General features: G+C 55.2%; 54 protein-coding genes (1 of these 54 only partly in view). 35 read left to right on the plus strand and 19 right to left on the minus strand.

The window, feature by feature from the left end; translation table 11 throughout:
- The first annotated feature begins 177 nt into the window (after positions 1-177).
- From ABJZ52_RS19075 to ABJZ52_RS19085, 3 genes are read left to right on the plus strand one after another with little or no spacing between them, the layout of a single operon-like run.
- A complete protein-coding gene (locus tag ABJZ52_RS19075) occupies positions 178-735 on the plus strand; it encodes a carbohydrate ABC transporter permease (protein WP_348187756.1) in 558 nt (185 codons plus the stop codon).
- A gap of 4 nt (positions 736-739) precedes the next feature.
- Positions 740-1,879: an ABC transporter ATP-binding protein gene (locus tag ABJZ52_RS19080; protein WP_348187759.1), complete on the plus strand. Its 1,140-nt coding sequence runs from the start codon at positions 740-742 to the stop codon at positions 1,877-1,879.
- Positions 1,876-3,870, plus strand: a complete 1,995-nt coding sequence (locus tag ABJZ52_RS19085) for a beta-galactosidase trimerization domain-containing protein (RefSeq protein ID WP_348187762.1) — start codon at positions 1,876-1,878, stop codon at positions 3,868-3,870. The genes ABJZ52_RS19080 and ABJZ52_RS19085 overlap by 4 nt, the downstream gene beginning before the upstream one ends.
- Positions 3,871-3,918: 48 nt before the next feature.
- On the opposite strand, the gene ABJZ52_RS19090 is transcribed toward ABJZ52_RS19085, so the two are convergent.
- From ABJZ52_RS19090 to ABJZ52_RS19105, 4 genes are read right to left on the minus strand one after another with little or no spacing between them, the layout of a single operon-like run.
- Positions 3,919-4,767: an amidohydrolase family protein gene (locus tag ABJZ52_RS19090; RefSeq protein ID WP_348187764.1), complete on the minus strand. Its 849-nt coding sequence runs from the start codon at positions 4,765-4,767 to the stop codon at positions 3,919-3,921.
- Positions 4,764-5,195: an RbsD/FucU domain-containing protein gene (locus ABJZ52_RS19095; protein WP_348187767.1), complete on the minus strand. Its 432-nt coding sequence runs from the start codon at positions 5,193-5,195 to the stop codon at positions 4,764-4,766. The genes ABJZ52_RS19090 and ABJZ52_RS19095 overlap by 4 nt, the downstream gene beginning before the upstream one ends.
- On the minus strand, positions 5,195-6,235 hold the full coding sequence (locus ABJZ52_RS19100; protein ID WP_348187770.1) for an aldo/keto reductase: 1,041 nt from the start codon (positions 6,233-6,235) through the stop codon (positions 5,195-5,197). Before ABJZ52_RS19100 ends, ABJZ52_RS19095 begins: the two co-directional genes overlap by 1 nt.
- A gap of 41 nt (positions 6,236-6,276) precedes the next feature.
- Positions 6,277-6,990 carry a GntR family transcriptional regulator gene (locus ABJZ52_RS19105; RefSeq protein ID WP_348187772.1) on the minus strand — a complete coding sequence of 238 codons (714 nt, stop codon included), beginning with the start codon at positions 6,988-6,990 and terminating at the stop codon, positions 6,277-6,279.
- 103 nt (positions 6,991-7,093) lie between these two features.
- On the opposite strand from ABJZ52_RS19105, the gene ABJZ52_RS19110 reads away from it, so the two are divergent.
- The 6 genes from ABJZ52_RS19110 to ABJZ52_RS19135 all read left to right on the plus strand — a co-directional run bounded on the left by ABJZ52_RS19110 (position 7,094) and on the right by ABJZ52_RS19135 (position 13,939).
- Positions 7,094-8,623, plus strand: coding sequence for an altronate dehydratase family protein (locus ABJZ52_RS19110; RefSeq protein WP_348187858.1), 1,530 nt, complete (start codon positions 7,094-7,096; stop codon positions 8,621-8,623).
- A gap of 75 nt (positions 8,624-8,698) precedes the next feature.
- Positions 8,699-9,448 (plus strand): SDR family oxidoreductase, encoded by a 750-nt coding sequence (locus ABJZ52_RS19115; protein WP_348187774.1) that lies wholly within the window; start codon positions 8,699-8,701, stop codon positions 9,446-9,448.
- Between the two features lie 37 nt (positions 9,449-9,485).
- Entirely contained in the window at positions 9,486-11,012 is a 1,527-nt protein-coding gene (locus ABJZ52_RS19120; RefSeq protein WP_348187777.1) for a sugar ABC transporter ATP-binding protein, read from the plus strand.
- The gene (locus tag ABJZ52_RS19125; protein ID WP_348187779.1) at positions 11,009-12,016 is read left to right on the plus strand and encodes an ABC transporter permease; all 1,008 of its coding nucleotides are present in this window, start codon (positions 11,009-11,011) and stop codon (positions 12,014-12,016) included. Before ABJZ52_RS19120 ends, ABJZ52_RS19125 begins: the two co-directional genes overlap by 4 nt.
- Before the next feature lie 75 nt (positions 12,017-12,091).
- On the plus strand, positions 12,092-13,036 hold the full coding sequence (locus ABJZ52_RS19130; protein WP_348187782.1) for an ABC transporter substrate-binding protein: 945 nt from the start codon (positions 12,092-12,094) through the stop codon (positions 13,034-13,036).
- A gap of 60 nt (positions 13,037-13,096) precedes the next feature.
- Positions 13,097-13,939, plus strand: a complete 843-nt coding sequence (locus tag ABJZ52_RS19135; RefSeq protein WP_348187784.1) for a fumarylacetoacetate hydrolase family protein — start codon at positions 13,097-13,099, stop codon at positions 13,937-13,939.
- A 326-nt stretch (positions 13,940-14,265) separates the two neighbouring features.
- On the opposite strand, the gene ABJZ52_RS19140 is transcribed toward ABJZ52_RS19135, so the two are convergent.
- Together ABJZ52_RS19140 and ABJZ52_RS19145 are read right to left on the minus strand one after the other, a co-directional pair.
- Complete coding sequence (locus ABJZ52_RS19140) at positions 14,266-15,285, minus strand: Gfo/Idh/MocA family oxidoreductase (RefSeq protein ID WP_348187787.1); 1,020 nt, start codon at positions 15,283-15,285, stop codon at positions 14,266-14,268.
- Positions 15,282-15,731 carry a flavin reductase family protein gene (locus ABJZ52_RS19145; protein WP_348187790.1) on the minus strand — a complete coding sequence of 150 codons (450 nt, stop codon included), beginning with the start codon at positions 15,729-15,731 and terminating at the stop codon, positions 15,282-15,284. The genes ABJZ52_RS19140 and ABJZ52_RS19145 overlap by 4 nt, the downstream gene beginning before the upstream one ends.
- A 335-nt stretch (positions 15,732-16,066) precedes the next feature.
- Between ABJZ52_RS19145 and ABJZ52_RS19150 the strand changes: the two genes are divergently transcribed.
- From ABJZ52_RS19150 to ABJZ52_RS19220, 15 genes are all read left to right on the plus strand, one after another.
- Positions 16,067-17,107: an LLM class flavin-dependent oxidoreductase gene (locus tag ABJZ52_RS19150; RefSeq protein ID WP_348187792.1), complete on the plus strand. Its 1,041-nt coding sequence runs from the start codon at positions 16,067-16,069 to the stop codon at positions 17,105-17,107.
- Positions 17,107-17,916 carry an alpha/beta fold hydrolase gene (locus tag ABJZ52_RS19155; protein ID WP_348187794.1) on the plus strand — a complete coding sequence of 270 codons (810 nt, stop codon included), beginning with the start codon at positions 17,107-17,109 and terminating at the stop codon, positions 17,914-17,916. The genes ABJZ52_RS19150 and ABJZ52_RS19155 overlap by 1 nt, the downstream gene beginning before the upstream one ends.
- A gap of 27 nt (positions 17,917-17,943) precedes the next feature.
- Positions 17,944-18,423, plus strand: a complete 480-nt coding sequence (locus tag ABJZ52_RS19160; RefSeq protein WP_348187796.1) for an OsmC family protein — start codon at positions 17,944-17,946, stop codon at positions 18,421-18,423.
- A gap of 301 nt (positions 18,424-18,724) precedes the next feature.
- Positions 18,725-19,618: an AEC family transporter gene (locus tag ABJZ52_RS19165; protein ID WP_348187799.1), complete on the plus strand. Its 894-nt coding sequence runs from the start codon at positions 18,725-18,727 to the stop codon at positions 19,616-19,618.
- Between the two features lie 32 nt (positions 19,619-19,650).
- Positions 19,651-20,592 (plus strand): LysR family transcriptional regulator, encoded by a 942-nt coding sequence (locus ABJZ52_RS19170; RefSeq protein WP_348187801.1) that lies wholly within the window; start codon positions 19,651-19,653, stop codon positions 20,590-20,592.
- Positions 20,593-20,786: 194 nt separating this feature from the next.
- Positions 20,787-21,374: a carboxymuconolactone decarboxylase family protein gene (locus ABJZ52_RS19175; RefSeq protein ID WP_348187804.1), complete on the plus strand. Its 588-nt coding sequence runs from the start codon at positions 20,787-20,789 to the stop codon at positions 21,372-21,374.
- A gap of 60 nt (positions 21,375-21,434) precedes the next feature.
- Complete coding sequence (locus ABJZ52_RS19180) at positions 21,435-22,550, plus strand: tripartite tricarboxylate transporter substrate binding protein (protein WP_348187806.1); 1,116 nt, start codon at positions 21,435-21,437, stop codon at positions 22,548-22,550.
- Between the two features lie 78 nt (positions 22,551-22,628).
- Positions 22,629-23,195 carry a tripartite tricarboxylate transporter TctB family protein gene (locus ABJZ52_RS19185; RefSeq protein WP_348187809.1) on the plus strand — a complete coding sequence of 189 codons (567 nt, stop codon included), beginning with the start codon at positions 22,629-22,631 and terminating at the stop codon, positions 23,193-23,195.
- 3 nt (positions 23,196-23,198) lie between these two features.
- Positions 23,199-24,722 (plus strand): tripartite tricarboxylate transporter permease, encoded by a 1,524-nt coding sequence (locus ABJZ52_RS19190; RefSeq protein ID WP_348187811.1) that lies wholly within the window; start codon positions 23,199-23,201, stop codon positions 24,720-24,722.
- On the plus strand, positions 24,715-25,848 hold the full coding sequence (locus ABJZ52_RS19195; protein WP_348187813.1) for a Gfo/Idh/MocA family oxidoreductase: 1,134 nt from the start codon (positions 24,715-24,717) through the stop codon (positions 25,846-25,848). The genes ABJZ52_RS19190 and ABJZ52_RS19195 overlap by 8 nt, the downstream gene beginning before the upstream one ends.
- Before the next feature lie 13 nt (positions 25,849-25,861).
- On the plus strand, positions 25,862-26,800 hold the full coding sequence (locus tag ABJZ52_RS19200) for a TRAP transporter substrate-binding protein (RefSeq protein WP_348187815.1): 939 nt from the start codon (positions 25,862-25,864) through the stop codon (positions 26,798-26,800).
- A 39-nt stretch (positions 26,801-26,839) separates the two neighbouring features.
- On the plus strand, positions 26,840-27,358 hold the full coding sequence (locus ABJZ52_RS19205) for a tripartite tricarboxylate transporter TctB family protein (RefSeq protein ID WP_348187817.1): 519 nt from the start codon (positions 26,840-26,842) through the stop codon (positions 27,356-27,358).
- A 35-nt stretch (positions 27,359-27,393) separates the two neighbouring features.
- Entirely contained in the window at positions 27,394-28,875 is a 1,482-nt protein-coding gene (locus tag ABJZ52_RS19210; protein WP_348187820.1) for a tripartite tricarboxylate transporter permease, read from the plus strand.
- Positions 28,876-28,957: 82 nt separating this feature from the next.
- A complete protein-coding gene (locus ABJZ52_RS19215; protein ID WP_348187823.1) occupies positions 28,958-29,929 on the plus strand; it encodes a tripartite tricarboxylate transporter substrate binding protein in 972 nt (323 codons plus the stop codon).
- A gap of 476 nt (positions 29,930-30,405) precedes the next feature.
- On the plus strand, positions 30,406-31,221 hold the full coding sequence (locus tag ABJZ52_RS19220; protein ID WP_348187825.1) for an antibiotic biosynthesis monooxygenase: 816 nt from the start codon (positions 30,406-30,408) through the stop codon (positions 31,219-31,221).
- Positions 31,222-31,311: 90 nt separating this feature from the next.
- Here ABJZ52_RS19220 and ABJZ52_RS19225 read toward each other — a convergent pair whose 3' ends face one another.
- A complete protein-coding gene (locus ABJZ52_RS19225) occupies positions 31,312-32,367 on the minus strand; it encodes an Ldh family oxidoreductase (protein ID WP_348187828.1) in 1,056 nt (351 codons plus the stop codon).
- A 64-nt stretch (positions 32,368-32,431) separates the two neighbouring features.
- Here ABJZ52_RS19225 and ABJZ52_RS19230 point away from each other — a divergent pair, with 64 nt between their 5' ends.
- The 6 genes from ABJZ52_RS19230 to ABJZ52_RS19255 all read left to right on the plus strand — a co-directional run bounded on the left by ABJZ52_RS19230 (position 32,432) and on the right by ABJZ52_RS19255 (position 37,486).
- A complete protein-coding gene (locus tag ABJZ52_RS19230; RefSeq protein WP_348187830.1) occupies positions 32,432-32,836 on the plus strand; it encodes a cupin domain-containing protein in 405 nt (134 codons plus the stop codon).
- A gap of 258 nt (positions 32,837-33,094) precedes the next feature.
- Positions 33,095-33,745 carry an FCD domain-containing protein gene (locus ABJZ52_RS19235; protein WP_348187832.1) on the plus strand — a complete coding sequence of 217 codons (651 nt, stop codon included), beginning with the start codon at positions 33,095-33,097 and terminating at the stop codon, positions 33,743-33,745.
- 142 nt (positions 33,746-33,887) lie between these two features.
- Positions 33,888-34,961 carry a Gfo/Idh/MocA family oxidoreductase gene (locus ABJZ52_RS19240; protein WP_348187834.1) on the plus strand — a complete coding sequence of 358 codons (1,074 nt, stop codon included), beginning with the start codon at positions 33,888-33,890 and terminating at the stop codon, positions 34,959-34,961.
- Positions 34,958-35,848, plus strand: coding sequence for an NAD(P)-dependent oxidoreductase (locus ABJZ52_RS19245; protein WP_348187837.1), 891 nt, complete (start codon positions 34,958-34,960; stop codon positions 35,846-35,848). The genes ABJZ52_RS19240 and ABJZ52_RS19245 overlap by 4 nt, the downstream gene beginning before the upstream one ends.
- Positions 35,838-36,701 (plus strand): NAD(P)-dependent oxidoreductase, encoded by an 864-nt coding sequence (locus ABJZ52_RS19250; RefSeq protein WP_348187839.1) that lies wholly within the window; start codon positions 35,838-35,840, stop codon positions 36,699-36,701. The genes ABJZ52_RS19245 and ABJZ52_RS19250 overlap by 11 nt, the downstream gene beginning before the upstream one ends.
- 5 nt (positions 36,702-36,706) lie before the next feature.
- Positions 36,707-37,486 carry a GntR family transcriptional regulator gene (locus ABJZ52_RS19255; RefSeq protein WP_348187841.1) on the plus strand — a complete coding sequence of 260 codons (780 nt, stop codon included), beginning with the start codon at positions 36,707-36,709 and terminating at the stop codon, positions 37,484-37,486.
- Positions 37,487-37,503: 17 nt separating this feature from the next.
- On the opposite strand, the gene ABJZ52_RS19260 is transcribed toward ABJZ52_RS19255, so the two are convergent.
- The 10 genes from ABJZ52_RS19260 to ABJZ52_RS19305 all read right to left on the minus strand — a co-directional run bounded on the left by ABJZ52_RS19260 (position 37,504) and on the right by ABJZ52_RS19305 (position 49,295).
- Positions 37,504-38,865 (minus strand): SLC13 family permease, encoded by a 1,362-nt coding sequence (locus tag ABJZ52_RS19260; RefSeq protein ID WP_348187842.1) that lies wholly within the window; start codon positions 38,863-38,865, stop codon positions 37,504-37,506.
- A 43-nt stretch (positions 38,866-38,908) separates the two neighbouring features.
- A complete protein-coding gene (locus tag ABJZ52_RS19265; RefSeq protein WP_348187844.1) occupies positions 38,909-39,883 on the minus strand; it encodes a quinone oxidoreductase in 975 nt (324 codons plus the stop codon).
- Positions 39,884-39,904: 21 nt separating this feature from the next.
- A complete protein-coding gene (locus ABJZ52_RS19270) occupies positions 39,905-40,210 on the minus strand; it encodes a DUF1330 domain-containing protein (protein WP_153769001.1) in 306 nt (101 codons plus the stop codon).
- Positions 40,211-40,240: 30 nt separating this feature from the next.
- Positions 40,241-41,581 carry a TRAP transporter large permease subunit gene (locus tag ABJZ52_RS19275; protein WP_348187846.1) on the minus strand — a complete coding sequence of 447 codons (1,341 nt, stop codon included), beginning with the start codon at positions 41,579-41,581 and terminating at the stop codon, positions 40,241-40,243.
- A gap of 15 nt (positions 41,582-41,596) precedes the next feature.
- Complete coding sequence (locus tag ABJZ52_RS19280; protein WP_348187849.1) at positions 41,597-42,097, minus strand: TRAP transporter small permease; 501 nt, start codon at positions 42,095-42,097, stop codon at positions 41,597-41,599.
- An 84-nt stretch (positions 42,098-42,181) separates the two neighbouring features.
- The gene (locus ABJZ52_RS19285) at positions 42,182-43,243 is read right to left on the minus strand and encodes a C4-dicarboxylate TRAP transporter substrate-binding protein (protein ID WP_348187850.1); all 1,062 of its coding nucleotides are present in this window, start codon (positions 43,241-43,243) and stop codon (positions 42,182-42,184) included.
- A gap of 143 nt (positions 43,244-43,386) precedes the next feature.
- The gene (locus ABJZ52_RS19290; protein ID WP_348187852.1) at positions 43,387-44,289 is read right to left on the minus strand and encodes a dihydrodipicolinate synthase family protein; all 903 of its coding nucleotides are present in this window, start codon (positions 44,287-44,289) and stop codon (positions 43,387-43,389) included.
- Positions 44,290-44,307: 18 nt separating this feature from the next.
- A complete protein-coding gene (locus ABJZ52_RS19295) occupies positions 44,308-45,483 on the minus strand; it encodes a zinc-binding dehydrogenase (RefSeq protein ID WP_348187854.1) in 1,176 nt (391 codons plus the stop codon).
- A 335-nt stretch (positions 45,484-45,818) separates the two neighbouring features.
- Entirely contained in the window at positions 45,819-48,134 is a 2,316-nt protein-coding gene (locus tag ABJZ52_RS19300; RefSeq protein WP_348187856.1) for a TRAP transporter large permease subunit, read from the minus strand.
- A 72-nt stretch (positions 48,135-48,206) separates the two neighbouring features.
- A complete protein-coding gene (locus ABJZ52_RS19305; RefSeq protein ID WP_348200067.1) occupies positions 48,207-49,295 on the minus strand; it encodes a TRAP transporter substrate-binding protein in 1,089 nt (362 codons plus the stop codon).
- A 480-nt stretch (positions 49,296-49,775) separates the two neighbouring features.
- On the opposite strand from ABJZ52_RS19305, the gene ABJZ52_RS19310 reads away from it, so the two are divergent.
- From ABJZ52_RS19310 to ABJZ52_RS19330, 5 genes are all read left to right on the plus strand, one after another.
- Positions 49,776-50,414 (plus strand): glutathione S-transferase N-terminal domain-containing protein, encoded by a 639-nt coding sequence (locus ABJZ52_RS19310; RefSeq protein ID WP_348189901.1) that lies wholly within the window; start codon positions 49,776-49,778, stop codon positions 50,412-50,414.
- A gap of 93 nt (positions 50,415-50,507) precedes the next feature.
- On the plus strand, positions 50,508-51,224 hold the full coding sequence (locus ABJZ52_RS19315; RefSeq protein ID WP_348189899.1) for a cytochrome b561 domain-containing protein: 717 nt from the start codon (positions 50,508-50,510) through the stop codon (positions 51,222-51,224).
- Positions 51,225-51,360: 136 nt separating this feature from the next.
- A complete protein-coding gene (locus tag ABJZ52_RS19320; protein WP_348189897.1) occupies positions 51,361-52,299 on the plus strand; it encodes a hydroxyacid dehydrogenase in 939 nt (312 codons plus the stop codon).
- Positions 52,300-52,402: 103 nt separating this feature from the next.
- Positions 52,403-53,662 carry a hypothetical protein gene (locus ABJZ52_RS19325; RefSeq protein WP_348189895.1) on the plus strand — a complete coding sequence of 420 codons (1,260 nt, stop codon included), beginning with the start codon at positions 52,403-52,405 and terminating at the stop codon, positions 53,660-53,662.
- Between the two features lie 63 nt (positions 53,663-53,725).
- Positions 53,726-54,586: an NAD(P)-dependent oxidoreductase gene (locus tag ABJZ52_RS19330; protein WP_348189893.1), complete on the plus strand. Its 861-nt coding sequence runs from the start codon at positions 53,726-53,728 to the stop codon at positions 54,584-54,586.
- A gap of 69 nt (positions 54,587-54,655) precedes the next feature.
- Here ABJZ52_RS19330 and ABJZ52_RS19335 read toward each other — a convergent pair whose 3' ends face one another.
- Both ABJZ52_RS19335 and ABJZ52_RS19340 read right to left on the minus strand, forming a co-directional pair.
- Entirely contained in the window at positions 54,656-55,957 is a 1,302-nt protein-coding gene (locus ABJZ52_RS19335) for an FAD-binding oxidoreductase (RefSeq protein WP_348189891.1), read from the minus strand.
- Between the two features lie 11 nt (positions 55,958-55,968).
- Positions 55,969-56,871 carry the 3' portion of a choline dehydrogenase gene (locus tag ABJZ52_RS19340; protein WP_348189889.1) on the minus strand. It continues 720 nt past the right edge of the window, so the window shows 903 of its 1,623 coding nt (coding positions 721-1,623); the start codon falls outside the window, past its right edge — the gene reads right to left on this strand; it ends in the stop codon at positions 55,969-55,971.

Below are 56,871 nucleotides of genomic sequence, written 5' to 3' on the forward strand. Positions count from 1 at the left end.
TGACCCGTGCTGGCTCTCATTATCCAGAACAAGGCGGACTGCTCGTTCACGTACTTCAGCGGAAAACTTGTTCGTCGTTTTGCTCATGGTGCTCCATCCTACTCAGGAGTTGGAGCCTCCGGCAAACCCGGGGCGGTTCACACCGTATCGGTCGGCTTGGTTATCCTGATTTCCGGTATGGCTGCCTATGTGATCGCGCGTTCAAAAAGCATCTGGCTCAAACTCCTTTATCTTGCGATTGTCGCCGGGTTTGCCGTGCCAAATACCGCGGTAATCGTGCCGTTGTATCAAATGCTGTCATCAGCTGGGTTTGTGAATTCCCATACGGGAATTATTCTCGTTTATGCCGCCTATGGCATTCCGTTCACGACCATCCTCTTCTACGCATTCTTCATCGATTTCCCGAAGGAACTCGAAGAGGCTGCGAGGCTGGATGGCTGTCGTCCGTGGGCGATATTTTTTCGGGTGGTCATGCCCCTTTCTGGGCCTGCAATCGCATCGGCCGCGATCTTTCAGGCGGTGTTCATCTGGAACGAATTCCTGCTGGCGCTCCTGCTCTTGACTCAACCATCGCTCAAGACGCTTCCCGTTGGAATTCTGCAGCTTCAGGGAGAGTTCACTTCAGATTGGCCGGCAGTTATGGCGGGGCTGTCAATCGCCACGGCTCCAGTGGTTTTGCTGTTCATTCTTCTTCAACGTTACTTTGTCCGTTCACTCGCGGGTCTAGGAAAATAGTTCCATGTGTCATCTCATTGTCGATAATCTCAAAAAGAACTTCGGGGCATTTGCCGCGATCAAGGGGGTGAGCCTTTCCGTGGACGAAGGTGAATTTATCGTCATGGTCGGGCCGTCTGGCTGCGGGAAATCCACGCTTCTTAGAACCATCGCCGGATTGGAAACCATTGATGATGGGCGACTGACGATCGGCGATCGCGACATCACCCATGCGGAGCCCTGGGAGCGTGGAGTCGCTATGGTGTTCCAGAGCTATGCGCTCTACCCGCATATGACGGTGCGGGAGAACATGGGATTTGCCTTGAAAGTTGCGGGCAGGCCAAAGGCGGAGATAAGTGCGGCCGTTGAAAAGGCTGCAAAAATTCTACAGATCTCCGAACACTTCGAGAAAAAGCCAAGGGAGTTGTCGGGCGGGCAAAAACAACGGGTGGCGATTGGTCGTGCGATCACACGTGCTCCCGATGTTTTTCTATTCGACGAGCCCCTGTCCAATCTCGATGCGGCGCTACGCAGCCAGATGCGCGTTGAGCTGGGCCGTCTTCACAACCAACTGGGTGCGACGATGATTTATGTCACCCATGACCAAACCGAAGCGATGACAATGGCCAGTCGTATCGTGGTGCTGAACGGCGGCAAAATTGAGCAGATCGGCACACCGCTAGAGCTCTACAACAAGCCGGAGAGCTTATTCGTCGCCGGCTTCCTCGGGTCGCCGAAGATGAATTTTTTCGAGGTCCGCATTATCGGTGTACAGGGCCGTGAAGTTTCTGTCGAAGCGGCTGGAATGAGGTCTTCTACCGTAGTTCTTCTCGATGAAGATGTCAGTGCGCCGAAGGTTGGTGACGTCGCTCGCTTGGGGGTTCGCCCTGAAGCCATAACCTTGGGGGAAGGGCAGGAGAGCCAGGTAGCCCTGGTTGAGAACCTTGGCCGCGAGACCCTTCTGTACCTTGATGCCGGTGAACTGCTTTCCGTGGATTCCGAGTCTTCCGAAGGCTTCGTAGCTGTTCAACTCCCAAGCCAAAGAACCGTTTCGTACGGAGACAAATTGCGTTTTTCCTGGAAGCCGGAAGACGTCTACCTTTTTGACAATAACGAACGGCGCCTCGCTGCGCCCGGCTCCCGAAAGGGATTGGATAAAACATGAGATTTAGACAAATTCACCTCGATTTTCACACAAGTGAACGCATTCCCGGCATTGGCTCCGCCTTCGATCCCAACGAGTTCGGTCGAGCCTTTAAAAATGCCCATGTAGATAGTGTTACGTTGTTTTCAAAATGCCATCACGGTGTGAGTTACCATCCCACTGAAGTTGGTCAGATGCATCCGCATTTGAAATTCGACTTGTTGCGCTCGCAAATAGATGCGCTGCATGCTGTCGGAATTCATACACCTGTGTACCTGACGGCGACGTGGGATGAACTTGCAGCGCGCGAACATCCCGAATGGCGAACTGTCCTGCCCGACAACACTTTGGTCGAACAACGACATGGCCCTGACGCGGAAGTCGGCTGGGCTTTCCTGGACTATTCAACTCCCTATCTGGATTACCTTTGTGCGCAGACGGAGGAGGTAATGCAGCGTTATCCCGATTGTGATGGGATATTCATGGACATCTTATTCCAGCTTCCGTCGATTTCTGCCTGGGCAAAGAAAAAGATGGAAGCCGCCGGACTCGATTGGACAAATGAAGAAGATCGTTGGAAGCATACAGATAACGCGGTTGAAAATTACTTTGAGCGTGTGAAGCAAGCGGTTCACAAGCATGATCCGAACATGAACCTCTACTTCAATTCCGGGCACACGCGTCGCGGATACCGCAAACATTATTTGAGCTACTACAGCCACTTGGAACTGGAGAGTTTACCGACCGCGCATTGGGGCTACGAACATTTTCCGCTTTCTGCTCGCTATGTCGATCCGCTAGGAATTCCTTTCCTGGGCATGACCGGGAAGTTCCATACTCTCTGGGGCGAAGTTGGGGGGTATAAGAAGCCTGAGGCACTGATCTACGAATGTGGTGCAATGCTTGCGCAGGGAGCGAGATGTTCCATCGGCGACCATCTTCATCCGACTGGAGCCATAGACCAGTCCACAATGCGCACCATCGGTACGGCTTATGAGTGGGTTGAAAAGCGCGAACCCTGGTGTGTCGATACAGTAAACCGTGCCGAAATCGCCTTGATGTCGGTGGAGGCTTGCACAGAGAAAACCCTGGCGGGGAGACCGGAGAAAAGCGTTCCGGCCGATGAAGGGGCTGTACGGGTATTGCTGGAGTCAAAATACCTGTTTGACGTCGTGGATCCTGAAAGCGACCTTGCTCCCTACGCATTGCTGATCCTGCCGGATGCCGTGGAAATCTCCGCAGACCTGAAGGTGAAAATTGACGCCTACGCCGCAAATGGCGGGCGAGTTTTGCTGACCGGGAGTAGCGGCATTGACCCCGAGATGGGCTGTCTCTTTGACACGGGAGCCAGGTGGCTTGGCCGGTCAGCGAATGACGGCGGCGATTATGTCTTGCCCATAGAGGACCTGCGGTCGAGCTTTGTCAGCAACCCGCTCTTTATGTACGGAGCGGCGGAGAAACTCGAAATCACTGATGGCGAGAGTTTGGGCGAGATCTATGAGCCGTATTTCAATCGCACACCGCGCCAGTTCTCGGGGCATGTGAATACACCTCCAAAGCTTGATCCTGAAGTCCATGTGGCTGGCAGTGAAAAGGGAAGCTTTGTTCAATATGCGTTCCCAATTTTCTCTATCTATCAACGTGTTGGCGCGGTCGCCATGTTGGAAATTGCCGAGAACCTCATTCGCCGAGCGTTGGCTACGCCCAAGGTTCTCGAGGTTGGGCTCCCCCGCGCTGGGCGTGCGACCTTGCGGCGGCAGAATGGGCGAGAAATATTGCATTTGTTATATGCAAACCCGGTCTTGCGCGGTCACCTGCACGGAAACCCTGTACAGCCAATTCAGGACTTGATTGACCTGAGTGATGTAGCGGTTTCCGTCGCGGTCGACAGGCCCATAGGTGGGGTGAAATCCGTGCCGGAAGGGACAAATATCGACTTTGAAGTGAAAGACGGGCGCGTGTCTTTTTCAGTCCCAAGGGTCCGCGGCCATCAAATGGTGGAGATATACTAGGGTCCTGACCCTAGGCGGCGCTTGATCCAGCTTGAGACCATTCGGTCCTCAAGCTGGATCAAGGCCATAGGCTTCTTCGGCATTTTCACCCCAAATGCGACGCTTTTCTGCGGTCGTCAGGCTGGACAGAAGGTCTTCGGATGCCTCGTACCAGTCTTCATAGGTGGCTGCGAGGGTGCAGACGGGCCAGTCACTGCCCCATATCAGGCGATTTGGGCCAAACACCTCGAGAAGATGATCCACGTAGGGTCTCAGGTCGTCTACGTTCCAGCTTTGGGAGGCTTCGGTGACCAATCCCGACAACTTGCAGTAGGCGGATGTGTTTTGTGCGATGCCGGCCAAGTCATTGGCCCAGGTCTCGAATGCGCCACTTCTGATGTTCGGCTTTGAGGCATGATCGACGATGACCCTCAAATCTGGATGCCGACCCAAGAGCTCTAGCAGATGTCTCAGGTGGTGCGGCAAGGTCAACGCGTCAAATGTAAGACCGGCCTGTGTCATGGCAGTCAAGGCATTGGAGACGGATGGACTGAGCATCCATTGGTCGTCTTCGATGTCCTGGATCATTGGTCGCAATCCAACGAGTTTGGAACTCTTGCTCATCTCGTGGATGCGTTGGGGCGCCTGTGGGCTGTCAAAATCGGTCCAACCGACAACACCTATTATGAAGTCATTCGTCTCGGCGAGGGAAAGCATGAATTCTGTTTCTGCTTCCGTTTGCGCTGCCTGAACGAGAATGGTTCCGGAAATTCCCAGCTCTTCGAGATAGGGGGCCAGATGCCTTGGCTCGAAGTCGCGATAGAGCGGCTCAAGATCAGGCGTCAACCAGCCGTAGTCCCCACGTGCGACCTGCCAAAAATGTTGGTGTGCATCTATGCGCCTAATGATGTCTGTCACGGCGCAGCGACTCCCTTTTTCAAAATGATATTGCCGTAAAGCCGTGTTTCTCCGGTCTGAACGATGGCAAAGGCTTTCTCCGCCCGGCTGTAAAACGCAAAACGCTCCAAGGGGGAAATGGTGGCCGGAGCATCTGCTACCCGATTGATGATTTCTTGAAAAATGGTCACGACAGGCGGGACGTTGTCAGGGTCCCCGACGACTTCCATCGTCAGGGCCGGGGTCGGATCATATGTATCAAGCGGCATCACCTGAAGGATGGCCTCCAGCACATCTGGTGCCGGAAGTCCGTCCAGGCGGACGAGGATTTCGCTGTTGCTGTCTGCCGGAAAATTTGCGTCAACGATCACGATTTCATCGCCGTGTCCCATTGACCTGAGCACATAAAGCAGATCGGGCGAAAGAAGCGAGGGAAGGCCACGTAGCATTATTTGTCCTCCGGTACGGGGGCATCCTCACGGATGAGACCTGCTGACTTGATGTCGCGCCAAAAACCAGCCGGAATGGGCATGTTCAACAGGGCGATATTGGCTTCGACCTCGCGAGCGCTGACCGCGCCGGGCACCACGGTTTTTACGCAGGGATGGCCGAGGACGAACTGCAGTGCGGCTCCGATCAGCTGGACACCATGAGCCTTGCAAACCTCTTCTATCCGTCTCACGCGATCGAGTATGGTGGGCGGGGCTTCCGCGTAATTGTACTTCGCGCCTTCGATCGCGCCTGTGGCCAGGATGCCGGAGTTATAGGGGCCACCAAGTATGATCGAGACGTCTCTTCTCTCGCATAGTGGCAAGAAGCTCTCCAGCGCATCCTGTTCCAGCAGCGTATAACGGCCTGCCAGCAAAAAGCAGTCGAACTCTGAGAGCCCGAGCAACTTCTCGCAGACCTGCCATTCATTTACACCTGCGCCTATGGCTCTGATTTCTCCGGAGTCTTTCAGCTCGGTGAGCGCGCGGTAGCCGCCCAGGTCATATAGCTCACGCACCCTTTGGTCGCTCAATTCCTGAGAACCTTGTGAAAACGCACAGACGTCGTGAACGAATAGTATGTCCAGCTTTTCGACGTTTAGTCGTGCCTTGCTCGCTTCATGGCTTCGCATGACACCATCATAGCTGTAGTCAAATACGATCCGCTTTTGCGGCACATCGACAAAGGCTTCCGGCGTAACCTCTTCGGGCTCGCAGTCGACCAACAGGCGACCGATCTTGGAGGACAGTATGATATTTTCCCGTCCAAACCGCGCTATGGCCTTGGAAAACCGTTCCTCAGACCGGCCAAGTCCATATTGCGGGGCGGTGTCGAAGACGCGGATTCCCAGGTCAAAGGCAGCTTGCAGCGCCGCTTGAGCGTCATTCTCCGGGATCTTTCGATAGAGGTTGCCAAGTGGAGCGCCGCCGAAACCCATCTCGGTAAGAGGAAGAATGCCCCCGTTTTGGACCTTCATCGGACGTGTGGCGAGTGTTGGCATCGCAGTGTTCCCTGTTGTGGGGTTTGTTGTCGGCAATCCGGTTAGTCGAATAGATCGGGTCGATCGCGTTCCAGCGGTTCCAGCCGAGTAACCAGCTCGCTCAAGTGCTTTTTCATGGCGCATCGCGCAGCTTCAGGGTTTGCAGTGGAGATCGCCGCGATAATCTCCTGGTGTTCCTTGAAGGCGCTTTTCGCCCGCTCGGGCAGTGGGAGCAGCAGTTGCCGGGCGCGGTTAACCTGGATCCATCCGGTGTCTGCAAGTGTGCCGAGCTTCGGATAGCCGGTGAACTCGAGAATCAACTCGTGAAAGCGCTCGTCTTCTCTATAGAAGCCGAGTTCGTCATCTTCCTCCAAACACATGGCCTGGAGGCGAATGTTGCGGTTCAACTGGGAAAGTTGGTCATCGGAGCGCTCGGCGGCAACCTTGGCGACTGCTGCCAGTTCAATGGCTTCGCGAAGGAATGCACCCTCACGTATTTCCGGCATGGAGAATTTTGTCACCCGCGAGCCGGACTGTGGAATGACCTCGACGAGGCCCTCTGCGGCGAGCCGCGTGATCGCCTCGGTCACCGGTGAACGGGAGACACCAAGTTGCTCGCAAATCTGCTGTTTTTTCAACGGGGTGCCGGGCGGCAAGCCGAGTGCCAGAATCGCCTCGCGCAAGACGGCATAAACCCTTTGCGCCAGCGAACCGCTCATTTTGGTGATGTCGGAGAGCTGGTAGAGGCTTTCGGTTGGCTCGATCGCTGGAATCATGATGTCCTCAAATTGAATGCTAACATATTAGTTGACACAGTTGACGTGTCAAGTTATCGGTTGAGCAAGAAGGAGCTGCCGAAAAGCAGTCGCGGGGAGGGAAATCGTGCTCAATAGTCGCGCCAACGCGATCTTGTTACATGCCGACGATAATATCGTCATCGCGCTACAGGATCTGCAGCAAGGTGACAGCGCTGCGCCAGCGGATGTATCGCTGAAGGAGCCGGTTTTGCGTGGTCACAAGATTGCGCGACATGCGATCTCCAAGGGTGCGTTCGTCATTAGATATAGCCAGATCATCGGCCAGGCGACGACAGATATTGACGCCGGGGCCCATGTTCACAGCCACAATCTGGGAATGGGTGAGCACACGCAGGACTACTGTCATGCCGAGGCGAGCGTGGATCTGGCACCGGTTTCCGAGCCTCGCACTTTCCAGGGGTTTGTTCGCCCGTCCGGAAAGGTTGGAACGCGAAACTACATTGGAATTCTGACTTCGGTAAATTGTTCCGGATCTGTTGCCCGTTTCATAGCTGAGGCAGCGGAAAAATCGGGATTTCTCGAAAACTATCCAAATATCGATGGAATAGTGCCGATCGTTCACGGAACGGGTTGTGGCATGTCAGGCAAGGATGAAGGCTACGAGACATTGTTCCGGACCTTGTCCGGCTATGGGCAGCACCCGAATTTCGGCGCAATTCTTCTCATTGGGCTCGGCTGCGAAGTAATGCAGGTTACCGACTTGGTCGGCCGTGACGCTTTGCGGCCAGGCGCCAACTTCCGGTACATGACGATCCAGCAGTCCGGTGGTACCCGCAAGACTGTCGAGGTCGGGCTTAAAGAACTGCATGAACTGGCCAATAGCGCGAACCGTGCGGAGAGAAGTCCGGCGCCTGTTTCCGAAATTACTGTCGGCATGCAGTGTGGCGGTTCTGATGGCTATTCCGGGATCACAGCCAATCCTGCACTCGGGATCGCGTCTGATCTTTTGGTGCGTCATGGCGGTACGACCATTCTTTCGGAAACCTCCGAAATCTATGGAGCAGAACACCTGCTTACGCGGCGCGCGGTCTCGGTTGACGTTGGCGAAAAGCTCATTGAGCGGGTTCGTTGGTGGGAGGCCTACACAGCGCGAAATGGCGGTGAGATGGACAATAACCCGTCGCCTGGCAACAAGCGCGGCGGGCTGACCACCATTCTCGAAAAGTCGCTTGGAGCTGCAGCAAAGGGTGGATCCGCCCCTTTGACGGAAGTCTACAAGTTTGGAGAAATGATCGACAAGAAGGGCTTTGTCTTCATGGACAGTCCGGGGTTCGATCCGTGTTCCGTGACAGGGCAGGTCGCATCTGGCGCCAATCTAATTGTTTTTACGACTGGCCGCGGGTCTGTGTCCGGATATCAACCGACGCCTTGCATCAAGCTAGCAACGAACTCGGAAATGTACGGGCGGATGTCCGAAGACATGGACATAAATTGCGGCGCTGTCGTCACTGATGGCGTCAGTTTGGAAGACAAGGGCATGGAGATTTTCGATGCGATCGTTCGCGTCGCCTCCGGCGAGAAAACCAAGAGTGAAGAGCTGGGGTTTGGCGGGGTTGAATTTGTTCCCTGGCAGATCGGCGCAGTTATGTAATTCGGTTCATTCCGCAAGGGATGCCGAAAAGCTGTTGCCATCCATGATGGCTGTTTAATGGGAGGCTGCAAAGACATGCGGTTGGCTGGAAAGACTATTCTTATTACTGCTGCAGGGCAGGGCATGGGCCGTGCCGCAGCGATTGCCTGCGCCAAAGAGGGCGCAAAGGTGATCGCTGCAGATATCAACAAAACGACTCTCGCGGAACTGGCTAATGAGTTTCCCGAGATCCAGACCCATGTCCTGGACGTCAGGGATTGCAAGGCAGTGGATGCTCTCGCCGACGAGTTGCCCCCGCTTGACGGATTGTTCAACTGTGCAGGCGTGGTTCACAACGGAACCATTCTCGATGTGACCGAGGATGACTGGGCATTCGGCTTTGACTTGAATGTCTCTTCCATGGTTCGCATGACCCGCGCTTTCCTGCCGAAGATGCTTGAGCGCGCGAAAACGACGGGAACCTGTTCGATTTTGAACATGTCGTCCATGGCGTCATCGATCAAGGGCTTCACAAACCGGACGATTTACGGGGCGACCAAGGCTGCCGTCCTGGGGCTCACCAAAGCTGTCGCAGCAGATTTCGTGGGGCAGGGCGTACGGTGCAACGCTCTTTGCCCTGGAACCGTCGACACGCCATCCTTGCGGGGACGCATCGACAGCGCCGCTGATCCAGTGCAGGCCGAGAAAGATTTTATTGCGCGTCAACCGATTGGGCGGCTCGCTACTGTCGACGATATGTCTCCCCTGATTGTCTATCTGCTTTCCGACGAGAGCAGTTATGTCACCGGGCAAGGTTTTCTGGTCGATGGAGGTGTGACGATCTAGTCGCACATCTCTTCTTCGGCTTGGGAGGGCCGTCAAAATGACCACACTGGTCGACATGCAAGGTATCGAGAAACGGTTTCCGGGCGTGCATGCCTTGAAATCCGTTAATTTCGAGCTGGAAAGCAGCGAAGTCCACGCCCTGATGGGCGAGAACGGCGCGGGCAAATCCACGCTCATGAAGATCCTGTCGGGGATCTACAAGAAAGACGGCGGGAGTCTCCGCGTGTTTGGCGAGGAGTGGGAGCTGGACGGTCCGAGAGCCGCGCAGGATCTTGGGATCGGCATCATTCATCAGGAGCTCAGTCTGATGAATGAACTGACTGTTGCTCAAAATGTCTTCATTGGGCGCGAGCCGCGCAAAATGTTCGGCCGCCTTGACGAGGCTGCTCTCAACCGCGACACGGCAAAGATCTTCAAATCGATGAATTTGATGCTTGATCCCCGGACAGTCGTTGGGGAGCTGACCATAGCCAAGCAACAAATGGTCGAAATCGCCAAGGCACTTTCCTACAAGTCACGCATCCTGATTATGGATGAGCCAACCGCGGCTTTGAACGATGCCGAGATCGCGGAACTGTTCGAGATCATCCGCCAGCTCAAGTCTGATGGGGTGGGGATCATCTACATCAGCCACAAGATGGATGAGCTGAAGCAAATCGCGGACAGGGTGACCGTCATGCGCGATGGTGCCTATGTGGGAACCGTTCAGGCCGCCGATACCGAGGTTTCCCAGATCATCGCGATGATGGTTGGACGCGAGGTCTCCAATGAAACGGTTGAAGTGCCGGACCTCTCGGAGGCCGAAGTCGTTCTGGAAGTGACAAACTTCAATCGAGGCCGCGAAATCCAGGACGTCAGCTTTTCCGTTAAGAAAGGCGAGATACTCGGATTCGCCGGGCTCATGGGGGCGGGCAGGACAGAAGTCGCCAGAGCGATCTTCGGCGCTGACCCGCGCGAGAGCGGTGAGGTTCGCGTTCATGGAACGCCATGTGCGATCTCAAAACCTGCTGACGCGGTTCGGGCGGGGATCGGTTATCTTTCCGAAGACCGAAAGCACTTCGGCCTCGCGACCGGCATGGATGTGAGCACCAATGTCGCGCTGGCGAGCCTTGACCGCCTGACGAGCCCGGTCGGGGTGCTGCGCGAGGATGAGATACGCAGCACGGCGCAAGAGTATATTCAGAAACTGGGGATCAGGACCCCTTCGGAGCGTCAGGAGGTTCGCCTTCTTTCCGGTGGCAATCAGCAAAAGGTTGTTATTGCCAAGTGGCTTTACCGAGATTGCGACATTCTGATCTTTGATGAACCCACGCGCGGAATCGACGTAGGTGCCAAGGCTGAAATCTATAAACTATTGAAAAAACTCGCATCTGAAGGAAGGGCGATCATCGTGATCTCGTCCGAGCTTCCCGAGATCATGCGCCTCAGCCACCGCATTGCGGTGATGTGCGAAGGCCGGCTGACCGGCATTTTGCCGGGCGGCGAAGAAACCACACAAGAAGATATCATGCATCTGGCGACACTTCGAAAACCAGCGATGCAGCCAGGAGGACAAATTCAATGACCATGGCAAGCCCAACCACGCGTCAGTCCGTGTTCTCCAAGCTAGTTGACACCGGGGCCCACCAAAAACTGCTTGCATTCGCCAGTTTGATCATTCTGCTGATCGGGTTTTCGATCGCCTCTCCGAACTTCATGCAAACCTCCAACATGATCGCGATCTTGCAGGCGACGTCGGTCAATGGCGTACTTGCAGTTGCTGCGACCTTGGTCATCATTACAGGCGGGATCGACCTGTCTGTCGGAACGATGATGACCTTTTGTGCGGTGATTGCAGGTGTCGTTCTGACCAATCTCGGCCTACCGCTCCCAGTCGGTGTGTTTGCAGCTATAGCGGCAGGGGCGTTTTGCGGACTCTGCTCGGGGACCTTCGTCGCGAAAATGAAGATTCCGCCGTTCATCGCGACGTTGGGGATGATGTTGATCCTCAAAGGTCTTTCGCTGGTCATTTCCGGCACGCGTCCGATCTATTTCAATGACACGCCCGGGTTCGACGCCATTTCACTTGGCTCTGTCATCGGCGATGTGTTTCCTGCCCTTCCCATTCCAAACGGCGTCCTGATCCTTTTCCTGGTGGCCGGTGGCACGGCCTGGATCCTGAACCGGACAGTTCTGGGCCGATACTGCTTTGCTCTGGGAAGCAACGAGGAGGCCGTGCGCCTTTCCGGGGTCAATACGGATCGTTGGAAAATTGCGATCTACGCTCTTGCAGGATCCATCGTCGGTATCGGCGGGCTGGTGATCGCGTCCCGGTTGAACTCCGCGCAGCCAGCGCTTGGCCTGGGATATGAGCTGGAAGCGATTGCGGCTGTCGTTATCGGCGGGACATCGCTTTCGGGAGGGCGCGGCACGATCGTGGGTACCCTCATCGGGGCTCTGATCATGGCCGTATTGACCAATGGTCTACGTATTTTGTCGGTGGCCCAAGAGTGGCAGACGGTTGTTACCGGAACAATCATCATCCTCGCGGTCTACGCCGACATGGTTCGCCGCAGGAAGACGGCTTGAGAACAACAAGAGGGGCGGTTCGCGCCCTCGGTCAACAATCCAAAATCCAAATGACTGAAACTATGGGAGATGAAAATGATCTGCAGACGCATCCTACTGGGAACACTGGTATCCGCGGCCCTGATTTCCGGCAGCAGCCTGGCAATCGCCGCTGACAAGCCGTATGTGCCTCTGATCTCGAAAGGTTTCTCACACCAGTTTTGGCAGGCCGTAAAGATCGGCGCCGAAAATGCGGGTGAGGAATTCAATGTCGAGATCACGTTTGAAGGTCCAGACAACGAAGGACAGGTCGACCGTCAGATCGACATGTTGGCAGCTGCATTGGCAAAGAAACCGGCCGCAATTGGTTTTGCGGCGGTAGATAGCCAAGCATCTATTCCCATGCTGCGCAAGATTGATGAAGCAGGAATTCCTGTTATTGCGTTTGACAGCGGCGTGGCCAGCAAAATTCCCGTGACCACGACTACGACCGACAATATTGCTGCTGCGGCTCTTGCTGCAGACAAAATGGCTGAAGCCATTGGCGGCGCCGGAAAAGTAGCGGTCATCTCGCACGATCAGACCAGCCGTACCGGTATTGACCGGGTGGATGGTTTTGTGAACCGGATTGCTGAAAAGTATCCGGACATCAACGTGGTGTCGGTCCAGTATGGTGGTGGTGATCACCTGATTTCGACGGAGATCACAAAGTCGATCCTGACTGCCAACCCTGATCTCAAGGGGATCTTTGGCGCAAACGAAGGGTCCGCAATTGGTGTCGTGAATGGCGTCAAGGAAGCAGGTGCGGATATCGTCATCATTGGTTTTGACAGTGGCGCTGCACAGAAAGAAGCCGTGCGTTCAGGCCTTATGGCCGGAGCAATCACGCAAAACCCTGTCGGCATCGGCTATGAGACGGTCAAGGCTGCAGTCATGACGATGAACGGTGAAACTGTTCCGCCGGTCATCGACACCGGTTTCTACTACTATGATGCCTCGAATATGGATGACCCGGAAATCGCGGCTGTCCTATACGATTGAGACTATCGAACACCGACCTGCGGCGCGCGCCGCAGGTCCACCATTTTCAAGGAATGATGAATGAAACTTTTGCGCCATGGTGCACCGGCCGCCGAGAAGCCGGGTCTGTTGGATGAACACGGTACCATCCGTGACCTGACTGGTGTCGTCCCCGATATTGCCGGGGCTGTCCTGTCAGATGAAGGTTTGTCAGCTCTGCGCGCAATCGACCCCAATAGCCTTCCTGAAGTTGGCGCAGATACGCGCCTCGGGCCGCCTGTCGCAGGAACCGGGAAATTCATTTGTATTGGCCTGAACTATGCCGATCATGCGGCCGAAAGCGGAATGGATGTACCGCCGGAGCCGGTCGCATTCATGAAGGCCATCAGCGCTATTTGTGGTCCCAATGATCCGATTATCATTCCGCGTGGCAGCACCAAGACGGATTGGGAGGTCGAGCTTGCTGTCGTGATTGGCTCAGCGGCAAAATATGTTTCCGAAGCGGATGCGATGAAACATGTCGCCGGCTACGCCGTAACTAACGATGTCTCGGAGCGAGAGTTTCAGATCGAGCGGGCAGGGCAGTGGACCAAAGGCAAGTCTTGCGACAACTTTGGCCAGATTGGTCCCTGGCTGGTGACACGCGACGAGATCGAGAATCCGCAAGACTTGAAAATGTGGCTGACAGTCAATGGCGAGACGGTTCAAAACGGTTCGACCCAGACGATGGTCTACCACGTGGCTCATGTGGTTTCCTATCTCAGCCAGTTCATGACGCTGCATCCAGGTGACGTGATTTCCACCGGTACTCCCCCTGGCGTTGGCATGGGTATGAAGCCACCGCGCTATTTGAAGGCTGGTGACGTTGTCGAGCTGGGTATCGAGGGTCTGGGTCAGCAGCGCCAAAGCGTTATCGCTGATTAAGCTTCAGTGCTGAATTGCTGTGAAACACCTATCTGGGCCATCGATCGGTTCGGGGTGCTGTGGTTCACAGTATGAGAAGTGTTTTTGTCCGCTACCTTCAGTATCAGGGTAGCTTGGTGCATTGATCGCTTCCGTCTAGGTCGGCGACGGTCTCGGGAAACCAGTGTTCCCGAGACCGTCGCCATTTTGTTTTTCAGGGCTCGTAAATGAGCAGTGTTTTCAAGCCGCAAAATGGGATCTGCCAATTGCATGGTTGGTGTCGGCAGCAAAATTTGGACCTATAAAAGTCGCCAGCGACACCGTGGAGAGCCCGCCGGCCCAGCCCATCAGATATCTTTTAGAGATATCGTTTCTCGGTTTTCTGCTGATTTCGCGATCGCTTCCAAAACTTCGATGTTATGGACGATCTCCTCGAGCGAGAAGGGGTAGGAACCGGTGCCTGAGACGTATCTTGCGAAAGACTCAAGATTTGCGACAACGGCATCTTCCCAGTCATAATTTTTCTGCTCAACAGGCTGACCTGTCTGTGCCGTCAGAACGCGGACGATCCCGTCGGGCGTGTCAGGATGGCTGTCGTTGAGGACTTCAATCCATTTGTCGGTGCCGAAAACATGCATGCGGATGAAGTGCGGTGTATGCAGGACTGCACTCAAGGTCGCCGTCATGCCCGCTTCAAAACCCAGCTGTACAGTTACGACATCTCCGGTTTCCCAGCCTAGTGAGCGGCTTGCCGTCAAGGCCTGAACGGTTTCAACGCGGCCGAAAAAGGAAATCAGCAAATCGGTCAAGTGGATGCCCATCGCGGTCATTCCGGCAGCAGGGCAAACCTTCTTGCTCGTCCGCCAGTCACCTTTGGGCGTGTGAATGAGCTTGTCATGGCTGAATGCGGCTTCCGCATGCATCACGGTGCCCAATTCATTGTTATCAAGCGAGGATTTCAAGGCCAGCATCGCAGGCTCGAAACGACGCTCGTGGCCGATTCCAAGCAGAACTCCGGCTTCCTTACAGGCGGCTACTGACCTGCGCGCACTTGCGGCTGTGAGGCCGAGGGGTTTTTCGCAAAAAACATGCTTTCCGGCTGAGGCACACTGAATGACCTGTTCTTCATGCAGGAGGTTCGGCGTGGTCAGTATGATTGCATCAATACTGTTTTGATTGAGTGCATGGGCAAGATCTGGGATCACGCTCAGCCCCATGTCGCCGATCGCCGAATGGTTTCCGGCAAATGGTTCAATGATGCCTGCGACCTTGATGAACGGATGAGACTTCAGGCGAGTTGCAATGTGTTTGCCCCACCAGCCAAACCCGGCGATGGCAACTGTCAAGGGCGCGTTTTGAGCGGTCAAAGTAGATTTCCCAGTTTTGCGAATTTGCCTTTGTGAAATATCAGCGGTGCCTTGTCCGTCTTGTGGCAATCAAGAACGCGACCAAGGTACATTTCGTGGTCTCCGCCTGCGATGCGGTTTTCCGTGCGGCATTGAATGACTGTTGATGCGGCGTCCAGGACCGGAACTCCGTCCAGGCCTGCTTGCCAGGAAACATCGGCAAATTTGTTGTCCGACGGCTTGGCGAAATTCATCACAAGGTCCTTCGAGTCTTCGCACATGATGTTGATTGCGAAGGAAGGATGAGTGCGAAACGCCGAGAGGCTGGGTGCGTTCAGATCTATGCTCCAGACGACAAGGGGCGGGTCCAGCGAGACGGATGCAAACGAATTTGCGGCCATCCCCACCGGCACTCCGTTGTCACCGAGCGTCGTAATGACTGTAACGCCAGTAGCGAACTGTCCCATTATATCCCTTAGCACACGGGTATCGATTTGGTCCGTTGGCATATTCGGCGTGTACGCATTCATGAGTTCTGCGCCCCTGATGATCTTGATATCGATAAAAACCTAGCAGCCGAGGCCTTAAGCGCAACTGATCTCTGCTCATGCCTGCGTTCGGTTTTCAGTATGTTATTGTGATGTGTGGTTATGAGTAAAACAGATGGTTCGCATTAGTAAACATCACTATCGGTATGGTTTGGATCGAGGCATGCTTTCTCGAGAATGAAAAATAATCGAGGTGTGAGATTGTGAAACTTTCATTTTTTACGATGCCGATTCATCCCTTGGGAAAGCCTTATGTGCAGAGTTTGAGAGAGGACCGCGAGGCTTTCATTCTTGCGGACAAATTGGGCTTTGCCGAGGGATACTGCGGTGAGCACACCACAGATCAGGCTGAAATCATCACATCGACAGTCGCCTTCATGGCAAGCCTGGCTTACGAGACCAAGGATATCGTTCTTGGCACGGGGACAGTAAACCTTCCCAACTCGCATCCCGCCCGGGTGGCGGCCGAAGTTGCGATGCTCGACCACATGCTTGAGGGGAGGTTTAACTTCGGTATTTCACCCGGGGGGTTGATGTCGGATGCGGAGGTTTTCGGCAATCTCGACAAAGACCGAAATGCCATGTTCATTGAATGCATCAACATGGTCCTGGATATTTGGGCTGGAGAGCCCCCTTACAATCTAGAGGGGGAATTTTACAAAGTTTCGACTGAAAACACGATGATGCCGGAGATCGGGCAGGGAGCGATCATGCGCCCCTACCAGGCACCGCATCCGCAGATCGTCGGCACTGTCGTTGCTCCCTTTTCCAAGGGGGTTACTGCAATGGCAGCCCGCGGCTGGGAGCCGATTAGCGCGAATTTCCTGCTCCCCAAGTGGGTTGCGAGCCATTGGCCAAATTATGTTCAGGGGTGTGAAGAAGGTGGCCGTGCGGCTGACTTCAACAACTGGCGGGTGGCCAAGAATCTCTGCGTTGCTGAAGATATGGCCACTGCACGCAGTTATGCCAGAGATCCGGGGAGTCCCTACGTTCTCTACTACAGCAGCTTGCTGACGAAGCTCAAAAAGGGCGGTCGCCTGAACCTGTTCAAGGAAGACCAGAACATGCCCGATGAAGATGTCACTCTGGATTACGTTCTGGACCGGTTGGTGATCCACGGCGATCCATCGAGTGTCGCTGACCAGGTGTTGGAGTTCCGGGAAACAACAGGTGCCTTCGGTCAGCTTGTCTATGCCGGTCATGACTGGACCGACTATGAAAAGGGCCGCAACTCAATGATTTTGATGGCGGAAAAAGTCATGCCGAAGATCAATTCTGCTCTGGGAGAGAATTGATGTCGTTGTCAGTAAGCGGAAGCGTCGCCGGAGCGGGCGGCGCGATGATCTCCTATCAGATCGACGGTCCCCAGGATGCTCCCTGGTTGATCCTGTCAAATTCCCTTGCAACCGACCGAAGGCTCTGGGAGCCGCAAATGGCCGGTTTGACAGCGTCGAGGCGTGTGCTGCGGTATGACACGCGCGGTCATGGCAAGAGTGATCCAGGACAAGCCCCCTACAGCTTCGATGAGCTGACCGACGACGTTCTCGCATTGTGTGCGGCCATCGGAATTCAGCGTGCGGACTTTATGGGCATCTCTCTTGGCGGGATGACCGGATTGGCTTTGGCACTTCGTGAGCCGAAGTTGATTGGCCGCCTTGTTTGCTGTGATGCGCGAGCGGATGCTCCTGCACCTTATCAAGCAATCTGGGATGCCAACATTGCCAAGCTGGACGAAGTCGGCATCGGCGGCCTCATCGATCCTACGATGCAACGTTGGTTCACCGGGCCTTTTCTCGTGGATGCTGAGAATGCGGAACTTCTCGACCTGGTTCGACAGATGATCGCTTCGACGTCACCCGTTGGCTACAAGGGGGCAGCGCAGTGCCTACAGTCCCTCGACCTTCTGAAAGACCTGGGACAGATCGAGTGCCCCACCTTGTACGCGACCGGTGAAAACGACATGGCGGCTCCTGTTGCAGTCATGGAAGACATGACTTCGAGGACACCGAATTCAGTCTTCAAGATTGTTCCCGATGCAGCGCATTTGTCGAATTTGGAGCAGCCGAAAACGTTCCTGGCGATCGCTCAGGAATTTTTGAAATAAAAGTCAGAAGCTACAAGGGAGTGAGACGTGGCTGCACCTAAAGAAAAACCAATCTGGAAGTTCAAGGTCACTGGTGAGCAAGTGACGTCGACCAAGTCGACCGCAACAGCGCGTGAAAAGACCTACGTTATTGACGAGCCAATTCAGCGTGGCGGGACCGACGAGGGCCCTATGCCCGTCGAATATGTGTTCATGGGTCTGCTTGGCTGTACCCACGTCATTTCGAACAAGCTGGCAGCCGCAAATGGCATCGTTTTCAAAAATATGGATATCGATATTGCGGTCACCATGGACAGTCACGGTACCCGCTTGATCTCCCCGGTCGAGGTTCCATTTCCCTCGACTATCCTGACGATCAAGGCGGATTATGAAGGCCCGCGTGAGGGGGCACTGGAGGTCGTCCGCAAGCTGCGTCATCACTGCGCCGTGTCAATGATGCTGCAGCAATCGGGCACTCGGGTTGAGGAAAACTGGGTTCTCAATGGTGAGGAAATCAATCTCGTCTAGGGGCGGGGCGTGGTTTGGAACCTGCCTTTCCCGTGTTTGTGAGGGGGCGCGGCGTTATGGTTTTTGACATGCTGCCATTGGTGTTGACTGGGTTCTCCGGGAACCGGCAAACAACAAGTGTCCTCACATTATTGACGATTGAAACTATCACCTTCTTGCAGAAGGAGGTGTCTAACATCCGCTTAAGCAAGCATGGTGTTGGATCAGGTTGTGTCGTCGGTAAATTGGCAGGGGCGTAGATGCGATCTGATGACTTCTCTTCCTCAACCGATCCACAATTTCCGGCAACCAGAAGTGAAATATGCTTCACCTGTTGAATATCCTCGGACCCATTTCGATCATCACCTTTATCGGCTACGCGATGGGCAAATCGACGCTTGGCCTGCATTCTCGCACGCTGAGCTCGATTGTCATTCTTGTGGCAACACCGGCGCTGATTTTTCATACGCTTACGTCGATGCACGTCAGCAGCGGTTCATTGGAAATAATGGCGCTGGCCGCCGCCGGGTGTATGGCGATCGCAGGTCTGCTAGGCTTTCTGCTGGTTTGGGCGACAGGCGGCTCCGTGAGTGGTTACCTGCCAGGCTTGATGTTGCCGAATTCAGGGAATATGGGACTGCCGCTCGCGATCCTGACGTTCGGAGACGAAGGCATGAAGCTGGGCGCCTCCTACTTCTTCGTCGTCGCCGTGATACAGCATTCGGTCGGCGTATCGATTGCGTCGGGAACAGTGAGCCTGACACATCTGCTCAGGCAACCGCTCATTTACTCGATTTTCCTCGTTCTTGCGGTGACCATCCTGGAGCTCCCGGTTCCTCAGGTTGTTCTGAAGACGACAGAAATGTTGGGGGGGATGATGGTGCCCGCGATGCTGATCCTCTTGGGAAATTCACTGGCTACACTGAAGGTCGCGGACCTGAAGCCTGCCATCGCGATTGCGGTCGGGCGCCTTGGTCTTGGCGTCGTGTCAGCACTGGTCGTCATCTACGCCCTCGACCTGACCGGCACGGTGGCTGGCGTCACCTTTATTTTGGCGACCATGCCGACAGCAATCGTGACATATGTTTTTGCCGAGCAGTATCATCGCAATTCGAACCAGGTTGCGGGTGCAGTTGTCGTTTCGACGGTGCTGACGTTTGTTTGTTTGCCGGCACTCATCTGGGCAGCTCTCTGGTTTACCAAACACACGGTCTGATCGGGGCATTTCGACAGGGACATGCAGACAGAATGAAGAAGATAAAGCTCCAGCATTTGCGTTTCTTTGTTGCTGTCTATGAAGAGCGATCGATTACCGCCGCTGCAGAGAAAGTCCATGCCACTCAATCGGGCGTGAGTGTACAGGTTCGCGATCTTGAGCAAATCCTGGGCCTGTCTTTGTTCGAGCGCAGTTCATCCGGTGTCGCGCCGACAAAAGCGGGTGACCGGATTTATCAACGCGTCGCAGTCATCCTGCGTGAAATTGGAAAGCTCGAAGAAGAGGTTTCGGATCATTCCAAATATCTGACTGGTGAAGTGCGCGTCGGCGTCATGCCGACATTCGCCAGAGCGATCCTCGCACCTGTGTTGTCTCACTTTCTGGACGAAAATCCGATGGTGGAGGTGAAAGTGACTGAGGGCTATAGCGCGGTCTTGACCGAGATGGTCAGGGCTGGCGAACTCGATCTTGCGGTGGTTCCCAGAGGCGAACTCGGCAACGGCCTGCGTTCGACCTTCCTCGAAACCGATCTTGAAATCCTGGTCAGCCCCAAGCCGCTCGACGGTGTAACGGGCGGCGCAGATTTGTCTGCAATCCCGCCGCTGAAACTGGCCCTTCCAGGGCTGGGCAATGCACGGCGTGCAAAAATTGATCAGCACTTGAGTGCTTTTTCGGGGGCAGTACACTCCGTCCTTGAAATGGACTCCATGATGACCACGCTCGACCTGGTTCGCCAGGGCGAGTGGTGTTCGATCTTGCCCGGATGCCTTTGCCTTCCGGACCTGGAAAATTCAGTCGTTCATCTCCATCCGATCATCCGCCCGAATATGACCGTGGACTACTTGTTGATCGAGCCGGCAACGAAAGAAGCGACGACCGTCGTGCAGTTGTTTTCTGATCTGCTGGTCGCCGAAATTCGAAAGTGTTGCGGGATCGTTCGGGCGCATTTTCTGAGCACCAGAATGCCAGGTTGAATATCGGTGAATTGGTCGACCAATTTGGGTTGTTACTTAGCTGATTTGTAGAATTTTTCCAAGAAAACTGATATTAATATTGCTATATTTACAGTGGTATATAAAGTGGTTGGACGTTAATTGTTCCGGCTTGATTGGTGAACCAATTTAGCCTCGAGGAATTGCTTAGAGCGAGTGGATGTCTGGGAGGGATTATGCCGCACGTATCGCCTTTGTCGATGTCTGAGACCAAGCAGGCTCAGGAGGATATTGCTTGGTTGGCGTCTGCTACCGGGTTTACCGCAAACTCAATGTTGACGCTGTCCCGGCGGCCTGAAATTGCGAAGGCTGTCCTGGAGCTGATCCGTGCTGTCGTCCGTAACCCCGATGGTACGGTTGATCCGGAGCTTCGATGGATGGTGGCGCATATCACCAGTCTCTCCAATGGCTGCTCTTATTGCTCCGCGCATACATTTAAAAACGGTGCTGATGCCGGAGTGTCGCAGGAAAAGCTCGATGCGATCTGGGAGTTTGAGACGTCGTCGGTGTTCTCTGCGGCCGAACGTTCTGCGCTTAGGGTGGCTCTGACAGGAGGGCAGTGTCCTGCCTATGCCAATCCCGATGACATGGTCGAAATGCGCAAGCACTTTTCCGAAGAGCAAATCGTCGAGTTGGGAGCGGTGATCGCGTTGTTTGGTTTCAACAACAGGTGGAACGCTCTTATGGAGACTGATGTTGAGCCGCAAGTGACGGAATTTCTTGAGGAAAATGGTTATCGGGGGGCGAAAGAAGATCGCGCTTGAGGGGGCGTGAATCTGCAGAATTGGGCGTAAGCCTATCGCAATCAACTGGGAGGAAAAATCATGAGTGATGAAAAAACAGGTGGCTTGGATCGCCGTAAATTTCTTGCAGGATCGGCCGGTATTGCTGGTGCGGCGGCGTTGGAAATTACCATTCCTGGCTCTGCTTTTGCGCAAAGCTACCCAAGTCGACCGGTCACGCTTGTCGTCATGTATTCTGCTGGCGGTGGTACCGATACGATCATGCGCAAGCTGGCTGAGGAGATGGCGGCTGCCAAGGGTTGGACGATCAACGTTGTCAACAAACCTGGTGCTGTAGGTGGTGTCGCAACTCAATATGTTTCTGCAGCTCGCCCAGATGGCTATACGCTGCTTGGCGGTGCCAACTACAACCGTTTTGTCCGCGTCCTCGGGCATGCCGAATTCACGCCTTGGGAGGAATGGGTTCCGATGAAGGCGGCCAACGCACTCGCGAGCTGGTCTGTTCGGAAAGACTCACCATTTCAAACCTTTGAGGACATGATTGCCGCAGCCAAGGCAAATCCGGGCAGTGTTTCGATCTCGACTTCCGGTACCGGTGGCGTGTGGCATGAGCTCGCTTTGATCGTTGCCGACCTTGCCGGGGTCGAGTTGAAATACGTTCCTTACAAAGGTGGCAAGCCTGCCACGTTGGCCGGCCTTCAGGGCGAGACCGATATTTCGGGCGGCGGCGTGCACGAGCACATCGATCTGATACGCGCAGGCGAGATGCGGAACCTGTGCCAGACGAGCGCAGAGGACATCGTTCTGGAGGACGGTACGGTTCTGCCGTCCATCGCGTCCATCATTCCTGAAAGCCGCAAAATCCTGCCGGTTGGGGCAACTTACAACTTCATGATGCGCCGCGATCTTCCGCCGGAAGTTCTTCAGGAATTGGCTGACGGTTTCCGTGCTGCAGCGAATTCTGACGGGTTCAAGGACCTGATGAAGGCGAAGTTCTTCCAGCTTGATGTCAAGGTGGGCGAGGAAGCTGATCGTGAAGGAGCATTGATGGAGACGGTTACGGTCGACATCTTCAACCGCTTCCAGGACCAGATTGGTGCCGAGGTCCAGACCGCCGACGCATTGGGACTTCCCAAGCCGGAAGACTTCGATACCTGGTGGCCTCCCAAGGGCTATACGCCAGCCCCGATCAAGTAGAACACAGCCAAAAATTTCGGGCGTGAAGAAAAACCACGCCCGAAATCCCTTCCTTGTTCATTGTTTGAGGTCTGCGGCGTGAAGTCTGAGCATGTAGATGAGATTAAATTTGAAGGCGAGGATGCGCATGCGGGTTACGCAGCACCTTTCCTTGACCTCATTGCAGCCGCGTTTTTGCTGGCAATTGCAACGCTTGTCGTTGTGGCGTCACTCTTGCTGCCCGTGCCAGGTGAATTGGCCACTGCGCCGGGACTTTTGCCGTTTTTGACTGCTGTTTCGCTCGGTGGAATGGCAATCCTGCTCGCAGTCTCTGCAATTCAACGACGCCGGACGGGAACACCCCTGATGATGTTTGCGCCGGGTGAGGTCTCGGAGCAGATGCGCGCCGTCCCACTGGCTGCTGCCATCGCAATCTATATCGCCGGCCTGCAATGGCTTGCGTTTCAGACGCACCTTCAGGTTGCTGGTGTGCACTATGTGCTGAGCGCTTTTGAGCCGCTGACTATCCTCGCCCTGTCGGCAATCATGAGGGTGTATTGGGGCGGCCCGCTCCTCGCAATCGTCGCTATCGCTACGGGTTGGACGCTGGTGCTCTCGATTGTGTTCCAGAAAATTTTTCAAATTCCATTGCCGGGAGGGTTCTGAGACATGATTGATGCATTTCTTCAACTCATGAACCCGAGCCTCCTGGCTCTTACTCTCGCCGGTGTCAGTCTTGGTATCATCTGGGGAGCACTCCCGGGCCTGTCAACCACGATGGCGATGGGACTGTTGATCGGGCTTTCTGCCGGCCTGTCCCAGGAAGCATCGATCTGTTTCATGTTGGGCGTCTATACGGGCAGTGTCTTTGGGGGGGCGATCTCGGCCGTTCTGATCAATATTCCCGGCACGCCCGATGCCGTCCCGACCATGATCGAGGGGCATCAACTTGCTCAAAGAGGAGAGGGCGGCCAGGCACTTGGGATGTCAATCGCGGCTTCCTTTGTCGGTGGAAGCATTGGCATCGTTTTGCTGATTACCCTGATCCCGCTGATTTTGACCTTCGCACTCAATTTCCGCTCCTGGGAGATGTTCTGGCTTGCGGTCATTGGCATCATGGTTTCCGGTTCAATGGCGGCAGGCTCCATGCCGTTGAAAGGATGGATTGCAGGTTGGATCGGCCTTCTGGTGTCGCTTGTCGGCTTGGATTCGATCCACGCTGTGCCGCGCTTCACCTTTGGCAGTTTCATGCTCTTCGATGGCGTTTCCTACGTTGCCATCCTGATCGGTCTCTTCGGCCTTGCCGAGATCTTAAGGACGCTTCCCTCCAAGGACACGCCAACCATTCCGAGCAAGGTCGGGCGCCTGATGCCGCGTTTCGGGCTGCTGATGCGCTTTGCGCCGTCAGCTGTCCGCTCCGGAGTGCTCGGGACATTTATCGGCGCCATTCCTGGTGCTGGTGCGAATGTAGCCTCCTTCCTGGCCTACGACATAGGTCGCCGTCGGGCGAAGCCTGAAGAAAAGGCCAAGTGGGGCAAGGGTAGCTATGAGGCCTTGGTCTGCGCCGAGACGTCCAATAACGCCAATATTGGCGGATCCATGCTGCCGACACTGGCACTTGGCATTCCGGGGAATGCAGCCGCGGCTGCTCTGCTGGCGGCCTTGACCCTCAAGAATGTGAGCGTTGGACCAACAATCGAGTTGGATCATCCCGGACTGATCTATTTCATCTACGGCGCGCTGATCATTGCGAACTTCATGATGTATCTGGCGGCCTTTGCTCTGATTGCACCTTGCGTAAAGCTGTTCAGCCTGCCGCGTGGCGTGCTGATGCCGCTGATTATCCCGGTCTGCGTGATTGGTGCCTATGCAGTGAAGCTATCCATGTTCGACGTGTGGGTGATGTTCGCCGCCGGCGCCGCCGGTTGGCTGCTGACAATATTCCACTTCCCCGTCGCTCCTGTCGTTCTCGGCGTGATCCTTGGGCCTCTGGCGGACGAAAACCTCCGGCGCTCGCTGCTCGTGTTCGACGACAAATCAATCGGTTTCGTTCTGTCGCAATGGATTGGAACAGGTCTGATGATCTGCGTCAGCTTGGTGGTGATCGAAGGTCTGCTGCGAGCGATGCGCTCTGCGAAGGGCAATGATGCGGAGTATGCCGCGCAAAATCTTGAAGGAACTCGGAATGTCTAAGCAAACACGCAAGGAAATCGGACTTGCCATCGTCGGTTGCGGAACGATCGGGCGTATCAGGGCCGAGCTTGCGCGTGCGTATCCCGGTGTAGGCTGGGTCGGATTGTGCGACGTAAAATCGGATATTGGCCAAAAGCTTGCCACTGATATCGACGCGGATTTCTTTACAACCGACTACCGTGAACTTCTCGCACGGCCTGAGGTAACCGCAACCATCATTGCGACTGATGAGAACTTCCACTTTGATCCGACGCTACTTGCGATCGAGAAGGGGCATGACCTCTTTATCGAAAAGCCGCTTGCCACGGATGCACGCCAGTCCGCACAGCTTTTCGAGCAGATCCAGGCCAACGATATTGATGCCGTGATTGGCTACACCAATCGCTTTCGCCGCCGCTTCCTTGCGATAAAGGAACGACTGATTACCGGACAGATCGGTGATGTGCATTCTGTCGTGACCCGCGCTTTCATGAACAGGATGGTGCCGCTTGCGACCGTGCAACGTACCCAGGACCGCGCGACGCTGACGCCTATGGTGGTTTCCGGCACGCACAGCCTCGATATGTCGCTGTGGCTCATGGAGGGCAAGACGCCAGTGAGCGTCTTCGCGCAATCGACCGATAAAGTGCTTGGCAAGTGGGGAACTAAGGATTCCACGTTTGGCATCTTTACGATGGATGACGGTTCGATTTTTTCCATGAACATTTCATGGGGGTTGCCTGAGGTATGGCCTGGCGCTGTCTATGGCATCGAAATCGGGATCGTGGGCTCCGAAGGCGTCATCGACGTGGAGGATACGCACCGCGATCTTGTGATGGCGACAAATGTTGCTCAGGGCGCTGGCTATGCGCCAGAGGGTTACACTGCGCCGGACAGGCATGTCGAATTCCTCACCAGCTATCCCCCAGGGGATCTGCATGACGGCCAACTCTGGGGCCCGATGCGTGAAGAGACGAACGCCTGGTACCAGCATCTCTACACCGGGCAACGCACGCCGCATGCAACAGCAGCTGACGGACATCGCAACTTGCTGATGACGATGGCGATGGACCTGTCCGCGAAGCGCGGACGTCCGGTCGATCTGCCCGTCGCTCCTGACGAGCTGATGAAGGAACTGGTGAGCTGATGAAGGATCTGACATGAGCCCGATTAAAATAACATTTGGCGGCTATCAGGGCGACAATTCGGTCCATACCCGCGGTGCGCGCAAATTGTGCGAGCTCTTGTCGAGCTCGCTTGGAGACGCGGTCGACGTGGAGTTTCGGCAGAACATCGTGTCTCAGGGGCACAAGGCATCTGATCTCCTGTCGTTGACGGAGAGCGGTGAACTGGACGGGTGCTACTTCTCGTCGAGTTACCTTGCCGGCCGGGTTCCTGAATTGGCGTTGTTTGACCAACACTTTGCTGTTGCCGATCGTCTGCATGCCTATGGTGTTCTCGACGGGTCTTTGGGGCGCCGCCTGGCAGATGAGGTCGCCGCCAAGACCGGTTTTGTCGTCCTGGGCTACTGGGACAACGGCCTGCGCCACATTTCCTCTGCTCAAACCGAAATCCGGAGGCCGGAGGATTGTGAGGGGTTGAAACTCAGGACGTTGGCCAGCGACGACCACCAACGTGTTTTTAAGGCGCTGGGATTTGACCCGATGGCGATTGACGTCCGTGACTTGCCGGAGGCCGTTGCGAATTTTCGCGTCGATGCGCAGGAAAACCCTCTGACCAATATCTACAACTTTGACCTTCACAAGACCCATCGCAAGATCACGTTGACCGGTCACCTTCTTGGTGTCGCTCTGGTTCTGTTCAACCGCAAAACAGTTGAGTCCTGGCCGGCAGAGGTGCGTGACGCAGTCATAAGCGCAGTCTCGGAAGCAACCCGGTATCAGCGGCAGTTTGCGGAGGACGATGATGGAATTTGCACCAAGGCGCTCGTCGCTGATGGTGTGGAACTCATCGAATTGACGGCGCCGGAACGGGCCGAGTTTGTGAAGGCAACCCGAGCCGAAGTTGAAAAAACCAGGCAGAGATTCAGCTCCGAACTGATCGAACTTTTCGAGAATGATCTGGCGCAGATGAACTGATGGCAGAGGTCAACAAACACCGAGGAGCGCGCTGTTGCGATGATTAACCGCGAAGTAAAAAAGTCTCCAGCGTTCATGTTCGCAGTCACCGTTCTGGTGCTTGCCTGCCTGGCGCTTGTTTTCATGGGAAGCCTTGTTGCCGCACCGAAGCTTTTGTTCGGAAGATCCCTGACGGCAATCTCTCCGGATAGTTTCCCTTTCGTGATTTTGACCCTGATGGCGCTGTTGTGCGTTCTGCAGGTGGGCATGCAGGTCCGAGGCTTCCAGATTGAGTCAGGACCGGCGCTTGGCAAGGACGGCTGGTATCGCGGGACCTACTTCTTTGCCATCCTGACGGGGTATGCCCTGATGATGGTGCCCTTCGGCTTCCAGATCTCGTCAACGATCGCGACGGCACTTCTGTCCGTCCAGATGGGAAATCGGAATTGGGCACAAATTGCAGTGCTGTCGATCTGTGGGCCGTCGTTGCTCTACCTCGGAGCAACGCGATTGCTCGCTGTATCCCTGCCGGAGCTCAACGTCATTGAATTGGCCTACGGCAGTCTTCTGGGTGGATGAGCCAATGAACACATTGGGATTGATGAGAATACAAGATGATTGAACAGTTCATTGAGGGCTTTGGCCTGGCGCTGCGCGTTGATACTTTTGTGATGATGGGCCTTGGCCTATTTGGCGGCATGCTCGTCGGCGCGCTGCCCGGGTTCACGACGCTTATGGCGATGGCCATTTTGCTTCCGATCTCCTTCTTCCTCGATCCGATCGTTGGCATTCCCTTCCTTTTGGGCATCTACAAGGGAGGCATCTTCGGGGGCAGCATTCCTGCGATCCTGGTCTCGATGCCCGGCACGGGGGCGGCGGTTGCAACGTCAATTGATGGTTACAAGCTGACCCAAAAGGGCAAGTCGCGAAAAGCGCTCGACATGGCTTTGTTTTCGTCAGTGCTCGGCGATATGTCGAGCGACATCTTCACGATGATGATGATCTTCCCGATCGCCTATCTGGTGATGCAGTTCGGCCCGCCAGAGCTGTTCGCAGTGCTTTTGATGAGCTTGGTGATCATTGCGGCGACGTCGGGCTCCAACCCGATGCGGGCCTTGATCATGATGCTTCTTGGCATCTGGCTTTCTTTCATCGGAACCGACCCGTTGGGCGGGGTGGAGCGGTTCACGTTTGGATTGTTCGAACTCAAGTCCGGCATTCCGCTTTTGCCGATGCTGATCGGGGTGTTCGCAATCCCCGAAGTCGCCAGCGTGGTCATGCGTAACGAGAAAGCCCGCCATCTTGCGGGTCTCATGGGCGAGCGACTGACGTGGGCGGAGTTCAAGAAGACACTGAGAACGATCTGCCGATCCACGGTTATTGGAACGGGCATCGGAACCATCCCCGGCCTTGGCCAGGTGGTTGCGGCGATGATGGGCTATTCAGCTGCGAAAAACGCGTCCGATCATCCAGAGACCTTCGGGGAAGGGGAGCTGGAAGGCGTTGCCGCGGCAGAGGCTGCGAACAACGCAGTGAATGGACCGACCATGGTTCCGCTGCTCACGCTCGGGATTCCCGGTGACAATGTGACGGCGATCCTGCTCGGAGCATTCGTTGCTCAGGGATTGCGGCCCGGTCCGCAGCTGTTCGATGAGCAAGGCGCCACGGTCTTCGCGATCCTGATCGCAATGGTGTTCGCGAACCTTATGTTCCTCGCCATTGGATACCTGTCTATTCCGTTCTTCTCGCGGCTTGTGACGATCAAGGTCTCCGTCCTGATCCCGCTGGTGATCATGTTTGCTTTCGCGGGCGCCTATGTTTTCCGCTCGGACTCGGTCGATCTGCTCATGCTGGTTGGTTTCGGGATCTTCGGCATCGTTGCAAGGGCTGCAAAGTTTGACGTGATGCCGATGGTGATGGGGTTCATTCTGGGGGAGCCCATGGAATATGCGTTTGGCCAAACGGTTGCCATGGCGAACGGTGATCTCGCCGGATTCTTCCTTGGCGATCGGCAGGGTGCCCTCGCAGTTCTGCTGGTTATTCCCGCAATCGGATTTCTGCTTTGGAGGCGTATGCGTAAAACAATAGCGCACTAACCCAAAGAGAATACGCATGGCCAAGACGCGCATCGGCTAGGCCATGTCGACTTTCTGCAAGATGCAATTGGGAGGAATTGAAATGTTGAGGAAGACCATCAAGATGACTTCGTCGGTCATGGTCGCTGCAGGCATGGCACTTGGTTTGTCATCCGGCATCGCCCACGCAGAATTCCCGGAAAAGCCGATCACGATGGTGATCCCGCTTGGTGCCGGTGGTTCACATGACTTGAACGCGCGCGTTGTAACGTCCATCATCCCGAGCTACATCAATCAGGCGATGATCGTTCGTTTGACGCCTGGTGCAGGCGGCCAGAAGGGTACACAGGAAGTCGCAAATTCAGCGGCGGATGGGTACACTTTGCTGTTCACGCATAACTACATCGACATGCTTCAGCAGCATGTTGAGACCCTGCCTTATGATCCGGGTGCTGACTTCAAGCCGGTGGCACGTATCAACTACGCTCCGATTGCGGTCGTTGTGAATGCTGACAGTCCTTATCAGACATTTGAGGAACTGATTGCCGCTTCCAAGGAAAAGCCAGGTGGAATCCAGATGGCGCATTCCGGAAACTGGGGCGCGCTCTTCGTACCAGCTGCCCAGGTGATGAAAGCTCTGGATGTTTCCTGGAACCTCGTTCCATACCAAGGTGGTGGCCCAGCTATGCAGGCGCTCCTTTCTGGTGATGCAGACGTCACGATGGGCTTTCCATCTGCATTGGCACCACAACTTGCTGCGGGCAAAGTCCGGGTTCTGGCGACAGCCGGCGCTGAGCGCATTTACGAAGATGTTCCAACCCTGGCCGAAGTTGGCGTCGAGGGAGATGTAGGGTTCATGCACCGCGTCGTGCTGACACCGGCCGATACGCCTGATGAAGTTGTCGAACAACTGACTGGTGCGTTCAAGGCTTTGGCAGAGGACAAAACTTTCGTGCGCATGATGGGTCGCCTTGGCGAAAACGTCGATATCCTGGATGGCCCGACCTACGAAGCCATGCGTAAGGAGCAGAGCGTTGCCTATAAGGATCTCGTCGAAAAACTGACGAGCCAGTAACGCGAAATCCTAGGTGCGCGGATTTTTCCGCGCACCTTTCCCCCTTTAGGGTACGGACCCGAAAATGCGGCCTATTGGGCGTTGAAATGGCACGTGACTTAGCGGAAGCGCTCCAAGGCGTTTTTGTCTGGCCGAGGGCGCTGACACTTTCGTCAAAAGCCAAATCAACGCCCTTTGGATCTTGCTAATTTATCCGGCGTTGGCTGTGCGACGGAACTGAAATGCTCCGCATTTCCGATTTTGACACATCTTGTCGCCGGAAAAGCTGCTCCAGATCAAAGCCAATGCGGTTATGGGGCGTGTCCTGGCAACAGGGCTAACAGAAGGCGGGTTTTACCGTCCATACGCGAGCGATTTACAGGCGTGCGTCAAAGAGAGATCCAAGGGACGCGCGCTAATGAATTCATGAATTTTTACAATAAAAAGACGCAGCCCAAGGCTGACTAGAATAAAAATACAAATATGTGGAGGGAATTATGAATAACCTTACGAAATCAATTGTAGGAGCTGCTTCGGCGTTGCTTTTTTTTGCGAGCACGGGCGCACAGGCCGATGTTAAACTGCAGGATGGCACAATCCTGTCTGATAAGCCGACTTTCATAGTGACTTATGTAGAGGCGGATGTCGCAAGCACTGATGCTGCCAGGAAATTGATCGAAGATCAGGTCGCGAACAGCAAGTCAGAGAACGGAAACTTGCGTTTCGAAGCTGTGCAGCGCATTGGCCAGGGCAATCACTTCGTGATTCTGGAAGCATGGGATGGTCCGGAGTCGCGGGCTGCTCACGCTGCTTCAGATCACACCATCGCGTTCCGCAATGCACTGGAGCCAATGCTTTATGCACCCTATGATGAACGCCCACATGTTGGTCTTGGTGCCGCTGATCCGTCAACTTTGCCCGCCGGTGACGACAAGACAATCTACGTCATCACACATGCCGACATCATTCCGCCTGAGCAGTTTGCACCTTGCGATCGGCAGGTGGATGCCAGCGGTCCTTGCGGCAACGAAATGATGACTGGACTTGCCGAATTTGGACGCACTCATGACGGCAATATGCGTTTTGATATTCTGACGCAGTCTAACCGTGGCAACCACATGAGCGTTGTTGAAATGTGGGACAGTGCGGCTTCGCAAGCAGCTCATCAGATCACACCGGAAAAGAAGGCTTTCCGCAATGAGCTGTCCGGTATTCCGGCAGCAGGTGGTGTGAATGAGGATCCGCAGTTTGTTCTCAACATGCTGACCGGCAGTCTTTATGACGAACGCCTTTATACGTTGATCGGAAACTAATCGACCTTTGCCCGGGCCGTTTTGCAGCGACGGCCCGGGCTTTTTTTGGGGGGGGAATAGCAGATCTTAAAGAGGCGATAGGCAGCTCTTTTAGAGGGGGGCAATGCCCAGTCTTTCGGCGAGTTTGTCCAATTGCGCCTTCAGCGCTGGCGCCACGGGGATGCCGGAAGCGGAGCGTTCGCCTTTGATACGGGCAAGTCTTTCCCCCGGCAGCCGGATTTCGTCCACTCCGGGTAGTTTGGGAGACGATTTCATTTCGCCCCAAACACGATCAATGTCTGCACGGAATTTGGATGGATCGGTAAAAGCCTTGATGTCGAGAGCGATGATGAAATGACCGGTGTTGGTGGTGGTTTTACTGTCCGCGTTGAAGTCTATGACGTCCTGCCCGAAAGCCGCGCCGTTCAGGGTTCCTGCCAGAATTCCGAAGATCAGGGCCAGGCCATAGCCCTTGGGACCGCCAATGGGCAGAAGAAAACCTTCAGACGCGCGGGTCGGATCGGTCAGAGGGGTGCCCTGTTTGTCGATCATCCAGCCTTCAGGGATGGTTTCGCCCCGTTGGGCTGCCGTTTTGACCTTGCCATAGGCGGCGACTGTGGTCGCCATATCCAGAACGATCGGTGGGTTTTGACCAGAGGGAACCGCGATCGCGATCGGGTTGGTGCTCAACAACATTTCGGTGCCGCCCCAGGGGGGGAGATGGTTGGCGCTTCCAACCGCGACGTAAATTCCGATCATGTCCTTTTTCAGGGGCATCATCGCGTAGAGAGAGGCGGGACCAGCGTGGTTGGAGTGACGAGCGCCGACCCAGCTGATGCCGGTGGTTTCCGCCTTGTTCATCGCCATCTGGGTCGCGTGATGCATCACGAGATGTCCGAGGCCGTTGTCTCCATCGATCAGTGCGGTCGCGGTGCGTTCCTCGATAACCTTGAATTTCGGGTCAACATTCATTCCGCCCGACAAGATGCGATTAACATATTGAGGCAACCGAAAGACACCATGTCCATCCTGCCCGTTCAAGTCGGCTTGAGTCATCAGATCTGCTGCGACCCGAGCATTGTGTTCGGGGAAGCCGCAGGCGAGAAAACTACGAGTTATGAATGATCTAAGAGATTCTGCTGAGAGATTGGATGGTGTGCTGGACAATGTGTTGACTCCCTAGGTGCTGCCGCAGGCAGCGTTTTTTGAAATGAAGAAGAGGATCCAGGAAATGACCGATGGTATTACGGTGACATACGACGAGATTGCCCCTTTCAGCCGGGGAGATGGGGTTGAAACCCGGCTAATGGTTGGCAAGGGGAATGCACCAGAAACGCCCTTTACAACTGGCACGACCGCATTTCCTGCGGGCTCGGCCGCGCCTTTGCACAGCCACAACTGTGCCGAGCAGGTGACCATCCTCGAAGGGCAGGCTGATGCGATGATTGGCGGCGAAATCGTCCGTCTTGGAGCGATGGACACGACGTTCGTCCCCGCCAATGTTCCGCACTACTTTCGCAACTCGGGCACGGGCAGGTTGGTGATCCTTTGGATCTATGGTGCCAGAGACGTTACGCGAACATTCACTGAAAGTGGTGAGACGGTACCTCACATGTCTCCCAAAGATCAGGTTTGAAGACCACATAAAGTGGCTGAAACTGTATTGAACCTGCATGTCGGATGAGGCCAGATTGTTCAACATCACGGGGCCTTGAATGAAATGGTTGACCAATATCGCAGACTCTGCAATATTGTGTGCCGGTCTAATTATAGCGACATGATGTTTTCTTAAAAAGTCTCATTATTATAATTAGGTAGGGAATTTATCCGAATTTTTCGTTGAAACTCTATTGTCGGAATTGGAAAACCAATTAACACGAAAGCACATACGCGTTTGCGATCCTGGGTCGCAAATTCCGGTCTGAGTGTGGGCGCGAAGCTTCCGCCGGAACGGGATCTGTCCGGCTCGCTCGGAATCAGCCGCACGGAGTTGCGCAAGGCTCTTCTGCTTCTCGAAGCCGAAGGGGGGGTGGAGCGCCGGGTGGGGAGTGGCACCTTTCTCAAGCGTTTGCCTGAAAAGAAGAATGACGTTTCCATCGCTGGCAGCACGGCAGCTTTGTCGGAATGCACCGGTCCTTATGAGGCGATGATGGCTCGGTTGGCGCTGGAGCCTGAACTGGCAAGAATGGCGGCACTCCATGCGACGCCTCAACAACTGCGCAAATTGCGTGGTTTGTGCGCCGATATGAAGTCGAGTCGCAACTGGACTGAATATGAGAAGCTTGATGCGATCTTTCACGACGTGGTTGCCAGCGCGTCGGGAAATTCCCTGCTTCATGAGCTTTTCAAAATTGTGAACGGGGTGAGGCTCGTGGTGGTTTGGAGGCGCCTGGATACCTCGCAGACTGTTCCGCCCCCCGACTATCACTCCTTCGACGAGCATGACGCGATCGTCTCCGCTTTGGAGCGGCGTGCGAGCGGAGAGGCCCGCAAGGCAATGCAGTCGCATCTGCAGACCACCCTGAACGCAATGACTTCCGAATAGTGAGTTTTATATCGCCGAATTGTTCGTACAATCTCTTTGATGGTATGTGCCGTTAAGTCGCGTGATTATGGCGTTTTCGGGTTAAATATCCGGACAAATGTGATATCTCTGGTTCGAGGAAATTCAAGAACCGGAGGAATTCATGAGGCAGGTCGAAGTCGCGGTTATCGGTACGGGTTGGTGTGGGGGGATACGCGCCGAGTCACTTGCAAAATCTGCGCTGGTTGACAGGCTGCACATTTGCGAAATCAAGCCCGAGCGTCTGGCAGAAGTGAAGGCTCTGACCAATCCAGCGACGGCGACGACTGACTATCAGGATATCGTCAAAAACCCGGCTATTGAGGTTGTCTACATTTCGACCACTCCGGAAGGGTCCCATTACCCCATTGCACGCGATTGCCTGAAAGCCGGGAAGCACGTGCTTCTGGAAAAGCCGATTGCGCTTGAGCTTTGGGAAGCCGACGAGCTGATTTCGATCTCTCGCAAGAACAATCTCAAGTTCACGATTGGATATTCCCAGCGCTTCAACTCGAAGATCGCCTACGCCAAAAAGTCGATCACCGAGGGCAAACTGGGCAAGGTCGTCAATGTGATGGTGAGCAGACACCTGTCACGAAACCTTGGCAAGAAAATAGCAAATCGGGTGAAGCTCTCGCCCGTTGCCATGGAATCGACCCACGATCTGGACTTTGTCATGTGGTTGTTGGCCCCGGCCAAGCCAGTGAAAGTGTACTCTCAAGGCGCCTACGGTTACATGAAGGAACTGAACGGTTCCTATGACTGTATGTGGTCGACCGTCACGATGGACGACGGAACCCTGGTAGTTGTCGGCGGCGGTTGGAACTTGCCACCAAGCTATCCGAACTACTGCGGAACCTGGATTGAAATCACGGGTACCGAAGGAGCTCTGATCCTTGACGACACGTCGCGAGACAACTGGCTGAATACGGTTGCCAATGGGACCGAGTATCCCATGTCGACGATGCCAGGTGAGCATGTTGATCATATGTTCGCAGGTCAAATGGGTCCGGAAACGATCCACTTCCTGGAATCCGTCTTGATGGATACGCCCCCGATGGTGGCTCCCGAACACGCGCGGATGGTGATGGAAACCTATTCTGCCGCTGATATCTCTGCCGAGGTCGGAGAGCCAATCAGCCTGCCGCTTTCAAACCATTCTCTCGCCATGTTGGCGGATATGAAAGCTGCCAAATGACCCAGGCGGTCGCAGTCATCGGCTTGGGCCAGATGGGCCGTGGAATTGCGCGGAACCTGGATAAGGCCGGTGTGCTGGTTGCTGCTTCAGACGTACAGGAAGAGGCATTCAAAGCGGCGAATTTGTCGGCGAATGTCTCGTTTGATGCCGGTCAGGCCCTGGTGGACAAGGCCGACATCATCTTGTGCGTGGTCCCTTCCAGCGATGAAATCGGTCTTGCGTTGCGCGGTTGCGTTGCCGGATCAAGGCAGGTCATCGTTGATTTGACCACGTCAGACCCCGCCAAAAGTCAAATTCTGGCGGGGGAACTTTCCGCGCTTGGCTTTGGCTATCTCGATGCGGCGATGACAGGCGGGGCAGCTGGTGCCGACGCGGGAGCGCTGACGCTGATGGTTGGTGGCGACGGTGAGACTTTATCGGCCATCCGCCCGGTGTTGGACGTGATTGCTGATCAGGTCTTCCACCTCGGTGCGGTGGGGTCCGGCCACGCTATGAAGCTGGTTCACAATATGATCCTGCACAGCAACTTCCTTGCGACTTGTGAAGGACTGCGACTTGCCGAGCGTGCCGGTCTCGACTTGAACAAAGCCGTCAGTGTTTTGAATGCTGGAAATGCCCGCAGCTTCGTTAGCGAGGTACGGTTTCCCCGCGATATTTTGAGCGGCACAATGATGGCACGGTCAGTGGTGGCCAATTTGGACAAGGATTTGGGCATGGCGATGTCATTTGCCGCCAAGATGGAGGCACCCGTTCCCTACGGGTCAATGACGTCCGGAATTTTGTCCCATGCTGTCTCCGCCGGCCATGGAGCTACGGATTTCTCGTGGCTTTTTCCATTGTATGAAGAACTTGTTCAAAGTCCCGGAGATGATGATGATGACCGATAGTATCGGTGTTTTCGGTCTTGGCCTGATAGGGCAGGCTTTGGCCCATAGGCTCCTGCAGGCTGGGCATTCGGTTGCAGGTTTCGACCCAAATCCGGACCGAATGGCCGATCTCGAACAAGCCGGTGGTCTACCTGCCCAAGAGGCAGATATCTGGGCTTCGAAGACGGTCCTGGCTGCGGTGTTTGATACTGACCAACTGCTGTCGGTCATTCGGTCCGCCCCGGCTGGGAGCGATGTCACACTGGTTGCGACCAGCACTTGTGACCCCGACCGGATGCTGGAGTTGGAGGAGGAGGCTGCGAGGTATGGTATCCGCCTTCTGGAAGCGCCGCTTTCTGGAACCAGCAAGGACCTGGCCAACGGCAATGCGGTGTTTCTCGTTGGTGGAAGTGAGTCGCTGGCTGATGCCAATACGTGGCTGTTTTCACTGCTTGGCCGCGCCCACTACTACGTTGGGGGGCTTGGAAATGGCAATCGCGCCAAGCTCGCAATCAACCTCGTTCTTGGGCTAAATCGGGCGGCACTCGCAGAAGGTCTGGTGTTTGCAAAGGCCCTTGGCCTTCAGCCAAATGATTTTCTTGAGCTGGCTCGCAATTCTGCCGCCTATTCAGCGGTCATGGAGACCAAGGGACCTCTCATGACGGCTCGAGATTTCAAGCCTTTGGGCCGGATAACGCAGTCGGCTAAGGACTTCAAACTTATCCGGACGCTGGCCGGCAACGCTGAGCAAGGCCTGCCTTTCGCCGAAACTTATTCGGCGATGGTCGACGATTGCATTGCTGAAGGCGAGGGCGATATAGACAATTCAGCGATTTTGCTCGCAATCGAGAGAGTCAAGTTTCAGGGCGACTAGTTACCATGGACCAGTCCAGGGCGAGAAAAAAGCCAACCCCTTCGCGCAAGGCGCCTTCCAAGTACGTTGAAATCGAAAGCGCGTTGAGAGCTGAGATCGAGAGTGGTGTCTATCCGGTCGGCAGCCTTTTGCCGACTGAACATGCGCTCTGCGAACGTTTGTCTGCAAGCCGCTTCACGGTGCGGCAGGCACTAGCGGGACTAAAAGCGTCCGGACATATTGAGCCGCGCGCCGGGTTGGGAACCATCATCCTTCGCGATAAGCCGCGCGAGGCGATCACACACACCATGAGTTCTTTTGAAGATCTGCTGATTTATCCTGGTGAAACCTACCGTAAGCATCTGGCAATTTCCGTAGAACAGCTTGCGCCAACGCTTGCGCATTTCCTTGGCGTTGCCTCTGGCCAAAAATGGAGCTGCCTGAAGGCAATGAGGCTCGCCAGAGGGACAGATGCGCCCATCTCCTGGCTGGATGCTTATGTGAAGCCAGAGTTTGCAGATGTTCTGGATCAACCAAATCCCAATGGCGTCTCGATTTTGAAACAGATTGAGGAAAGACACTGCCATTTCGCAGCGAACGCACAGGTTGAAATCTTCGTCGGACGGATTGAAGAGGATTTGTCTGAACCTTTGCAATGCGATACCGGAGCTCCGGCCCTGATCATCTTGCGCAGATACAAGAACTCAGATGGCGAGATCTATCTGGTGACCTATTCGGTGCACCCTGAGAGCCGCTTCTCGCTGAACTTTGAGTTTGAAAAGCAGGTCAGCCCGACAATCGCGTGATCGCGTCGACGCAGGCATCAAAAGTTGCCCAGGAACTGCCACCAGAAATAGGTGAGTGGCAGACCGATCAGCGCAGTTCCGGCGAACAGGGCGAGACAGACCCGCACCAGCGGCGCAAGCGGCAGGTTTGCAAGGGCCATCGCGAGGATCAGGGGCGGGGCCTGGTAGGGGAGCAACGGAGTGGCAATTCCGATGACCTGAGCCATTGCGACTGTGTGGATCGGCCAGCCTGCGGCAGCGGCAATCGGTTCTGCCAGCGGCGCCAGGACCAGAGGGGCCGCGGGCGCTGTCGTCAGGTGAGACAGCAGCATCGCAAAGCCTGTAATCGAATAGAGATCACGTAAATTCGAGCCTTGGCCCAGGCCAAGATATGGGATGAGTGTGTCGGCAACCAAGCCGTTCAGGCCCGTATGCGTTGCCACCGCCGCCACCGCAAACACACCTGCAAGAAAGAACGCCGGTGACAGATCAATGCTTGTCTTCATTGCGTCTTTCTTTAGGAAACCCGTCGCTGGCACGAGGATGAAAGACGCCAGAGTGAGCGCGATCCATGCTGGTGAAATGTGATGAAGGGAATCCGTGGCCCAAAAGACGATCGCCAGAGCGAGAAGTCCAAGCAGATAAAGCTGCCTGCGTGTAAGCGGTTCGACACGGGGCTGCTCGATGCCAGTTGTTTGCGCTGCGTTTTTCGCAAATGGCAGCATGACGGCGACGAGGAGCAGAAATCGCACAGCGTTTGCCGGAAGCTGTTGGATGAAATAATCCGCATACGATGGATGAATGCCGTAGAGGGTCTCCAGAGCGCCGTAGTGGACGATCGTCGGAAGGTTCGCCGTCAAGATGGCGTAGGTCGGCAGAAGCGTGCTGGCCGCAGCCGTCACGGACAAACCAATATGCCCACGCGTTCCGGGTCGATACCCCATCACCTCGGCCAATGACGCGGCAATTGGCACGAGAATTATGATCCGCGGGATTGTTGAGGGGATAAGCAGGCCCAAACCCAGCCCGGTAAACGCAAGGATCAAGGTTGCGCGGCTGTAGGATGTGCCGGTTCGTTCGAAGATCCGCGATGCAATTTGTTTTCCAAGACCTGTTTGGGTGATCGCAGATCCGATGATCAATCCGGACACCAGCAACCAAAAACCGCCGGTGGTGAAGCCTGAAAAGATAACGTCTGCGGGAGCTGCGCCAATCGCAAGAAAGGCCAAAAAACACCAGATCGCCGTCAGGACCTCCGGGACGACCCGGGTCGCAAAGAAAACGATCGCAAGCAGGGACACTGCAGAGACCCGGATCGTGATGTCATCGGCGGACGTTGTAAGAACAACGGCCGCCGCTACCAGTGCAGCGGCGCCAGCAAGGCTCTGTGATGAAGTCATGGCACCGTTCGCCCCGTTCTTTGCTGGCGCAGATATCCAGACCCTATGGGATCAGGATCGTTGAACCGGTCGTAGCGCCATCGGCGAGGAGACGGTGTGCTTCCACGACCTCATCCAGGCGCATCTTCTGGTTTACATTGACCGTCAGAACGCCTTCCAGGATGAGTTGAAACACCTGCTCCGCCGCGTGCACAAGATCGCTCCGTTCCTTGATGTAATCTGCCAGCGTTGGTCTGGTGAAGTACAACGAGCCGCTGTGCTGAAGGAGGCTCGGTGCAACCGGTGGAGCTTCGCCTGTGGTGGCGCCATAGGACACAAAGAGACCGTACCTTGAAAGGCTTGCGATTGAGGCATCGAAACTGGCAGCTCCGATACTGTCATAAACAACGGGCACGCCGTTTCCGCCGGTCAGTTCTTTCACCCTGCCGGCTACATTCTCGCTCTTTCTATCAATCGCTTCCGCATAGCCGAGTTTGAGGATCGCTTCGCAGTTGTCCGGGCCCGACGTGATCCCGATCATTCGAGCGCCCAGATGAGCTCCCCATTGTCCGGCCAACTGCCCAACGCCGCCTGACGCGGCCCAGAAAAGAACATCCTGACCCGGCCCGACCTTGTGGGTGCGGTTGAGAAGATATTCGACAGTCGTCCCTTTCATGAGCACCGCAGCTGCGACCTCATCCGAAATTCCGTCTGGAATTTGGACAAGACGGGCACTCGGCACGTTTCGATGCGTTGCGTAGGCGCCGAGCACAGGGCCGTAGGCAACCCGGTCGCCGATCGAAAAGTCCGTTACGCCTTCGCCAACGGCGATAACCCGACCTGCAGCTTCCAGCCCCAAGGGACTGGGCAGGGACATCTTGTAAGCACCCGAGCGCTGGTAGATGTCCATGTAATTCAGGCCAATTGCCGTCTGTTCGACCTGGACCTCGCCAGCGCCTGGACCTGCAAGTTCATGGTCTTCCAGCTGCATAACCTCAGGCCCGCCCTGGGCATGCATCACAACACGCGTTGTCTTCATATCAATTGTCCTGTCAGGAATTTAGGTGGTGAATTCGCCTGCTTCGAGCATGATCGTTTCGACTTCGCCCGCTCCGTTTTCACGACGATGGCGCGCGGCTTCATCATACTCGGCCGACTGAAAGCATGCGACGCCTTGTTCAAAGGTCGGAAACTCTATGACAACGAAGCGTTTGAACTTGGCGGGACCTTCCATGATTTGGAATTTTCCGCCACGGGCAAGCACCTTGCCACCATACTTGGTGACGATGGCAGGTACCTGGTCTGTGTAACGCTTGTAGGCAACAGGGTCGTTGATCAGCGACCGCGCGATCCAATAGGCGGGCATAGGTTTTTCCTCTGATTAGGTCCAAACAGGCTACATCAGCGCGTTGGGCAATGTGTTTGCGATCTGCGGGAATGCGGCGAGCAACAGAACCATCAACAGCATGATCCCCCAGTAGGGAATAGACGATCTGAAGATGGCCTGGACGCCGATATCCCTGTCTTGAATTGCGGCTTTGACAGTGTAGACCAAGAGCCCGAAGGGAGGTGTCAGGAGCCCGGCTTCGATCGCAATGATGCCGAGAATGGCGAAGCTGAGTTGATCGAAGCCAAAGGCCATGGCCACCGGTTCGACAATCGGAACGGTCAGAAGCATGATCGAAATGGAGTCGATGATCATTCCCAAAACGAACCAGACAATCACGATGATTGTCAGGACCATGTAGGGGTCCAGTCCAGACTCTTCGAAGAACGTGCGAATTGCAGTGGTTATGCCCGTCATCGCGAGGGTTCTCGAGTACAGTGCGGCGGCCAGCAACAAAATCATGATAGGTGCAGCTGTTTTGCCAACCTGGTAGATCGCCTGGACGAAACTGTTCCAGTTCATGCCTTTCGTCAGGGCAAGAACCAAAGCTAGTGCGGCGCCTGCGCCGGCACCTTCGGTTGGCGTGAATACGCCCCACCAGATACCGCCAAGTACAGCGCTTATTATGCCAATCACTCCGATCAGGGATGTTGCAAATTGGCGCGCAGGAAGCTCCTTGCGTGTCGTGTCCATTTCGGGATCAGGTTCAGCGTGTGCTTTGCCCTCGCCAACCATTTCAGGCTTAAAGACAGCGGTCAGGACAATGTAGACGATGAAGAAAGTCGCAAGCAGGATGCCGGGAAGGACGCCCGCGAGGAAGAGCCGACCAATCGACTGTTCCGTCAAGATACCCCAGACGATCATGAGCACAGAAGGCGGTATCAGCATGCCGAGACAGCTCGAACCTGCAATCGCTCCCAGAGAGAAACCACGGTGGTAGTTATGCGCCTTCATTTCGGGGTAGGCGATCCGCGAGAAGGCGGCGGCCGACGCAATGGATACGCCCGTGACGAAAGAAAAGACCGTGTTGCCAAGCACTGTGGCAATCGCCAGCCGGGCAGGGATCCGGCGCAATCCCTTGTTAATGGCGACATAAATGTCGGTTATCGCGCCCGATCTGCCCATGAACTCGCCCATCAACATGAACAGTGGGATCACGGCAAAGGTGAAATCGCGCAAGGCCTCGGCCGACGTTGAAGCAAGGGTTGCCTCGACAATCCGGAGCTTTCCGGTGACGAGGTAGATGCCGACGACGCTGGCGATCCCCAGTGATACGGCTACGTGAACGCCGATGAGGACGAGAAAAAGCAATCCGCAAACAATCAGTCCTGCGGTGGTATAGTCAAACACACTCGGCTCCGATCTTCACAGGTTCATTCGCTCGATCCGCAGGCCAAAAATTTCGACGATGCAGAGCAAGAGGTAATTGACACCGGCGAGGCCGCCGCCGAGTAGAATGGCAAATCGAGCCGGCCATACCGGCACACGCAGCGCGCCTTCGCCGTCAAACTCCCCGTTGGCAAAGGACCTCAGCGCCGGCTTGATTCCAGCCTTGAGCAAGAAGAAAAACAGCAGGCCGCCGAGCACATATGCCAGGATCAACAGGGCCTTTTGTGCGCCGTGCGGGAGGGCTGCGACCAGAAAATCAGCACGCAACATGGACTGACTGCGCACGGCATATCCGACCTGCATGAAGACGATGATGACAACGGAATTGGCGACGATCTCCTTGGTGCCGGAAATCGGCATGTTCATCGCCCTGAAGATGATGTCGGCCAGAATGAAGAAACATAAGGCAAAGGCCCATATTGCGCCGAAAACCATCAGAAACTTCGTAAGTCGATCCGTAAAGCGAACCAGTGCCATTGCGGTCTCGTATAGACAGAAACTGGACAGGGTGGGGCCCGCCGACAGACGCGTCAGCGGGCCAGTTACGCGGATCTCGAGACGTTACTTGATCTCGTAACGAACCGGCCATGTGTAGCCATTGGCTTCGGCACGTTCGATCGCCAGGTTGAGAACCTCAGTCGCGGGAAGGCCTTGCGCGTCGAGTTCCGAGGCCATCTTCTGCGGCCACTCGGCGAGGGACTCAGCCCATGCCTTGCGAACGGAAGGGTCGATCTCGCTCACGGTAATGAGGCCCTTCAACTCTTCAACCAACCGGTCATACTCGGACGCATTCACCGAACCAGTCTGCTGCTCGAAATCTGCAGCTACCTCAAGGAGGATCGGCTTCACGTCTTCAGGTAGTTCGTTAAAGGTGTCCTGATTAATCGTCAGTCCATGCCAGGTCATCGAACCAAAGCCGATGAGTGTGTAGAAGGGACCCGGCTCGTAGAGCTTGAGGTTGACCCAAGCCGACGGGAACATGATCCAGCCTTCGTAGACGTGTGTCTTCATCTCTGTGTAAGCAGTCGCCAGAGAAGACTGTACCGGAGACACGCCACCGTATTTGAGCCAATTCAGGTTCAGTCCGGCACCGGCGATCTTCTGGTCCTTGAGATCAGATAGCTCATCCCATTCAAAAGACGTGCCCAGGTTGTATCCACCATCTGCAATGCGGGCGAGGAGTACCTGGTTGAATTTTTCCTCGAATACGTCTGAGAGATAAGGGACAGCTTCATAGACCTCCTGAGCGGACTTCAACGATGTTTCAGGATCCATAGTGCCAAACGGCAGCATCACCTGGAACGCATGAAGCGGTAGGTTTGAAGGTTCGAAGCAATAGCAGAAGCCGCCAATGTCGATGATGCCGTCTTGAACGCCTTCAAGAACTTCTGTCACCTTGACGATGGAACCGGAATAGCCTTCAACGAAGTTGATCGTATGATCGGTGCGTTCTTCAACACGGCGCTTGAGCTCTGGTTGGAAGTAGTTTTGCATCAGGCCGGCGTAAACGACGCCTGGCGGGTGGCCAGAGCCAATTCGCAGGTTGATTTCCTCGGCCATTGCTGTGGATGCCAAGGTGGAAATCGCGACAGTTGCTGCCATTTTGCTTATGATATTATTCATTCTTTACCTCCCTCTGGTTGTCGTTTTCTCGTTTCTTACTTCCTCGTTTTTCTTGTAACTTGGTTCGATGGGGCCGTCGGCTGAGCAGGTCCCGGTATTCGGGACTTGCTCTTGTTTTCGTATTGGACTTGAAAACCAGATGCTTAAAGAGCGTCCAGATCCGCCTTCAAGGCGGTTTTTTGTTCTGCCGTTAGCGGGACAAGTGGCGGTGCCATTCGTGTCCAGCTGTCGTCACCGGAACGCCAGGCCTCAATCTGTTTCATGCCTGCCATCATCGGGTATTTTCCGGCGAGTGAACGCCGACGCCTGACCTCTTCCATAGCTGCGTCGCGCTCTGCGCCCTCTGGCGCCTTCCGGGCCTTTTGGACCCAGTTCGCAAATGCGTTGGTCGATCCGGAAATGATGCCGGCGGTGCCGATGGACAGGCCGTCCCAGAGCATCGCTTCAGAGGATGGATAGATATCGAAATCTTCGGTAACACCGCCAGTGGCTTCGACGAACGCGCGAGATTGTTCGAAGTCGCCACTGCTGTCTTTGAGGCCTGCGATTACTGCGCCAAAGTCAGCCCTCAATCGTTTGACCAGATTGGTCGACAGAGGAGCCTGAGACATTTGCGGAAAATGATAGAGGTACACGCGCAGGCGGTCGTCGCCGATCTTTTCGACCAGATTGGCGAAGTAACTGTAAAGACCGTCATCGGAGGCGTTCTTGTAGTAATACGGAGGCAGGACGAGGACGTTCACAAATCCTGCGTCCACGGCTGCACGTGTCAACTCAACACAATCGCCTGCTGCCGGTGCGCCCGTGCCGAAAATGACGCTGTCCGTGGGCATGCCTGCTTCCGCAAAAGCTGCCGGCAAGGCGAGGCGGTCCCGCATTGATACCGAAGTTCCTTCGCCGGTGGTGCCCGTAGGTGCAACACCGTCGCAACCGCCATCCGACATCAAATGTTTGCAGTAGGCGATGAGCTTTGCAGTGTTCAAGGTGCCATCAGCATCGAACGGTGAGACGGCTGCGGCGTAGATGCCACGTTTGGCTTTGGTCATCAAAACTTCCATTACAGTTTACTGTGCAGCTTCTTGTGAAGCGTCTTGGGTCTCGCGCATCGACACCACGACCTTGATTGCATCATCTACGCGGTCGCGCGCATAACGCAGCGCAGTTGGAAGATCCTGCAAGGGGAAGGTGTGGGTGTGTACATGCCGGGCATCGAAGCGCTTTTCGGCCATGAAGGCCATCGCACGGTGAGTGGCAGACCTGCCTTCCCCGCGAATGCCATAGAGATAGATGTTGTTCACCGCCAAGGCGCCCAGGTCGAAGGAAACCGGCTCTTTCGGGAACGCGGCAAGACAAATCCGGCCACCTCGATTGGTCATGTGCACTGACTGGTTCGCGGTGATTTCGGTTCCCGCGCAATCGACAACGTAGTCGGCGCCCTTGCCGGTCAGTTCCTTGACCCGTGCAACGACGTCTTCGGAGCGTGCGTCGATAGTGTAGTCGGCTCCGAGCTTGCGCCCGATCTCGTTTCGATTGGCGCGTGTGCCGACAAGGATGACAGGCGAGGCGCCAAGAGCCTTCGCCACGGCAACCGCCAGCAATCCGATCGGACCTGGGCCGATCACGACGACGCTTTCTCCGGCAACAAGGCCGCCAAGCTCTGTCAGGCCATACATCGAGGTGCCTGCGGTGACGACGAGCGTGGCCTCTTCGTCAGACATCTCGTCAGGCACGCGGATCATCGTGTTGATGTTGTTGATTGCGTATTCGGCAAAGCCGCCATTGGTTGTGAAGCCATTGGCGCGGTGGCCCTTGTTGTTCTCACCGTAATTCAGGCCGTAGTTGTGACAGGAGGTATACATTCCCATCCGGCAGCGTTTGCATTGTCCGCAACCTGCGTGAATTTCTACAGTGACGCGATCGCCAATCTTGAACTCGTCCACGCCTGGGCCTAGCGCTGCAACCGTGCCCATATATTCGTGACCCGGCGTGAATTGCTTGTTGAAGGGGGCTCCGCCCTCAATCAACGCGGGCGTTCCATACTTTAGGATTTCAAGGTCGGTCGCGCAGATAGCCACGGCATCAATGCGCACCAGAGCCTCAGCTTTCCCTGGAACAGGCAAAGGCTTGTTGATGAGAGACAGCTCTTCAGGATCTCCAAGTACCCATGCCTTCATTTCGCAGGGCAAAGGCATGTCCTGTGACGTTTTCACGTTCTGCCAGTCGGCGGTTTTGGTCGGCATTGTTTCCGGAAGCCCCTATGTCTCGCTGGCGCTTAGTTTGGTGCACCAATTTATCTATTATTTTCTATTCTATGCATGATACGAAGAAAGTTCAATTTGTATAGTTATTTTAGCGCGATTTTATGCGAAAAAATTGATTGAAGGACCTTTGTCTTAATCGAAATTATTGGTCAAATGGTCAACCAATCTCGAAGTGGGTGTCATTTTCCGGATTGGAAGACTGAAGCCTGCTGTCTGGTCTTTAGCGCTCTATGGAAACTTGTCGGTTGTGAATTTGCTCGGCGGCTTGCAAATTCTTGAAGGTTGCGAGTTGCCGGATATTGATTTTCCGAAAATCAGTCGAAACTGAGCGGTGCGAGCTCCGTTCCCCCAAAGGATGGGAGGCTGTTGAGCATGTCGTCGACGGTGTTGTCGTCAAGCTGGACCACCTCACGTTCGAAAACGGTAATAATCTCGGGAAACCGGGCGACGAGAACAAGCAATAGTAGGTGGATCGCGATGAAGGGAATGACCCCGCGATAGATCGTTGCCGTGCTTATGGCTTGAATAGACGCACCGGTGATTTTGTCGATGTATGGCTTGGCTGGCGCGACTGATTTCAGGAAGAAAAGCGAAAACCCGAAAGGCGGTGACATGAAACTGGTCTGCAAATTGATGCCAATCAGGATGCCAAACCAGACCAGATCAATCCCGAGCGCCTGTGCCGGGATGATGAGGAGTGGCAGCAAAATGAATGCGATCTCGTAGAAATCCAGGACGAAACCCAGCACGAAAATGAGCGCGCTTACGAAAATCAGGAAGCCGGTCGTGCCACCTGGCAGCCCGAGCAGCAGTTCCTCGATCCAGATGTGGCCGTCCACTCCGTAGAACGTCAGCGAAAACACACGTGCGCCGATGAGAATGAATAGAACGAAAGTGGATAATTCAGCGGTGTTTTGAACCGTATCCTTCAGTTTCTGCCAGGTCAGTTTCCTGGTTAGAAGCGCGAGAACGAGGGTACCTACCGCGCCCATTGCGCCGCCCTCGGTTGGTGTGGCCAGGCCAATCAGAATGGTGCCGAGCACCAGGAAAATCAGGGCGAGGGGAGGGACGAGTACCAGGATCACGTTTTCGGTCAGTTTGGAGACCAGATTTATGGCCGTAAAACGATTGACCAGTGCAATTGCGACAGAAAAGACGACGCCGATTGCGCCAGCCGTTACCATCGCCGTTTCCTCTTGTTCTGCGGGCATCAGCTTCATTACGGCAACGATCAATGCTGCCGCCATGAGTAAAACTGCAACAAGGGACGTGGTGCCGACCTGGTCACCACGCGCGGAAACCGGCAGTGCCGGCGTTGTCTTTGGGCTCACGATCGAAAGAATAAAAATATAAAGAGCGAACATGGCTATCAGAAGCAGCCCCGGTGCGAGCGCTGCTCGGTACATTTGCCCAACTGACACGCCGAGCTGGTCTGCCATGATGATCAGGACCAACGAGGGAGGTATGATTTGAGCCAATGTACCCGAAGCTATGATGACGCCTGTGGCGGTTTGCTGGCCATAGCCGTAGCGCTGCATAATCGGGAGGGAGATAAGGCCCATGGAAATGACGCTTGCAGCGACGATTCCTGTAGTTGCAGCAAGCAATGCGCCGACAAAAATCACCGCGAATGCTAGTCCGCCCCGCCACGGGCCAAACAACTGGCCAATCGTGTTCAACAGATCCTCGGCCAATCCGGTGCGCTCAAGCAACAGTCCCATGAAGGTAAAGAACGGAATAGCCAGCAGCGTCTCGTTCGACATTGTCCCGTAGACGCGGTCCGGAATGGCTTGCAGGAAATTCGATTGAAACAGGTCAAGCTCGATGCCGACCAGACCGAACAATAGCCCTACTGCCCCTAGCGAGAAGGCAATTGGATAGCCAGACAAGAGCCCAACGATCAGGGCGCAAAACATGATCGGTGCAAGGTTGTGAATGGCCCAGGCTTTGAAATCGGGATCAACGGTTAGTCCCTTGACCAGACTGGCGATCAGGACAAGAGCCAGAAGTAGGGACGCGATGGCAAGAGCGTGCTTGGAGAAGAACGATTTTCCGTTGGTGTTCCTGGATGTGTCGCGTTCAGGTGCAGCTGAGCGATTGGAGTGGTCATTCAAACCCTTGAGTTCGTTCCAGCACTTGATGATTTGCGACGAGGTCTGGAGCAGCAGGAGCGCGAAGCCAAGCGGGACCAGGACTTTGGCAGGCCAGAGAATCAATCCGCCGGGGTTGATCGAGTATTCTCCGGTCGAAAAGGAGGTTGCAGCAAACGGAATGCCGTTGAGTAGCATCAATCCGCATAGAGGAATCAGGAAGAGCACATGGCCGACGAGGTCGATCCGCAGACGGTTGCGTTTGGAGAGCGTCCTGAAAATCAGGTCAATACGAACATGACGGTCGCTTGCCATCACTTTCGCAGCTGATAGCAAAAATGCGGCTCCGAATAGATACCACTGTACCTCGAGCCAGCCATTTGAAGAGATTGAAAACAGCTTGCGGACGATCGCGTTGCTGGCGGCAATCAGAATCGCCAGAAGGATCAGCCAGGCGACCTGTCGGCCAATCCATGCCGTGAAGGCGTCAGTGTTTTTGCTGAGCAACATCAACCCTGCACGTCCGCGTTGCTGAGACATAATGGCTCCGTAATGCGTTGGCGCAGCAGCCAGTCTATTGGCCGCTGCGCCTTTAAGATTGAGGGGGGACTATTACTTGCGGGACGTCGAGATGTTTATCGTGTCCATGCTGTATTCCGCGACCTGCCACCAGAGGTTCTCTTCCTTGCGGAAATCCAGCATGGATCCGGAAATCTCCTTGAAGGTCGCGTTATCGGCGCTGATCTCGTCATAGACTTCCACCGCGACGTCGTAGCAGCGGTCAAGGATCTCTTTTGAGAAGGGCCGCAATTTTGCGCCTGCGGCAATCAGCCGACGTAGCGCTGCCGGATTGAGCGCGTCGTAGGACGCGAGAACGTCGGTGTTGACCGCTTGGCTGGCGACGCGCAGAGCCTCCTGGTAGCTCTTTGGAAGCTGATTCCACTCTTCAAGATTGATGAAGGCATGGAAGGCCAGACCAGATTCCCACCAGCCGGGGTAGTAGTAGTAGGGAGCGACTTCAACGAACCCCAGTTTTTCGTCATCATAGGGGCCGATCCACTCGGCCGCGTCGATCGTACCGCGTTCCAGTGCGGGGTAGATGTCGGCCGGAGCGAGTGTCTGCGAAACGGCGCCGACGCGGTTTAGAATTTGGCCTCCGAGGCCAGACATGCGGATCTTGATGCCCTGGAGGTCTTCAACCGTCTTGACCTCCTTGCGCCACCAGCCGCCCATCTGACAGCCTGAATTGCCGACCGGGAATGCGACAAGCCCGTTCTTCTCATAGAAGGGATCGAGAAGCTCGTTGCCTCCGCCATGATAGAACCAGGCATTCTGCTGCCGGGCGTTGAGGCCAAACGGCAAGCCGGTTCCAAGCGCCCAGGTCGGGTCGGCGCCCATTTTGTAGGCCGAGATGGTGTGCCCCATCTGAATGGTGTTGTTTATCACGCCGTCTATTGTCTGAAGACCGGGCACGATTTCGCCGCCGGAGAAGACCTTTAGTTCAAAATTGCCATCCGTGAGGTCACTAACGTACTTGGACAGAGTTTCCGCGCCACCGAAAATAGTGGTCAGCGAGCGTGGGTAGCTGGATTGCAGTCTCCAGCTGACCTTTGGGTTCGACTGTGCAAGGGCAGGGGTCGCCAGTGCTGTTCCGGCAATAGCGCCGGTCGCGGCGCCTGAGATGAATTTGCGTCTATCCATGTTGTTTTTCTCCTCCTGGTTTTAATTTTGCTTCGTTTTTTAGATTTTTGCTTTTTTAAATATTTGAGATTCTGATTTTTATTTTGAATGTGTTTTCTGCGCCGGATTTAGTGCAGTCGATGGGGCTGCGGCAGAGTTTCTTTTCTGGTGGGCTTCTGCCTCTATCACCTATGTTTTCATAAAATTGGTGCACCAAATATATCACGCAAAAATTATCTTAAACCAATCACGTCGTATGGCTACACAAAAATGATATCGCGTGACGAAAAGCATTTAACAAACAGAAGATTTGTAGTAAATGACTGTCTGGTTAATAGGTGGATATGCTTGTTTTAGGGCGCTTAATGGTGCACCAATTTGATGCGCTGCGTGTAAATCTCCAGTCAAATAGACGGATTGGAATGGACTGGTGGTTGCCAGTGACACGGCAGGGCGTTCTCGCAGGCTAAATCCTCAATTCAAGAAGTCAGGGTCAAATAGATGATCGATCTTTACACATGGACCACACCGAATGGCCGGAAGGTTTCAATTTTGCTGGAAGAGTTGGGTGTCGACTATACGGCTCACCCAATCGACATCTCCAAGGGCGAGCAGTTCGACCCGGAATTCCTGAAAATCGCACCTAACAATCGTATTCCTGCGATTGTGGATCAGGATACGGGAATGCAGCTGATGGAGACGGGTGCCATCATGCTGTACCTGGCAAAGAAGCATGACCGCTTCCAGGTTGAGGGTGATGAGTATTGGCGCATGGTCGAATGGCTGATGTGGCAAATGGGTGGCTTGGGTCCGATGCTGGGCCAGGTGCATCATTTCGTGAAATACAATCAGGGCAAATCGGCCTATTCGGAAGAGCGGTATTCGACCGAAGCGCATCGCCTCTACAAGGTTTTGAATACGCGGCTGGAAGGTCGTGACTACGTCGTCGGCGAAGGACGCGGTGTCTATACAATCGCAGACATGTCCATGTGGCCCTGGGTTTCTCGGTTTGATTGGCAGCAGGTGGACTTGAACGCCTATCCGAACGTCCGTGATTGGTATGTCCGCATTGCGGAGCGTCCCGCAGTTCAGCGCGGTTACCAGGTCCCCAAGTACGTCAGTGATGTTCCAATGCCGTGAACCTGTGCGCTTTTCCAAGCGCCTGACTGGCCGAGCAGCTGAATAAATCAATCATTAGAGGCAGAGCGGGTTTGAACCCGAGGGAGGAACCTAATGAGCGACGTAGAGTCCCATTTTCCGACAGAAGTTTACATTGGCCTTCTGGGAAGAACCATTGAAATACACTGGAACTACCACGCCATCTTGATGTTCTCCATCTGGATGGTGCTGGTGCCAATTTGCATCATCATCATTCGATTTGGAAAACCAAAGCCGACCGAATTTGGCGTGCGTACCAAGATCGGGATCCTGAACAAGAGCTGGTGGTGGTTCAACACCCATAAATACGGTCTGTTTTTCGCGATTTTCATGTCATTGGGCGGGGTTGCGGTCGCGCTTATTGCCAGCGGCGGCTTCAGCGGGTCGGTCCATTCCCTGTTTGGTGCCATGACAGTGTTTATGGGCTGCCTTCAGGTGATCTCGGCGCTCCTGCGCGGCACTCATGGGGGCAAATACTACTACACGGGGAAACCTGATGATCCCGAGTCCTGGAAGGGTGATCACTACGATCACACCCCGCGCCGGAGGAAATTCGAGGCCTACCACAAGACGTCTGGGTACTTCACGGTTTTCTTTGCGTTTGGCGCAGTTGGTTCCGGGCTAATGCAGTACTCCATGCCGATCCTGACCGGGTTGATGTTTGTCATTCCTCTGGTGTTTCTCGCAACGTGGATTCGGCTCGAGTTCCTCGGACGTCAGTATGACGGATATCGCGCAGTACATGGTTATGGGCTTGAGCATCCGTTCAACAAGGAACGTGAGTTCCTGTGATGTGATTGGCGGCGCGATCCGCAAGACGACCATCACGTTCCATTCTCTCAATCAAGTCTGTGCTGCATGGGCGCTCTCTGGAGCGGACGGCACACTCGATTGGGTCAAAGTTTGAAGTCATAGAAGGGAAAACACTATGGCAGACGTTGTGATTAGTGAATTCATGGACCGGCCAACGGCTGACGGCCTGATTTCAGAATATGACGTGCATTGGGATCCGGACCTCTGGAGCAATCGCGAGCAGCTCTTTGCGCAAGCCGCCGATGCGCGGGCTATCATTGTTCGCAATGCGACCCAGGTGAATGTCGAATTCCTGGATGCGGCCCCGAAACTGGAAATTGTCGCGCGAATGGGTGTGGGGTTGGACAATATTGACCTGGACGCATGCAAAGCGCGTGGTGTCGAGGTTTGTCCTTCAATAGGAGCCAACGCAGCCTCGGTGGCTGAATACGTGATCGCCACGGCGATGATCTTGCTGCGCGGACCTGCATATTTTGCAACGCCTGATGTCGTCTCGGGGACATGGGATCGTCCCAAATTTGCGAGTGGTGTTGAACTCGGCGGTCGCACGATGGGCGTGGTGGGTTTCGGGTCCATCGGTCAGGTCGTCGGAGGCAAGGCGCGTGCAATGGGCATGGACGTCATTGCATATGATGCGGTGATGCCAGATGACTCTCCCGCGTGGGAGCAGGCGCGCCGCGTCGACCTTGATACGTTGATCGCAGAGGCTGACGTTATATCGTTGCATTGTCCATTGTTGCCCCAGACCCGAGACCTGATCGGTGCGGAGCAGTTCGCCCGCATGAAAAACAGTGCGGTTTTGATCAACTCTGCGCGTGGCGGGATTGTAAATGAAGCAGCCTGCGCAGCTGCCCTTCGGTCCGGAGCACTTGCAGGTGCTGCACTGGATACGCTCGACGTTGAGCCGATCAATGAGACGGCTTGCGCGCTCTTTTCCGGCATCGATAATCTGATCCTCACGCCACACATTGCCGGCGTGACGCAAGAATCCAATCGTCGGATCGCCGAGGTTGCAGTTGCCAATGTGAGGCGCGTTCTCAAGGCCCCCAGATAGATTGCTTCGTTGAGCCAGGACATCCAGCGTTGCCTGGTCAAGATTCGGGAATGACCTTTCCGATCTGACAAGAGCGAGAACATAGACCCAAGGAGACTGAAATATGGCCAGTCAAGATCTACCGAAGCCCGACTATGCCAAGAACATGAAACTGATCGGCTATTCAGATCAGGGAGGTCGCCCCGACGGCGTTCAGTTGATGGTCAACAAGGGGTTTGCCATCACCGGTCACATGTTCTCCAAGGGCTTTAGCGTTATCGACGTTCGCGACCCCCGGAATCCAAAGCCGGTCAATTATGTGCCGGCGCCAAAGAACACCTGGAATATTCATCTCCAGACCCACGGTGACCTGTTGCTTGTGATCAACGCAAAGGACATGTTTGCCTCGGCGGAGTTCCAGGATGAAAAGCAGTACTATAAGGGTGCTTTGGGCAAAAAGGTGGGCACGGCGGATGCCTCTTCGGCGCCACCACGTGACTGGACAGCCGGTCTTGCTGTCTATGATATTTCCAACCCTGCAGAGCCGCGAAAGATCTCCTTCATGCCGGTTGAGGGTGGGGGTATTCATCGCCTTTGGTATGTCGGTGGACGTTGGGCCTATGCTTCGGTTCTGCTCGATGGCTTCACTGACTACATCTTCATGACGATCGACATGGCCGATCCAAGCAATCCAAAAGAGGCCGGTCGCTACTGGATTCCCGGTATGCATGCAGCCGGTGGTGAGACGCTCTCTGACGCATCACAACGCGGCGGCTTGCATCATCCAATTGTCCACGGTGATACAGCTTATTGTGCCTGGCGCGATGCAGGGTTGGTGGTTCTCGACATCGCGGATCGATCTGCCCCAAGCCTCATCACCCACAGAAACTGGTCTCCTCCCTATGGTGGGGGAACACACAACGCCCTGCCGCTGCCGGATCGCGATCTGTTGGTGGTCGCGGATGAGGCCGTGCTGGACAATTGCGAAGACGGTATCAAGTACATCTGGATGTTCGATATCCGGGACAAGTCGAACCCGATTAGCATCTCGACTTTCCCGACGCCCGATGAAGCTGATTATGTCGCCAAGGGAGCCCATTTCGGCCCGCATAATATCTATGAGAACAGGCCTGACGGGCTGATCAGTTCCGACACGATCTTCTCGACCTACCAGAATGCTGGAATCCGTGTCACGGACATCAGCAATGCCTATCGTCCTGAGGAGGTTGCAGCTTTTGTTCCGCCAGCGCCCAATCGCTTGATGGACAAGCGTCCGAACAGACCGCAGGTCATTCAATCATGTGATGTCTGGGTTTCCGCTGAAGGTCTCGTTTACAGCAATGACTACAATGGCGGGCTTTACATCCTAGAATACAACAACTGACCATTCATTGGCGCAGATGGAACCAAGGCATTTGAGTTCAACAAGACTACGTGGAGCGAAGAAATGACTGTCTGCGTCATTGGATTGGGCATAATGGGAGGCGCTTACGCGCGAAACCTGCTGGGAGCAGGCGAAGCCGTTATTGGTGTCGATCCGCTTGAGGCTGCGCGACAGTCTGTGCCAGGGGCTCAGACCTACGCTGAACCTGGAGCATGGATTTCCTCCTGTGACCTGATCGTCTTGTCACTGGTTTCTCCGGTCGTTCTGGAGAGCGTCGCTGACGCGCTTTGTGCGTTCGTCAAACCAGGGCAGGTCATTGTCGAAACAGGGACGTTTGCTCTTGCTGACAAGCGAAAGGCTCAGGACATTCTGGCACGCGTCGGCGCTGTGTTGTTGGATTGCCCGGTCAGTGGAACTGGTACCCAGGCGGCATCCGGTGACTTGGTCATGATGGTTTCGGGACCAACGAGAGAGGTTTCTATTGCGCGTCCAATCTTGGAGAAATTCACGAGGCTGATTATTGAAGCCGGTGAGTTCGGCAACGGTACCAAATTGAAATTCGTCGCCAATCACGCGGTGGCACTTCACAATGTGGCTGCTGCCGAAACTCTAAATTACGCTGACCGTCTGAACCTGGACCGGGACACGGTTTTTGAAATGTTGAGTCGTGGTGCTGGTCAATCGCGCATGTCTGATTTGCGTATGCCGCTTATGATGTCGGGTGGCTACGAACCACCAAGCGCCAATATGAAAATGTTTGAAAAAGACCTGTCTGCCATCGGCGAAGATATTGCGGAGAAGGGCGTGCAAGCTCCACTGTTTGATGCCGCACGGGCACTCTATGAAACCGCCTTCGAGGCCCTGCCGCCAACGGTTGATACCGCTGCGGTGTTTGAGGTCTACCGAAAGAACCTGGGTCACTAGACTGCTGAACTGGTCGCTGTTCACGCTGTGGCGCAGGTTGTGAAATCAATTGAGATTCAGGCGAATGCGCTAGATTCCGAGCTTGTCACGGACCCGGTAGACCAGAACGGATGGCGCCAGGAACCAAGGATTGCCTGAATACAGGGGCTGCGTTGGATTTGGAATGCGCTCAAAAGCCGAGGGCGTTTTTTCTCGTCCCGCAGCCTTCTGGCCCATGCGAAAGCCCAGGTAGCTCGCCATTCCAACGCCTGAGCCGCAATAGCCCATTGAATGAAAAAGCCCTTTGTCTTCTCCGCAGTGCATCAGCGCGTCAAAGGTGTAGCCGACGTAGCCCATCCAGGAATAGCTTATCCTTGCTGAAGCCAGTTCGGGGAACAGGGCCACCATGTCCCGGTGCAATTTGACCGCGCTCTTTCTGGGATCGGTTTCGCTCAGCGATACGCGTCCCCCAAAGATCACGCGCTTTCGGTCCGGCGAAAGCCGGAAATAATAGACCAGCTTGCGCGTGTCGGAGAGAATCCGGTCTGTCGGGAACAGCTTGTCGATCAGCTCGGCGGGCAATTCCTCCGTCGCTATCACATAAGAGCCAATAGGGATTATACGGCGTTGGTGATGGCTCGAGAGTGGTCCGGTGTAGCCACTGGTGCCCAGAATGACTTTTCCTGCGCGGACTGGTCCATCCTGCGTGTGGACGAGAAATCCGGTGGTTGTGCGCTCCAGGGATGTCACCTTGCAGTGGCTTTTGATCAGGGCACCAGCCGATACGACGCGCTCAAGCAGCGCCGGATGGTACTTGCCGACATCGATGCTGCAGTGACGGGGCAGGACCATGCCACCATAATAGGCATCCGTCCCCAGCTCGCTCTGCATCTCGGCTTTGGACACCATGAATGCATCGGTTTTCCAGACGGGATGTCCGGACGCGCAATCTCTGGCCAATGCGTCATAAAGGTGTGCCTTGTGGGCTGCGTGGAAGCGTCCGACTTCCTTGAACTCGCAGTCAAGGGCCTCGTCCTGAGCAAGGCGATGCATGTAGTCGAGCGATGCTTGCCCTTCGCGCAGGATGTCGGTTGCAACCGTTTCGCCATAGCGGCGTGCAAGGGTGTTGAAGCTCGGCTTGATGCTTGTGGAGACCTGTCCGCCGTTTCGCGTGCTGCAGCCCCAGCCAGCAGCTTCTGCATCGATCACAAGCGTCGACAGGCCTTCGCGGGCGGTTTGAAGCGCCGCATTCAGACCTGTGTAGCCCGCGCCGATAATCACCACATCGGCTTCTTTCGGCAGCTCTATTGGCAGCGTTTGGGCGCGCGGGGTTGAATGCCACCAATAGGGCTCAGGCGTGAAGTCATCGGCGAACAGCTGAACAGATGTCACTTTGATCTCCGCTATGCCGTCTTGTGGTCTTCAAGGATGATGGCAGCTGCTTTTTCGCCGACCATGATCGCAGGGGCGTTGGTGTTGCCGGACGTGACCGTTGGAAAGATCGACGTGTCCGCGACCCGCAGCCCGTCAACGCCATAGACGCGCAGCCGGGCATCGACGACATTCTCATCGGGGTTGGGGCCCATCCGGCAGGTGCTGACTGGATGAAACACTGTTGAACACCTCGCGCGCGCATCCTGCAGCATATCGTCTTCACCCTGGACAGAAGGACCTGGTGCGATTTCTTCGTCGATGACGGCCTGCATCGCCGGGCTTTCCGCAATCTTGCGCAGGATCCTGCAAGCTTCGACCATCTCGTTTCGGTCATGCTCGGTGCTGAGGGAATTGGGGTGGATCAGCGGTGCGGCCATCGGATCTGACGATCGAAGAGCGATATGCCCCCGACTGGTCGGTCTCGTCGGCTGCATGCCGAGCAGGAAGCCAGGAAATGGATCCGGGTTCATGAGCGGCCGTTGCCCCGCCGGAGCCTTTGTGTAGCTCACCGGGGAAAAATAGAGCTGCACATTGGGGCGAGAAGGGCTCGTGTCGGTCTTGACGAAGCCACCCGCCTGATTGACGCCGAGAGACAAGGGGCCGCGCCGCGTCAGAACATAGCGAATGCCCTGGTAGAGCTTGCCCCACCAGGGGTGGAGCTGGGTGTTCAGCGTGGGAACCTTTGAGCGATAGAGGTAGTCAACGCCAAGATGGTCTTGAAGGTTTTTTCCAACGGCTGGGCGATGCACGGCGACCTCAACGCCGGACGCCTTAAGCTCAGCGCCGTCGCCGATGCCTGATAGCATCAGAAGTTGCGGAGAATTGACGGCCCCCGCGCTGACGATCACCTCCTTGCGTGCCGTGACGGTTTT

Source organism: Roseibium sp., assembly GCF_039982295.1.
Classification (GTDB): Bacteria; Pseudomonadota; Alphaproteobacteria; order Rhizobiales; family Stappiaceae; genus Roseibium.

What these genes read in the sequence shown, in the direction of transcription:
- ABJZ52_RS19315 (WP_348189899.1), top strand. Translation starts at nt 50,508, where the DNA reads ATGAGCGACGTAGAGTCCCATTTTCCGACAGAAGTTTACATTGGCCTT.
- ABJZ52_RS19085 (WP_348187762.1), top strand. Translation starts at nt 1,876, where the DNA reads ATGAGATTTAGACAAATTCACCTCGATTTTCACACAAGTGAACGCATT.
- ABJZ52_RS19120 (WP_348187777.1), top strand. Translation starts at nt 9,486, where the DNA reads ATGACCACACTGGTCGACATGCAAGGTATCGAGAAACGGTTTCCGGGC.
- ABJZ52_RS19280 (WP_348187849.1), bottom strand. Translation starts at nt 42,097, where the DNA reads ATGGCACTGGTTCGCTTTACGGATCGACTTACGAAGTTTCTGATGGTT.
- ABJZ52_RS19145 (WP_348187790.1), bottom strand. Translation starts at nt 15,731, where the DNA reads ATGGGACAGTTCGCTACTGGCGTTACAGTCATTACGACGCTCGGTGAC.
- ABJZ52_RS19265 (WP_348187844.1), bottom strand. Translation starts at nt 39,883, where the DNA reads ATGAAGACAACGCGTGTTGTGATGCATGCCCAGGGCGGGCCTGAGGTT.
- ABJZ52_RS19190 (WP_348187811.1), top strand. Translation starts at nt 23,199, where the DNA reads ATGATTGATGCATTTCTTCAACTCATGAACCCGAGCCTCCTGGCTCTT.
- ABJZ52_RS19105 (WP_348187772.1), bottom strand. Translation starts at nt 6,990, where the DNA reads ATGATTCCAGCGATCGAGCCAACCGAAAGCCTCTACCAGCTCTCCGAC.
- ABJZ52_RS19210 (WP_348187820.1), top strand. Translation starts at nt 27,394, where the DNA reads ATGATTGAACAGTTCATTGAGGGCTTTGGCCTGGCGCTGCGCGTTGAT.
- ABJZ52_RS19250 (WP_348187839.1), top strand. Translation starts at nt 35,838, where the DNA reads ATGACCGATAGTATCGGTGTTTTCGGTCTTGGCCTGATAGGGCAGGCT.
- ABJZ52_RS19325 (WP_348189895.1), top strand. Translation starts at nt 52,403, where the DNA reads ATGGCCAGTCAAGATCTACCGAAGCCCGACTATGCCAAGAACATGAAA.
- ABJZ52_RS19305 (WP_348200067.1), bottom strand. Translation starts at nt 49,295, where the DNA reads ATGGATAGACGCAAATTCATCTCAGGCGCCGCGACCGGCGCTATTGCC.
- ABJZ52_RS19180 (WP_348187806.1), top strand. Translation starts at nt 21,435, where the DNA reads ATGAGTGATGAAAAAACAGGTGGCTTGGATCGCCGTAAATTTCTTGCA.
- ABJZ52_RS19205 (WP_348187817.1), top strand. Translation starts at nt 26,840, where the DNA reads ATGATTAACCGCGAAGTAAAAAAGTCTCCAGCGTTCATGTTCGCAGTC.
- ABJZ52_RS19075 (WP_348187756.1), top strand. Translation starts at nt 178, where the DNA reads ATGGCTGCCTATGTGATCGCGCGTTCAAAAAGCATCTGGCTCAAACTC.
- ABJZ52_RS19295 (WP_348187854.1), bottom strand. Translation starts at nt 45,483, where the DNA reads ATGCCGACCAAAACCGCCGACTGGCAGAACGTGAAAACGTCACAGGAC.
- ABJZ52_RS19155 (WP_348187794.1), top strand. Translation starts at nt 17,107, where the DNA reads ATGTCGTTGTCAGTAAGCGGAAGCGTCGCCGGAGCGGGCGGCGCGATG.
- ABJZ52_RS19240 (WP_348187834.1), top strand. Translation starts at nt 33,888, where the DNA reads ATGAGGCAGGTCGAAGTCGCGGTTATCGGTACGGGTTGGTGTGGGGGG.
- ABJZ52_RS19255 (WP_348187841.1), top strand. Translation starts at nt 36,707, where the DNA reads ATGGACCAGTCCAGGGCGAGAAAAAAGCCAACCCCTTCGCGCAAGGCG.
- ABJZ52_RS19080 (WP_348187759.1), top strand. Translation starts at nt 740, where the DNA reads ATGTGTCATCTCATTGTCGATAATCTCAAAAAGAACTTCGGGGCATTT.
- ABJZ52_RS19130 (WP_348187782.1), top strand. Translation starts at nt 12,092, where the DNA reads ATGATCTGCAGACGCATCCTACTGGGAACACTGGTATCCGCGGCCCTG.
- ABJZ52_RS19175 (WP_348187804.1), top strand. Translation starts at nt 20,787, where the DNA reads ATGCCGCACGTATCGCCTTTGTCGATGTCTGAGACCAAGCAGGCTCAG.
- ABJZ52_RS19300 (WP_348187856.1), bottom strand. Translation starts at nt 48,134, where the DNA reads ATGTCTCAGCAACGCGGACGTGCAGGGTTGATGTTGCTCAGCAAAAAC.
- ABJZ52_RS19245 (WP_348187837.1), top strand. Translation starts at nt 34,958, where the DNA reads ATGACCCAGGCGGTCGCAGTCATCGGCTTGGGCCAGATGGGCCGTGGA.
- ABJZ52_RS19230 (WP_348187830.1), top strand. Translation starts at nt 32,432, where the DNA reads ATGACCGATGGTATTACGGTGACATACGACGAGATTGCCCCTTTCAGC.
- ABJZ52_RS19260 (WP_348187842.1), bottom strand. Translation starts at nt 38,865, where the DNA reads ATGACTTCATCACAGAGCCTTGCTGGCGCCGCTGCACTGGTAGCGGCG.
- ABJZ52_RS19115 (WP_348187774.1), top strand. Translation starts at nt 8,699, where the DNA reads ATGCGGTTGGCTGGAAAGACTATTCTTATTACTGCTGCAGGGCAGGGC.
- ABJZ52_RS19200 (WP_348187815.1), top strand. Translation starts at nt 25,862, where the DNA reads ATGAGCCCGATTAAAATAACATTTGGCGGCTATCAGGGCGACAATTCG.
- ABJZ52_RS19220 (WP_348187825.1), top strand. Translation starts at nt 30,406, where the DNA reads ATGAATAACCTTACGAAATCAATTGTAGGAGCTGCTTCGGCGTTGCTT.
- ABJZ52_RS19125 (WP_348187779.1), top strand. Translation starts at nt 11,009, where the DNA reads ATGACCATGGCAAGCCCAACCACGCGTCAGTCCGTGTTCTCCAAGCTA.
- ABJZ52_RS19095 (WP_348187767.1), bottom strand. Translation starts at nt 5,195, where the DNA reads ATGCTACGTGGCCTTCCCTCGCTTCTTTCGCCCGATCTGCTTTATGTG.
- ABJZ52_RS19270 (WP_153769001.1), bottom strand. Translation starts at nt 40,210, where the DNA reads ATGCCCGCCTATTGGATCGCGCGGTCGCTGATCAACGACCCTGTTGCC.
- ABJZ52_RS19135 (WP_348187784.1), top strand. Translation starts at nt 13,097, where the DNA reads ATGAAACTTTTGCGCCATGGTGCACCGGCCGCCGAGAAGCCGGGTCTG.
- ABJZ52_RS19100 (WP_348187770.1), bottom strand. Translation starts at nt 6,235, where the DNA reads ATGCCAACACTCGCCACACGTCCGATGAAGGTCCAAAACGGGGGCATT.
- ABJZ52_RS19330 (WP_348189893.1), top strand. Translation starts at nt 53,726, where the DNA reads ATGACTGTCTGCGTCATTGGATTGGGCATAATGGGAGGCGCTTACGCG.
- ABJZ52_RS19320 (WP_348189897.1), top strand. Translation starts at nt 51,361, where the DNA reads ATGGCAGACGTTGTGATTAGTGAATTCATGGACCGGCCAACGGCTGAC.
- ABJZ52_RS19170 (WP_348187801.1), top strand. Translation starts at nt 19,651, where the DNA reads ATGAAGAAGATAAAGCTCCAGCATTTGCGTTTCTTTGTTGCTGTCTAT.
- ABJZ52_RS19285 (WP_348187850.1), bottom strand. Translation starts at nt 43,243, where the DNA reads ATGAATAATATCATAAGCAAAATGGCAGCAACTGTCGCGATTTCCACC.
- ABJZ52_RS19165 (WP_348187799.1), top strand. Translation starts at nt 18,725, where the DNA reads ATGCTTCACCTGTTGAATATCCTCGGACCCATTTCGATCATCACCTTT.
- ABJZ52_RS19195 (WP_348187813.1), top strand. Translation starts at nt 24,715, where the DNA reads ATGTCTAAGCAAACACGCAAGGAAATCGGACTTGCCATCGTCGGTTGC.
- ABJZ52_RS19290 (WP_348187852.1), bottom strand. Translation starts at nt 44,289, where the DNA reads ATGACCAAAGCCAAACGTGGCATCTACGCCGCAGCCGTCTCACCGTTC.
- ABJZ52_RS19215 (WP_348187823.1), top strand. Translation starts at nt 28,958, where the DNA reads ATGTTGAGGAAGACCATCAAGATGACTTCGTCGGTCATGGTCGCTGCA.
- ABJZ52_RS19310 (WP_348189901.1), top strand. Translation starts at nt 49,776, where the DNA reads ATGATCGATCTTTACACATGGACCACACCGAATGGCCGGAAGGTTTCA.